51 protein-coding genes, 2 tRNA genes and 1 riboswitch (2 of these 54 running past the window's edge) are annotated in these 57,671 nt (G+C 61.0%); of the genes, 40 read left to right on the top strand and 13 right to left on the bottom strand.

The window, feature by feature from the left end; translation table 11 throughout:
* From L7A15_RS05320 to L7A15_RS05305, 4 genes are all read right to left on the bottom strand, one after another.
* A protein-coding gene (locus L7A15_RS05320; protein ID WP_237212343.1) for a DUF885 domain-containing protein crosses the window boundary here: on the bottom strand, window positions 1–1,172 show its 5' portion. Its footprint begins 532 nt before the window's first position; only the first 1,172 of its 1,704 coding nucleotides appear in the window; its start codon is at window positions 1,170–1,172; its stop codon lies beyond the left edge, outside the window.
* 53 nt (window positions 1,173–1,225) lie between these two features.
* Complete coding sequence (locus L7A15_RS05315) at window positions 1,226–1,570, bottom strand: acyl-CoA carboxylase subunit epsilon (RefSeq protein WP_237212342.1); 345 nt, start codon at window positions 1,568–1,570, stop codon at window positions 1,226–1,228.
* Window positions 1,571–1,583: 13 nt separating this feature from the next.
* A complete protein-coding gene (locus L7A15_RS05310) occupies window positions 1,584–3,188 on the bottom strand; it encodes an acyl-CoA carboxylase subunit beta (protein ID WP_237200554.1) in 1,605 nt (534 codons plus the stop codon).
* Between the two features lie 239 nt (window positions 3,189–3,427).
* A complete protein-coding gene (locus L7A15_RS05305) occupies window positions 3,428–3,712 on the bottom strand; it encodes a YciI family protein (protein ID WP_237212341.1) in 285 nt (94 codons plus the stop codon).
* 118 nt (window positions 3,713–3,830) lie between these two features.
* Between L7A15_RS05305 and L7A15_RS05300 the strand changes: the two genes are divergently transcribed.
* The 9 genes from L7A15_RS05300 to gatB all read left to right on the top strand — a co-directional run bounded on the left by L7A15_RS05300 (window position 3,831) and on the right by gatB (window position 14,697).
* A complete protein-coding gene (locus L7A15_RS05300; protein WP_237212340.1) occupies window positions 3,831–4,691 on the top strand; it encodes a biotin--[acetyl-CoA-carboxylase] ligase in 861 nt (286 codons plus the stop codon).
* A 50-nt stretch (window positions 4,692–4,741) separates the two neighbouring features.
* Entirely contained in the window at window positions 4,742–5,212 is a 471-nt protein-coding gene (locus L7A15_RS05295; RefSeq protein ID WP_237189022.1) for a PH domain-containing protein, read from the top strand.
* 226 nt (window positions 5,213–5,438) lie between these two features.
* Window positions 5,439–6,569, top strand: a complete 1,131-nt coding sequence (locus tag L7A15_RS05290) for an adenylate/guanylate cyclase domain-containing protein (RefSeq protein WP_237189023.1) — start codon at window positions 5,439–5,441, stop codon at window positions 6,567–6,569.
* Window positions 6,566–7,642: a PP2C family protein-serine/threonine phosphatase gene (locus L7A15_RS05285; protein ID WP_336603508.1), complete on the top strand. Its 1,077-nt coding sequence runs from the start codon at window positions 6,566–6,568 to the stop codon at window positions 7,640–7,642. Before L7A15_RS05290 ends, L7A15_RS05285 begins: the two co-directional genes overlap by 4 nt.
* 113 nt (window positions 7,643–7,755) lie before the next feature.
* On the top strand, window positions 7,756–9,930 hold the full coding sequence (ligA, locus tag L7A15_RS05280) for an NAD-dependent DNA ligase LigA (protein WP_237208306.1): 2,175 nt from the start codon (window positions 7,756–7,758) through the stop codon (window positions 9,928–9,930).
* A gap of 546 nt (window positions 9,931–10,476) precedes the next feature.
* A complete protein-coding gene (locus L7A15_RS05275) occupies window positions 10,477–11,172 on the top strand; it encodes a transglycosylase family protein (RefSeq protein ID WP_237208215.1) in 696 nt (231 codons plus the stop codon).
* Between the two features lie 123 nt (window positions 11,173–11,295).
* A complete protein-coding gene (gatC, locus tag L7A15_RS05270) occupies window positions 11,296–11,592 on the top strand; it encodes an Asp-tRNA(Asn)/Glu-tRNA(Gln) amidotransferase subunit GatC (RefSeq protein ID WP_237208216.1) in 297 nt (98 codons plus the stop codon).
* A 9-nt stretch (window positions 11,593–11,601) separates the two neighbouring features.
* On the top strand, window positions 11,602–13,191 hold the full coding sequence (gene gatA / locus L7A15_RS05265; RefSeq protein ID WP_237208217.1) for an Asp-tRNA(Asn)/Glu-tRNA(Gln) amidotransferase subunit GatA: 1,590 nt from the start codon (window positions 11,602–11,604) through the stop codon (window positions 13,189–13,191).
* Complete coding sequence (gene gatB, locus L7A15_RS05260) at window positions 13,192–14,697, top strand: Asp-tRNA(Asn)/Glu-tRNA(Gln) amidotransferase subunit GatB (RefSeq protein WP_237187310.1); 1,506 nt, start codon at window positions 13,192–13,194, stop codon at window positions 14,695–14,697.
* A gap of 600 nt (window positions 14,698–15,297) precedes the next feature.
* Here gatB and L7A15_RS05255 read toward each other — a convergent pair.
* Both L7A15_RS05255 and L7A15_RS05250 read right to left on the bottom strand, forming a co-directional pair.
* Window positions 15,298–17,379 (bottom strand): hypothetical protein, encoded by a 2,082-nt coding sequence (locus tag L7A15_RS05255; protein WP_237208218.1) that lies wholly within the window; start codon window positions 17,377–17,379, stop codon window positions 15,298–15,300.
* Window positions 17,380–17,559: 180 nt separating this feature from the next.
* Window positions 17,560–19,734 carry a S9 family peptidase gene (locus tag L7A15_RS05250; protein WP_237212339.1) on the bottom strand — a complete coding sequence of 725 codons (2,175 nt, stop codon included), beginning with the start codon at window positions 19,732–19,734 and terminating at the stop codon, window positions 17,560–17,562.
* 140 nt (window positions 19,735–19,874) lie between these two features.
* Window positions 19,875–19,992: riboswitch (SAM riboswitch) on the top strand.
* Window positions 19,993–20,098: 106 nt separating this feature from the next.
* Between L7A15_RS05250 and L7A15_RS05245 the strand changes: the two genes are divergently transcribed.
* The 3 genes from L7A15_RS05245 (at window position 20,099) to L7A15_RS05235 (ending at window position 23,476) form a co-directional block, all read left to right on the top strand.
* Window positions 20,099–21,454: an O-acetylhomoserine aminocarboxypropyltransferase/cysteine synthase family protein gene (locus L7A15_RS05245; protein WP_237208220.1), complete on the top strand. Its 1,356-nt coding sequence runs from the start codon at window positions 20,099–20,101 to the stop codon at window positions 21,452–21,454.
* A gap of 4 nt (window positions 21,455–21,458) precedes the next feature.
* The gene (gene metX / locus L7A15_RS05240; RefSeq protein ID WP_237208221.1) at window positions 21,459–22,685 is read left to right on the top strand and encodes a homoserine O-acetyltransferase MetX; all 1,227 of its coding nucleotides are present in this window, start codon (window positions 21,459–21,461) and stop codon (window positions 22,683–22,685) included.
* 101 nt (window positions 22,686–22,786) lie between these two features.
* Entirely contained in the window at window positions 22,787–23,476 is a 690-nt protein-coding gene (locus tag L7A15_RS05235) for an alpha/beta hydrolase (RefSeq protein WP_237212338.1), read from the top strand.
* Window positions 23,477–23,551: 75 nt separating this feature from the next.
* Here L7A15_RS05235 and L7A15_RS05230 read toward each other — a convergent pair whose 3' ends face one another.
* Complete coding sequence (locus tag L7A15_RS05230) at window positions 23,552–23,770, bottom strand: RNA-binding S4 domain-containing protein (RefSeq protein WP_237208223.1); 219 nt, start codon at window positions 23,768–23,770, stop codon at window positions 23,552–23,554.
* Between the two features lie 177 nt (window positions 23,771–23,947).
* Here L7A15_RS05230 and L7A15_RS05225 point away from each other — a divergent pair, with 177 nt between their 5' ends.
* Complete coding sequence (locus tag L7A15_RS05225) at window positions 23,948–25,330, top strand: glycine--tRNA ligase (protein WP_237208224.1); 1,383 nt, start codon at window positions 23,948–23,950, stop codon at window positions 25,328–25,330.
* A 380-nt stretch (window positions 25,331–25,710) separates the two neighbouring features.
* Here the strand turns inward: L7A15_RS05225 and L7A15_RS05220 are convergent, their stop codons facing one another.
* Entirely contained in the window at window positions 25,711–26,331 is a 621-nt protein-coding gene (locus L7A15_RS05220) for a GNAT family N-acetyltransferase (protein ID WP_237208225.1), read from the bottom strand.
* 227 nt (window positions 26,332–26,558) lie between these two features.
* Between L7A15_RS05220 and L7A15_RS05215 the strand changes: the two genes are divergently transcribed.
* Window positions 26,559–27,533 carry a GNAT family N-acetyltransferase gene (locus L7A15_RS05215; protein WP_237208226.1) on the top strand — a complete coding sequence of 325 codons (975 nt, stop codon included), beginning with the start codon at window positions 26,559–26,561 and terminating at the stop codon, window positions 27,531–27,533.
* A gap of 99 nt (window positions 27,534–27,632) precedes the next feature.
* Window positions 27,633–27,974: an MGMT family protein gene (locus L7A15_RS05210; protein WP_237208227.1), complete on the top strand. Its 342-nt coding sequence runs from the start codon at window positions 27,633–27,635 to the stop codon at window positions 27,972–27,974.
* Window positions 27,975–27,979: 5 nt separating this feature from the next.
* On the opposite strand, the gene L7A15_RS05205 is transcribed toward L7A15_RS05210, so the two are convergent.
* The gene (locus L7A15_RS05205) at window positions 27,980–28,366 is read right to left on the bottom strand and encodes a hypothetical protein (protein WP_237200568.1); all 387 of its coding nucleotides are present in this window, start codon (window positions 28,364–28,366) and stop codon (window positions 27,980–27,982) included.
* The gene (locus tag L7A15_RS05200; protein WP_237208228.1) at window positions 28,338–28,877 is read right to left on the bottom strand and encodes a hypothetical protein; all 540 of its coding nucleotides are present in this window, start codon (window positions 28,875–28,877) and stop codon (window positions 28,338–28,340) included. The genes L7A15_RS05205 and L7A15_RS05200 overlap by 29 nt, the downstream gene beginning before the upstream one ends.
* Before the next feature lie 234 nt (window positions 28,878–29,111).
* On the opposite strand from L7A15_RS05200, the gene dusB reads away from it, so the two are divergent.
* The 3 genes from dusB (at window position 29,112) to solA (ending at window position 32,599) form a co-directional block, all read left to right on the top strand.
* Entirely contained in the window at window positions 29,112–30,308 is a 1,197-nt protein-coding gene (gene dusB, locus L7A15_RS05195) for a tRNA dihydrouridine synthase DusB (RefSeq protein WP_237189040.1), read from the top strand.
* Window positions 30,309–30,376: 68 nt separating this feature from the next.
* On the top strand, window positions 30,377–31,372 hold the full coding sequence (locus L7A15_RS05190) for a YeiH family protein (protein WP_237208229.1): 996 nt from the start codon (window positions 30,377–30,379) through the stop codon (window positions 31,370–31,372).
* A 96-nt stretch (window positions 31,373–31,468) separates the two neighbouring features.
* Entirely contained in the window at window positions 31,469–32,599 is a 1,131-nt protein-coding gene (solA, locus tag L7A15_RS05185; protein WP_237200571.1) for an N-methyl-L-tryptophan oxidase, read from the top strand.
* Window positions 32,600–32,895: 296 nt separating this feature from the next.
* Here solA and L7A15_RS05180 read toward each other — a convergent pair whose 3' ends face one another.
* Complete coding sequence (locus tag L7A15_RS05180; protein WP_237208230.1) at window positions 32,896–34,656, bottom strand: hypothetical protein; 1,761 nt, start codon at window positions 34,654–34,656, stop codon at window positions 32,896–32,898.
* Between the two features lie 229 nt (window positions 34,657–34,885).
* Window positions 34,886–35,326: a hypothetical protein gene (locus tag L7A15_RS05175; protein WP_237208231.1), complete on the bottom strand. Its 441-nt coding sequence runs from the start codon at window positions 35,324–35,326 to the stop codon at window positions 34,886–34,888.
* Between the two features lie 200 nt (window positions 35,327–35,526).
* Between L7A15_RS05175 and L7A15_RS05170 the strand changes: the two genes are divergently transcribed.
* The 10 genes from L7A15_RS05170 to L7A15_RS05125 all read left to right on the top strand — a co-directional run bounded on the left by L7A15_RS05170 (window position 35,527) and on the right by L7A15_RS05125 (window position 45,129).
* On the top strand, window positions 35,527–35,889 hold the full coding sequence (locus tag L7A15_RS05170) for a DUF6176 family protein (protein WP_237188616.1): 363 nt from the start codon (window positions 35,527–35,529) through the stop codon (window positions 35,887–35,889).
* A 185-nt stretch (window positions 35,890–36,074) separates the two neighbouring features.
* The gene (locus L7A15_RS05165; RefSeq protein WP_237208232.1) at window positions 36,075–36,635 is read left to right on the top strand and encodes a GNAT family N-acetyltransferase; all 561 of its coding nucleotides are present in this window, start codon (window positions 36,075–36,077) and stop codon (window positions 36,633–36,635) included.
* Between the two features lie 48 nt (window positions 36,636–36,683).
* The gene (locus L7A15_RS05160; protein WP_237208233.1) at window positions 36,684–38,012 is read left to right on the top strand and encodes a deoxyguanosinetriphosphate triphosphohydrolase; all 1,329 of its coding nucleotides are present in this window, start codon (window positions 36,684–36,686) and stop codon (window positions 38,010–38,012) included.
* Window positions 38,013–38,069: 57 nt separating this feature from the next.
* Window positions 38,070–38,276, top strand: a complete 207-nt coding sequence (locus L7A15_RS05155; RefSeq protein WP_237208234.1) for a hypothetical protein — start codon at window positions 38,070–38,072, stop codon at window positions 38,274–38,276.
* A gap of 40 nt (window positions 38,277–38,316) precedes the next feature.
* Window positions 38,317–40,212 (top strand): DNA primase, encoded by a 1,896-nt coding sequence (gene dnaG, locus L7A15_RS05150; RefSeq protein WP_237208235.1) that lies wholly within the window; start codon window positions 38,317–38,319, stop codon window positions 40,210–40,212.
* Between the two features lie 110 nt (window positions 40,213–40,322).
* Window positions 40,323–40,398: transfer RNA gene (locus L7A15_RS05145), tRNA-Asn, on the top strand.
* A 748-nt stretch (window positions 40,399–41,146) separates the two neighbouring features.
* The gene (locus tag L7A15_RS05140) at window positions 41,147–42,442 is read left to right on the top strand and encodes a M20 metallopeptidase family protein (protein WP_237212337.1); all 1,296 of its coding nucleotides are present in this window, start codon (window positions 41,147–41,149) and stop codon (window positions 42,440–42,442) included.
* A 120-nt stretch (window positions 42,443–42,562) separates the two neighbouring features.
* Window positions 42,563–43,426: a phage holin family protein gene (locus L7A15_RS05135; protein WP_237200577.1), complete on the top strand. Its 864-nt coding sequence runs from the start codon at window positions 42,563–42,565 to the stop codon at window positions 43,424–43,426.
* A 274-nt stretch (window positions 43,427–43,700) separates the two neighbouring features.
* The gene (locus tag L7A15_RS05130; RefSeq protein ID WP_237208237.1) at window positions 43,701–44,912 is read left to right on the top strand and encodes a glycosyltransferase; all 1,212 of its coding nucleotides are present in this window, start codon (window positions 43,701–43,703) and stop codon (window positions 44,910–44,912) included.
* 143 nt (window positions 44,913–45,055) lie between these two features.
* Window positions 45,056–45,129, top strand: a tRNA-Ile gene (locus L7A15_RS05125).
* Window positions 45,130–45,288: 159 nt separating this feature from the next.
* Here L7A15_RS05125 and L7A15_RS05120 read toward each other — a convergent pair.
* On the bottom strand, window positions 45,289–45,873 hold the full coding sequence (locus L7A15_RS05120) for a M23 family metallopeptidase (protein ID WP_237208238.1): 585 nt from the start codon (window positions 45,871–45,873) through the stop codon (window positions 45,289–45,291).
* 599 nt (window positions 45,874–46,472) lie between these two features.
* Here L7A15_RS05120 and rpsB point away from each other — a divergent pair.
* From rpsB to dxr, 12 genes are all read left to right on the top strand, one after another.
* Window positions 46,473–47,282, top strand: coding sequence for a 30S ribosomal protein S2 (gene rpsB / locus L7A15_RS05115; RefSeq protein WP_237188595.1), 810 nt, complete (start codon window positions 46,473–46,475; stop codon window positions 47,280–47,282).
* Window positions 47,283–47,398: 116 nt separating this feature from the next.
* Window positions 47,399–48,229 (top strand): translation elongation factor Ts, encoded by an 831-nt coding sequence (tsf, locus tag L7A15_RS05110; protein ID WP_237208239.1) that lies wholly within the window; start codon window positions 47,399–47,401, stop codon window positions 48,227–48,229.
* A gap of 183 nt (window positions 48,230–48,412) precedes the next feature.
* Window positions 48,413–49,153 (top strand): UMP kinase, encoded by a 741-nt coding sequence (pyrH, locus tag L7A15_RS05105; RefSeq protein ID WP_237188591.1) that lies wholly within the window; start codon window positions 48,413–48,415, stop codon window positions 49,151–49,153.
* A gap of 399 nt (window positions 49,154–49,552) precedes the next feature.
* Window positions 49,553–50,110, top strand: a complete 558-nt coding sequence (gene frr, locus L7A15_RS05100; protein WP_237200580.1) for a ribosome recycling factor — start codon at window positions 49,553–49,555, stop codon at window positions 50,108–50,110.
* Window positions 50,111–50,117: 7 nt separating this feature from the next.
* Complete coding sequence (locus L7A15_RS05095; RefSeq protein WP_237212336.1) at window positions 50,118–50,966, top strand: phosphatidate cytidylyltransferase; 849 nt, start codon at window positions 50,118–50,120, stop codon at window positions 50,964–50,966.
* Window positions 50,967–50,994: 28 nt separating this feature from the next.
* Window positions 50,995–51,585, top strand: a complete 591-nt coding sequence (locus tag L7A15_RS05090; protein ID WP_237208242.1) for a cell division protein DivIVA — start codon at window positions 50,995–50,997, stop codon at window positions 51,583–51,585.
* 137 nt (window positions 51,586–51,722) lie between these two features.
* Window positions 51,723–52,097 (top strand): DUF485 domain-containing protein, encoded by a 375-nt coding sequence (locus L7A15_RS05085; protein WP_237208243.1) that lies wholly within the window; start codon window positions 51,723–51,725, stop codon window positions 52,095–52,097.
* Window positions 52,098–52,120: 23 nt separating this feature from the next.
* Complete coding sequence (locus L7A15_RS05080; protein ID WP_237212335.1) at window positions 52,121–53,743, top strand: solute symporter family protein; 1,623 nt, start codon at window positions 52,121–52,123, stop codon at window positions 53,741–53,743.
* A 202-nt stretch (window positions 53,744–53,945) separates the two neighbouring features.
* Entirely contained in the window at window positions 53,946–54,206 is a 261-nt protein-coding gene (locus tag L7A15_RS05075; RefSeq protein ID WP_237188581.1) for a GlsB/YeaQ/YmgE family stress response membrane protein, read from the top strand.
* A 165-nt stretch (window positions 54,207–54,371) separates the two neighbouring features.
* Complete coding sequence (locus tag L7A15_RS05070; RefSeq protein ID WP_237208245.1) at window positions 54,372–56,210, top strand: ABC transporter ATP-binding protein; 1,839 nt, start codon at window positions 54,372–54,374, stop codon at window positions 56,208–56,210.
* Window positions 56,211–56,300: 90 nt separating this feature from the next.
* A complete protein-coding gene (locus L7A15_RS05065; protein ID WP_237212334.1) occupies window positions 56,301–57,329 on the top strand; it encodes an alpha/beta hydrolase in 1,029 nt (342 codons plus the stop codon).
* Between the two features lie 12 nt (window positions 57,330–57,341).
* On the top strand, window positions 57,342–57,671 hold the 5' portion of the coding sequence (gene dxr / locus L7A15_RS05060; RefSeq protein ID WP_237212333.1) for a 1-deoxy-D-xylulose-5-phosphate reductoisomerase. 975 nt of this gene lie beyond the right edge of the window; only the first 330 of its 1,305 coding nucleotides appear in the window; its start codon is at window positions 57,342–57,344; its stop codon lies off the right edge, out of view.

Genomic DNA, 57,671 nt, shown 5'->3' with positions numbered 1-57,671 from the left:
GGCACGCCCTCATGGTAAACAGTCGAGGTCTCCCGCCAGGTACCAAAGGTATCCTCACCCGGGGGAACAGACCACCACATGCGGCCCGCCCGCTCAAAATCACTGGACGGCCCGGTGTAGTAGATACCGCCCTCCTGGGTGGGGGCAATCATGCACTCCAGGTTCCGCAGGGGCCCCTCAATGGTGAAATGCTCCCGGGCCAGGTCAGCCACAGCAGCGTCAGATAGCTTCTGCATCCAGGCCTGTAGGGCGTCCGTACCCTTGAGGGTACGCTCCGGATCAGCGTCCAGCAGGGCCTTGGCCTCATCAATGGTAGAACCGGGCTTGATAGCCTCAGCAACTTCCTGCTGGGCGGCAATAATCCGGTCCAGCTCCTCAACACCCCAGGCGTAGGTCTCCTCCAAATCCAAGGTGGTACCCACAAACTTGCGGGAATAGAGGGAGTAGCGTTCCCGGCCCACAGCGTCAGCCTCCGGGGCATCAGGGCGCAGGGTATCTTTCAGGTAGGCCAGAAGGTCAGAGTAACCAGCCTTGGCAGAAGCGGCACCTGCCCGGGCCTGCTCAGCATGCTCCGGGGCAGCCTCAGCAACCTCCTCGGCCAGCTTGTCAAAGAACCCGCCATCGGCAACATAAGCGGTGACCTGCTCAATGACGATATCCACCTGACGGACCGCTGACACCTTACCGGCCAGACGGGCCTCTTCCAGGGTCTGACGGTAACCTGCCAGGGCCCCAGCAACCTTGTGCAGACGGCCAGCAATAAAGCCCCAGTCCTCGCTGGTCTTGCGGTTCATCAGGTCAAAAATCGCCCGAATACCCTGCACGGGGCAGGCGATATTGTTGAGCTCCCAGCCATCGAGGCCAGCCTCATGCAGTTCCAGGGTCAGGCCCAGGCGCTCGCGCATGGCGTCGATGGTGACGCGGTCGATGTCGTCAGCGGCTTCGACGGAGTCTAGGGCGGTCAGGGTGGTGCGGGCTAGTTCAATGCTGGCGGCGGTGCCGGCGGGGGAGTAGTCCGGGTATTCGGTTTCGCGGCCCTTGCGGCCCTGGATGGTTGCGGCGGCGGGGTCCAGGTCGAGGGACTTTTCGTAGAAGTCGTTTGCGATGGCGTCGACGGCGGTCTGGGCGCGGTCGGTGCGGAAGATATCGGGGAGGTCAGGATGTAGTGTCATAGTTTCCATTCTAAACAGTGTGACCGCCCATACAGGTGGCGGTCACAGGTGTGTTACTGGGGGCGGGCCCTCTTCCAGGAGCCGTGGCCGGGGCGGAGTTTCATGCCCAGGCGTTGGGTGCGGTTGAGGCGGCGCTGCCACATCTCAAGGGTGGTTTCCTGCTGGGAGTCAGCCTGGGCCTGCAGGGCCAGAACGAGGCTGGTGAGGGCGGCCAGTTCCTCATCGGTGGGGTTGCCCTTGACCACCGAGAGAAGCGGGGGACTTGCCTCGGGAGCCGGGGCAGGGGCGTCCGCCCAGGGGGCTACCGGCTGCCCGGCTTCGGGCTGGGCGGGGGCGGACGGGGTGGCTGCGGGTTTCTTGCCGAACCCCAGCAGGGACAGGGGATTTGGGGTTGCCATAGGTGCTTAGCCTTTACAGGGGGATGTTGCCGTGCTTCTTGGCGGGGTGGGCTGCCCGCTTATCGTGCAGGGCCCGCAGGGAGGAGATGATCCGGACGCGGGTTTCTGAGGGGGCAATGACCTCGTCGATGTAGCCCAGTTCTGCTGCCTGGTAGGGGTTGAGTAGTTCCTCTTCGTACTTGGCAATGAGCTCGGCCCGCTTGGCCTCGACGTCGCCGCCCTCTTCTGCAACGGCGGCGAGTTCGCGGCGGTAGAGGATGTTGACGGCCCCCTGGGCGCCCATGACGCCGATCTGGGCGGTGGGCCAGGCCAGGTTGATGTCAGCGCCTAGCTTCTTGGATCCCATCACAATGTAGGCCCCGCCGTAGGCCTTGCGGGTAATGACGGTGACCAGGGGGACGGTGGCCTCAGCGTAGGCGTAGAGGAGCTTGGCGCCGCGGCGGATAATTCCGTTGAATTCTTGGTCGGTGCCGGGCAGGAAGCCGGGAACATCCACAAAGGTCAGGATCGGGATGTTGAAGGCGTCGCAGTTTCGCACGAAGCGGGCGGCCTTTTCGGAGGCGTTGATGTCGAGGGTGCCTGCAAATTGCATGGGCTGGTTGGCCACAATACCGACGGTGCGCCCCTCAACCCGGGCGTAGCCGATCATGACGTTGGGGGCGTAGAGGGCCTGCATTTCAAAGAAGTGCCCGTCGTCGACGACAGCTTCAATGACGGCCCGCATATCGTAGGGCTGGTTGGCTGAATCGGGAATCAGCAGGTCAAGATCGAGGTCGTCGACGGAGACAACCGGCTCCTGGTCGTGGTCTAGGGGCAGGCCCTCGGTGAGGTTGTTGGAGGGCAGGAACTCAATGAGCTCGCGGACGAAATCGAAGGCGTCCTCTTCGTCCTCAGCCAGGTAGGTGGAGGTGCCGGTGACAGCATTGTGCTGGCGGGCCCCGCCCAGGGTTTCCATATCAACTTCTTCGCCGGTGACGGTTTTGATGACGTCGGGGCCGGTGATGAACATGTGGCTGGTCTTATCGACCATCACAATGTAGTCGGTGAGAGCGGGGGAGTAGGCCGCGCCGCCGGCGCAGGGGCCCATGATGACGGAAATCTGGGGGATGACGCCGGAGGCCCGCACGTTCATGCGGAAGATGTCGGCGAACATGGCCAGGGAGGCTACGCCCTCCTGGATACGGGCGCCGCCGCCGTCGTTAATACCGATAATGGGGCAGCCGTTCTTGAGCGCGAACTTCTGCACCTTGACGATTTTTTCGCCGTTGACCTGGGAGAGGGAGCCGCCGTAGACGGTGAAGTCCTGGGAGTAGACGGCAACCAGGCGGCCGTCGATGGTGCCGTAGCCTGAAACGAGGCCGTCGCCCAGGGGCTTTTTCTTGTCCATACCAAAAGCCGTAGTGCGGTGCTTGGCCAGGGCGTCAAACTCGACGAAGGAGCCCTCGTCTAGGAGCATGTCGATGCGTTCGCGGGCGGTCTGCTTGCCGCGTTCGTGTTGGCGGTCGATGGGGCCCTGCCCGGTGGGGGCCAGGGTCTGTTCCCGGCGGGCGTAGAAGTCAGCGATTTTTCCGGCGGTGGTGGTCAAATCGGGGGCGTCGGTGGTGGGGTTCTCGCTCATGCTGGGCCTCGATTCGCGCAAAGAAAAGGACGGTCAGGTGGGGTAGGTGACCTGGGGTAACGATTATTCTTCTCAACTATAGACCCGCCCCAGCCCCGACCCCGGGATATTTTTGGGAAATAGGGGCATTTTTTCTAAATAAGGCTCCAGGGCTAGGTGGCTTATCGCCACACGCCGGGGCCAAAACCAGGGCGGGGTGGGGCATACGCCTCACCCCGCTCGTCCTTGGCTCTCAAGGCCTACTTGCCGACCTTGCCAATCACAGCGTTCCACTCACGGACGGTGTACCCCACCAGGGCCCCGCCGGTGCTCATGGGATCTGCTGCAATGAGCTGGTCGAGGTGGGCGCGGTCGTCCGCTACGAAAATCAGCAGGGCGCCGGAGGGTTCGCCGTCCAGGAAGGCACCGGCTGCGTGCAGGTTGCCTGACTCGTGAAGCTGGGCCAGGTATTCGCGGTGGGCAGGACGGTGGGTGGTGGTCAGTTCGGGGTCCCCGTAGGAGTAGGTGACGGCGTAGACGGTCATGATGGGCCTTTCGGTTGGGTTGTCTTACCCTCCAGTATCTCACCTTTAATCCCTAGAGCTGGGTTGGGGCCGTACAATGGCGAGCAGAAGATGTGCAACACCTAGAGCGAGGATCCCCATGACCCACCACACCGGTATGACCCTGCAGGAAGAGGCGGTAGAGGCTCCCGGCTATGACCGGGTTGTGATCCTACCCCAGGTGGGCTCCACCAACGACTACGGGCGGGCGATTCTGGTGGGGGACCCGACCGTCCGCCGCAGTTTCGGGGAGCTATCCCTGGTCTCAACAGACCACCAAAGCGCAGGACGCGGCCGCCTCGACCGGGTCTGGGAGGCCCCTGCCGGTTGCTCCCTGGCAACCAGCTTTCTGGTGCGTCCCCATGTCAACCCCCACAACCACCCGGCCCCAGACCAGTACCACTGGCTGACCTCCCTGGCCGCCCTGGCTGCCTGTGACGTCTTTGAACAGTTAGCTGGTGTGAGCCCCAGTATTAAATGGCCTAACGATGTCTTGATCGGCAACCGAAAAGCCTGCGGGATCCTTGCCCAGCTGGTTATTGAACCCGAGGGCAATATCTCGGTTGTCGTGGGTGTGGGTCTCAACCTGAACCTGGCTGCCGACCAGCTGCCCGTCCCCACTGCGACCAGCACCCTGGTAGAAACCGGCCGGCCGGTAGACCTGAGTCGGGCCCTGACGGTATGTGCAGCTAGCTTTGAACGCTACTACCGTGACTTCGCAGCTTCCGGTTTTGACGCCTCAGTCGGGGGGCAGGATTCTCTGTTATATCGTCTCAGAAGCCGCATGAGCACCCTGGGCTCCTACCTGACCATCCACCTGCCGGGGGACGAAACCTACCGGGGAACCGGGGTGGACCTGACAGCAGAGGGGGAGCTGGTCGTCCGCTCAGATACCGGCGAAGAACGCAGCTTCACCGTGGGGGATGTCGTCCACGTCCGCCCCGACGGCTACGGCCACTAGGCACCAAGGCTTTCGGCGAACCCCCAGTTTCTTCCACTACCTTTAACAGCATGAAACTGCGAGGCCCCCTCAACCCGAACGAACGCGTCCTACACAGCACCCGGGCGCATGGCATTCTGGCCTTACGCTCAGTGGCGATCCTGCTCCTTGCCGTGGTCTTGTGGAGTTTTTCATCGACCCTGGCAGGTGGAGGGCACTGGCTGCAATGGCCAGCCCTGGCCCTTGCCCTCTGGCTGGCTTTTGTCGCCCTCAGGGGCCTGGTGCGCTGGTCGCTCACCGGTTACCAAATAACCGGGGACCGGCTGGTGGTGCGCCGGGGCCCGTCCACCTCCCGGGACGTGAGCATCCCTCTGACGGATATCGAGGGCGTGAGTGTCGGGCGGAAGTATATGGTGGGGGTTGCCGACGCCGCTGATTTAGTGGTCTACCTACCCGGGCAGCAGTTACGGCTACAGGCCGTACCGCTTCCTGAACGATTCAGTTTCGAAATACGGACGGCCCAGGCTGCCAAGTTTGCCTAGCCTACATACCTATAGAGGGTCAGGGAAGATTAATAAACCCAATCTGATGTGGGAAGATAGCCTAGATTAAATTCCAATGTGTTGCCTTTGTGCATAAAATATCCAAGGCAATACGAGGTAATGCATCAATTTGTGTAGCTCAACTCACATTCACTGGGTATCCTGGAGGGTAGCAGCGCCTTGCGTTGCCAGAGCCACAAGCATCGCACATAGAAAGAAGAGATCAGTGGAGAAGTCAGCACCCGGTCGCGTCCCCGCCGAAACGGCAGACGTCGCACACCAGCGGAGCGACAAGAAATCCCACACCCCTGTGCAGGGGCAGCTATACCGCAGTGAAGAAGCCCGCCGCGGCGTCCAGGAACTCGAGCGTGCCCTCCTCGGCGCCAACCAAACCCTCAAGCGCCGTGAAGTAGCAGAAGAAGCAGAAGTATCTCTACTCTCTGCCCGCAAGGTCTGGCGGGCCCTGGGCCTACCCAACCTCACTGACGACGACGCCTACTTCACCCCCACCGACGCCGTAGCCCTCAAAACCATCACCTCCCTGGTCAAACACGGCAAACTCTCCGAAGACGCCACCCTCTCCATCACCCGATCAATCGGGCAGATGATGGACCGCATGGTGGTGTGGCAAATCGAGACCCTCGTTGAAGACATGGTCATCAACGGGGGACTGACCGACGTAGAGGCCCGGAGCAAGCTACTTGAGCTCATGCCCAAACTGATCGAAGACCTAGAAAACATCACCGTCTACGGTTACCGTCGCATGCTCAACTCAGCAATCTTGCGACTCGCCTTGCGCGATGAAGAAGAAGGCACCACCCTGGACGACACCGACCTGCCCCTAGCCCGAGGTGTCGGCTTCGTCGACTTGGTCTCCTACACCTCCCTCTCCCGCGAGATGAACGAACGCAACCTCGCAAAACTGGTCAAACATTTCGAGCAGCGGTGCGCTGAGGTTATCGCCGTAGGCGGCGGCCGTATTATCAAAACCGTGGGCGATGAAGTAATGTATCTGGTTGAGTCACCTCAAGACGGTGCCCGCATCGCCCTGACTCTTTCAAAACTTATCAGTGAGGATCCGCTGCTTCCTGAAGCAAGGGTGTCCTTCGTATGGGGTCGTGTCCTCCCGCGACTAGGAGATATCTACGGCCCCACCGTTAACCTGGCCTCCCGCCTGGTCGCCCTCACCGAACCCGGTGTCGTCCTTACTGACATGTCGACTGCCGAAGCCCTCGATGGTGACAGCAAGTTCGTCCTGATCCCCCAGGGCGTGCGGAATGTTAGAGGCTTCGGGAATGTCATGCCCGTGGCAATCACCCCGGGCATTGGTAACGAACTGGAGATCGATTTCGAATGACCACCGCCCCCCAGCTTGCAGTCTACGCAGGCAAATCTACCGATGTTGGGCAGTTTAGAGACAACAACGAAGACTCCATGGTCGTTGCCGGAAACCTCTGCGTTGTTGCGGACGGCATGGGCGGCCACGAAAAAGGTGAGGTCGCCTCTCGGCTCTGTACCCGAACCCTGGCCTACGCCCAGGTCTTTAGCCGCCCTGGCGGTATGACTGACGAGGAAGAAGCCGCCTACCTTGCCGAGGTCGAGACCGAGAAGCTGGGGGAGGGCCCTGGAGGCCGTCGGGGCCTGAAAGCCCGCAAGAAGACCTCAGCTTTGAATCGTCAGATCCTCAAGACCCTGGACAAAATCAAGGAAGTCATTGGTGAAGCTGACGAGGCGATCAAGGGAGCCCTGGGACTCCGCGCTGGTACTACCGTCACCGGCGCCTGGCTCACCCACATTGGCAACCAGCAGATGTGGTTCATTTTCAACGTAGGTGACTCCCGCACCTACCGCCTGGTACGGGCTGACGACGCCGAAACCGAAGACGCCCTCTCCATCTCCAACGGCCCCGTCGAAGGGCTGAGCCTGGAGCAGATTACTGTTGACCACTCCGAGGTCCAATACCTGGTTGATACCGGCCAGATTACGGCCCTGGAAGCACTCACCCACCCGCGTCGCAACGTCATTACCCGGGCCCTGGGCACCGGCAACTACTGGGAACCAGACTTCTGGGTCATCCCCGCCCGGGAGGGCGACCGCCTCATGATGTGCTCCGACGGCCTCTCCGGCGAACTGTCCCATAACTATATGGCCCGGGTACTCGCCACCGTTGAACACCCCCAGGACGCCGCCGACGTCCTGCAAATGGCTGCCCTGCGGGCAGGGGGCCGCGACAACATCACCGTCATCGTTGCCGACGCCATCACCGTCGAAGACTACGAGGCCCGCCTGGCCGAACTCAAGGCCCTCACCGCAACCGACGCCCACCAAATCGTTGAGCACATCGACGGCTACGACTACCACCACACGGCCACGAGCGAAGAAGAACAGTTCCACTCAGAACGTGAATTACACCGGGGAATCAACGGCTAGACCCTGCCCCCAGACCCACCGCCCCACCCGACGATACCGGGTGGGGCGGTGGCCCCTTTGTAGGGCAGAATAGAGGGGTGAGCGAAAACAAGACAAACCCTGCAGCAGAAACCATCCACGGGGTAGACCGCGACCTTGTAGAAGGCGAAAGCGTTCCGGCTGACCTCAAAGCCCAGTACGACGACCTCGTCGACCGGGTGCGGGCCGCCCGCCAGGCCTATTACATGGACGATGCCCCCGTCCTGTCGGATGCCGACTATGACGCCCTCTACCGGCAGCTGGAAGTATTTGAAGCCCAGCACCCTGAGCTAACCTCAAACGACTCTCCCACCCAGGAGGTCGGCGGCGAAGCCTCTGCAGCTTTCGCCCCGGTGAAGCACCTGGCCCGCATGTATTCCCTGGAGGATGTATTCTCCCTCGATGAGCTCGATACCTGGCTTGACCGGGCAGAAACCAATGCCCGGACCATGACCGGCTCGGTCCCCCAGTGGCTGGCTGAGCTGAAGATCGACGGCCTGGCCGTTAACCTGCTGTATCGGGACGGCAAGCTGGTGCGGGCCGCCACCCGCGGGGATGGAACCACCGGCGAGGACGTCACCCACAACGTCCTGACCATTGCCTCGATCCCCACCCAGCTGGCTGGGTCTAACCACCCCGAGGAAATTGAGATTCGCGGGGAAGTATTTATTTCGTCAGCTGATTTCAAGGCCCTGAACGAGCAGATGGTAGCTGCCGGTAAGGCCCCCTTCGCTAATCCCCGCAATGCGGCTGCCGGGTCCCTGCGTCAGAAGGACGCGGCGCTGACGGCGGAGCGCCCCTTGAGTATGTTTGTTCACGGGATTGGCTCCCGCACTGGCCTGGCGATTGCCAACCAGTTTGAAACCTACGCCCAGCTTGAGGCCTGGGGTTTGCCAGTGAGCCCCTACTCCCAGCTGGTGGCAGGACGGGAGGACCTGCTGGACTTTATTGCTACCTATGGTGAGAAGCGGCACTCCCTGGTACATGAAATTGATGGCATTGTCATCAAGGTTAATGACTTTGAGACCCAGGAGCGCCTGGGCTACACCTCCCGCGTACCGCGCTGGGCGGTGGCCTACAAGTACCCACCCGAAGAGGTCAACACCAGGCTGCTTGATATTCAGGTGGGGGTCGGGCGAACCGGCCGGGTAACCCCCTACGGGGTCATGGAACCGGTCAAGGTCGCCGGGTCTACTGTCGAAATGGCCACCCTGCACAACCAGGATGTCGTCAAGGCCAAGGGCATCTTGATCGGGGATACCGTGGTGCTGCGGAAGGCAGGCGATGTCATCCCTGAAATCGTTGGCCCCGTGGTGGCCCTGCGCGACGGAAGCGAACGGGAGTTCGTCATGCCCACCGAGTGCCCGTCCTGTGGCCAGCCCCTGGCCCCGGCTAAGGACGGCGACGTCGATATTCGTTGCCTTAACGCCCGCTCCTGCCCGGCCCAGCTGACCGAGCGCGTCAACTATCTTGCAGGACGGGGGGCCTTTGATATTGAGGCCCTGGGCTATGAGGCCGCAAAAGCCCTCACTAACCCTGCTGCCCCCGACACCCCGCCCCTGGTGTCTGAGGCCTTCCTCTTTGACCTGACGGCTGAAGACCTGGCCGAGGTCAAGATTGAGCGGGAGAAAAAGGTGAAGGGGGAACCCACCGGAAAGACCGAGCTGGTTCCCTACTTCTACACCCGGGGCACTAAGACCAAGCCCAGTGCCCCCACCCGGAATACCGAGAAGCTCTTTGAACAGCTGGATAAGGCCAAGTCCCAGCCCCTGTGGAGGGTACTCGTGGCCCTCTCCATTCGGCATGTGGGGCCCACAGCAGCTAGGGCCCTGGCCACCGAGTTTGGTTCTATGGACGCAATCCGGGCAGCTAGCGAGGAACGCCTGGCCGGGGTGGACGGGGTAGGCTCCACCATTGCTAAGTCCCTGACCGAATGGTTTGAGGAAGACTGGCATCGCGAAATCATTGACCGCTGGGCGGCGGCCGGGGTCACTATGGAGGACGAACGCGATACCTCCATTGAGCGGAACCTAGAGGGGCTGACCATTGTGGTGACAGGAACCCTGGAAAACTACACCCGAGATTCTGCCAAGGAGGCGATTATTGTGCGGGGCGGTAAGGCGTCCGGCTCGGTGTCTAAGAAAACCTCCTACCTGGTAGCCGGTGCTGCAGCCGGATCCAAACTGGATAAGGCCGAGCAGCTGGGGGTTCCCGTCCTGGACGAAGCAGGCTTCACGGCCCTGTTGGCAGGGACCCTGACGACCGACTAAACCCCGGGTTTCTGTTGAGCTGGGTCTCAGGAAGGTCACAGGCGTCACCCCGTCCCTGTGACCTTCCTGTGACCTTTAGGGAGCGTCGTCGGAAAAAATTTAAAAAAAATTTATGGGCCTTCTCTTCCCAGGCTTAGCCCTGTGTGGGGGAGGGGGCTGACGATGACTAGACCGAAAAAATCCTTGAAATAACGGGGTTTTCTTAGGTGGTAAGGTTGCTTTCCGCAGGGGGGAGGGGAGCGGACGGGGTGCTGGTGGGGCCGGTCACTTAAAGCGAGGTGCGCTGTGGTTTGTCTCAAAAATGGGTTGGCAAAGCAGAAATCGTTACAGTATCGTTATCAACGAATCAAAAACGACCACCACACCAAAGATTCCGGTGGTCCATAGTTCGCAGTGGAAGCTGCGAGCGCATGCTGGGTTCTACCGCACACCTGATGCCGTCTACAGGGTAGAACCTCAAAAAGATCCCACAATGATTACGGGTAGACGGCAACGCGAAGACGCCCAGGGATGGGAAGAGCGTCAGGTGGCCTGATGGAGCATTCAATGACTTCCAACATTCGTCGTTCAGCAGCAGCAATCGCCCTCGGTGGCGCAGCAGTAGCAGGCTCACTCGTTGTAGCCCCCTCCGCAGCAAACGCTGCTCCCCTCGAAGCATGGGAAGCCCTGGCACAGTGCGAGTCCGGTGGTAACTGGGCCATCAACACTGGCAACGGTTACTACGGTGGCCTGCAGTTCTCCCCCTCCTCTTGGGTTGCAGCTGGCGGCTCCGGCAGCCCCGCGGCTGCTTCTAAGGCAGAACAGATCCGCGTTGCTGAAAACCTTCTCCAGATGCAGGGCTGGGGCGCTTGGCCTTCATGCTCCGCTCGTCTGAACCTCTACGCTTACGGCACCGGTAGCGCACCCGCAGCTGTAGCTGAGACCCCCGCAACCCAGCAGACCTACGTTGCCCCCCAGGCAACCGAGGTTGCTCCTGTTGAGGCAGCTCCCGCTCCCGCTCCCGTTGTTGAAGCAGCTCCTGCTCCTGTAGCTGAAGCAGCTCCCGCTCCCGCCGCTGAAGCAACCGCAGAAGCAGCTCCTGCCGCTAACACCTACACCGTCAAGGCTGGCGACACCCTGTCAGAAATTGCTTACGCTCACGGCTTCAACGGCTGGAACGAAGTACTGGCTGCTAACGCCGACCTGATTCAGAATGAAGACCTGATTGAAATTGGTTGGGTTCTGACCATCCCCGCTAAGTAAGGTTTACCCTCTCTAGCGAGTAAAACTTCTGTGAAAGCCCGCTCACCGGATTCGGTGGGCGGGTTTTCTGCATTGCCGGTAGTATAGAGACTGAACATCTATGTCTACCTCGTGGAAGTGATTATGTCTGCTATTACGAGTGAGCAGGTGGCGCACCTCGCCATGCTGGCTCATATCGAGATGACCGAAGAGGAGCTGGCAGCTATGGCCGCTGAGCTCGATGTCATCGTTGATTCCGTCAAGTCAGTCTCAGACGCCGTCTCAGACGATATCCCGGCAACCAGCCACCCCATCCCGCTCAAGAATGTCTTCCGTGAGGACGTCGTGGGTGAGACTTTGACGGCTGAAGAAGCCCTGTCGGGTGCTCCGGATGCCGAAGATGGCAAGTTCAAGGTTCCGGCAATTCTGGACGAAGACTAAGGAGCGGGCATGAACGACATCATCAAACTTTCTGCAGCGGAACTTGCTGAGAAACTGGCCGCCGGTGAAGTGACCTCTGTTGAGGCAACCCAGGCCTACATTGATCACATTATCGCCACTGACGGCCAGCCCCTGGACCCTGAGAACCGGGCTGCCGGTAAGAGCGGCCTGAACGCCTTCCTGCACCTGAATGCTGAGGAGGCCCTGGAGGTTGCTGCCGCCGTGGACGCCGACCGCGCCGCCGGAAAGGAGCTGCCCGCCCTGGCTGGCGTCCCCATCGCCGTCAAGGACCTCATTGTCACTAAGGGCCAGCCCACCACCGCAGCTTCCCGTATGCTCGAGGGCTGGATGAGCCCCTACGACGGCACCGTCACCCAGAAGATCCGCGAGGCTCGTATGCCCATCCTGGGTAAGACTAACCTCGACGAGTTCGCTATGGGCTCCACTACCGAGCACTCAGCCTTCGGCGTCACCCGCAACCCCTGGGCCCTGGACCGTATTCCCGGTGGCTCCGGCGGTGGTTCCGCTGTAGCAGTAGCTGCCTTCCAGGCCCCCCTGGCCCTGGGCACCGACACCGGCGGCTCAATCCGCCAGCCCGCAGCCGTCACCGGCTCCGTCGGCGTCAAGCCCACCTACGGCTCGGTCTCCCGCTACGGCGTCATTGCCATGGCCTCCTCCCTGGACCAGGTTGGCCCCTGTGCCCGCACCGTCCTCGACACCGCCCTGCTGCACGAGGTTATCGGTGGCCACGACCCCAAGGACTCCACCTCCCTGAACGAGCCCGTCCCCGCCTACGCGGACGCCGCCCGCGCCGGTGCTGCTGAAGGTGGCCTCAAGGGCCTGCGCGTTGGCGTCATCAAGGAACTGACCGGCGAGGGCTTCCAGCCCGGCGTCATGGCCCGCTTCAACGAGTCCCTGGAGCTGCTCAAAGAAGCCGGCGCAGAGATTGTTGAGGTCTCCCTGCCCTCCGTCAAGGAAGCAATTGGGGCCTACTACCTGATCATGTCCTCCGAGGTCTCCTCTAACCTGGCCAAGTACGACGGCGTCCGTTTCGGCCTGCGTAAGCTGCCCGAAGAAGGTAACGTCACCATCGAGCGCGTCATGTCGGCCTCCCGTGCCGCCGGCTTCGGCTCAGAAGCCAAGCGCCGCATCATCCTGGGCACCTACGCCCTGTCCGCTGGCTACTACGACGCCTACTACGGCTCAGCCCAGAAGGTACGCACCCTGATCCAGCGTGACTACGCCAAGGCTTTCGAGGTTGCTGACGTACTGATCAGCCCCACCGCCCCCACCACCGCCTACAAGCTGGGCGAGAAAACCAAGGGCGACCCCATGGCCATGTACAAGGGCGATATCGCCACCGTACCCACCAACCTGGCCGGTGTGCCCTCACTGTCCCTGCCCGGTGGCCTGGCAGATGAGGACGGCCTGCCCGTTGGCATCCAGTTCACCGCCCCCGCCCACGAGGACGCCCGCCTCTACCGCGCCGGTGCCGGCCTGGAAGCCCTGCTGACCGCCAAGTGGGGCGGCTACCTGCACGAGCAGTTGCCCGACACCGCCGCCCTAATCCGTGACTTCGACTTCGAGGGAGCTAAGTAAATGTCTGACGAAATCCTGTCCTTTGAAGAAGCCATGGAGAAGTACGACCCCGTACTCGGCTTCGAAGTTCACGTCGAACTCAACACCAAGACCAAGATGTTCGACGCCGCCCCCAACGAGTTCGGTGACACCCCCAACACCAACGTCACCCCCGTCTCCCTGGGCCTGCCCGGCGTCCTGCCCGTCGTCAACGGCAAGGCGGTAGAGTCTGCCATCAAGCTGGGCCTGGCTCTAGGCTGCGAGATTGCGCCCGTTAGCCACTTTGCCCGCAAGAACTACTTCTACCCCGATACCCCCAAGAACTTCCAGACCTCCCAGTACGACGAGCCCATCGCCGCCAACGGGTCCCTGGATGTTGAACTGGAGGACGGCACCGTCTTCACCATCGACATCGAGCGTGCCCACATGGAAGAAGACGCTGGCAAGCTGACCCACAAGGGCGGCACCGCTGGCCGTATCCAGGGTGCAGATTTCTCCCTGGTTGACTACAACCGTGCCGGTGTTCCCCTGATTGAAATCGTCACCCGCCCCATCGTGGGTGCGGGCGACAAGGCTCCTGAGCTGGCCCGCGCCTACGTGGCTGCTATCCGCGAAATCGTTAAGAACCTGGGTATCTCTGATGCCCGCATGGAACGCGGTAACGTGCGCTGCGACGCCAACGTCTCGCTCATGCCCAAGGGCTCCACCGAGTTCGGTACCCGCTCAGAAACCAAGAACGTCAACTCCCTGCGTTCGGTTGAGCGGGCAGTGCGCTACGAGATCCAGCGCCACGCCGCCGTCCTGGAAGCTGGCGAAAAGGTTGTTCAGGAAACCCGCCACTGGCACGAGGACACCCGCGAGACCACCAGCGGCCGCCCCAAGTCTGACGCTGATGACTACCGCTACTTCCCCGAGCCCGACCTGGTTCCCGTTGTCACCGATGAAGAGTGGATTGAGCGCCTACGGGCCGAGCTGCCCGAGCCTCCCGCCGAGCGCCGCCGCCGTCTGAAGGCCGACTGGGGCTTCTCAGACGAAGAGTTCCGCGACGTAGTCAACGCCGGTGCGATGGACGCCATCGAAGAGACTGTTGCCGCCGGTGCTCCCGCCTCCGTTGCCCGTAAGTGGTGGATGGGCGAGATCGCCCGTATCGCCAAGGAGCGCGAGGTTGAGCTGACCGAAACCGGGGCAACCGCCGCTACCATCGTTGAGCTTAACCAGCTGATTGAGGGTAAGAAGATCAACGATAAGATTGCCCGCCAGGTACTCGGCTTCGTCATTGAGGGTGAGGGCACCCCAGCTGAGATCGTTGAGAAGCGCGGCCTGGCCGTGGTCTCTGACGATTCGGCCCTGACCGCCGCTATCGACGAGGCCCTGGCTGCTATGCCCGATGTCGCCGATAAGATCCGTGCTGGTAAGGTCCAGGCTGCTGGCGCCGTCGTCGGCCAGGTCATGAAGGCTACCCGAGGCCAGGCAGACGCCGGACGTGTGCGCGAGCTGATCCTCGAAAAGCTGGGCGTCGAGGGCTAAACCCCTACCCCGCTAGGCTGAATCCAGCCCCAGCTGATACAAGGTCCAAGGCCCGCCCTAGAAACCAGGGCGGGCCTTGGGCCTTGATACTACTGTCTACCTGCCAGATTCCCGGTCTTGGTCTGCCCTTAAACACAAAGCCCCCCACCGCCTCAGAAAATAGCGGGGGGGGGGTATTCTTTGCAACAGTTGCATCTTCTTGATGAGGGGGGACTCATGCAACTGGGATAACCACTTCTAGGGATAAGCGGTATTATTTTTTTATTTTATTATGGGGGCTAGTGGTGGCACACAACCACTAGCTGAATGAGGTAACCAGTTTCAATTTCGCACTATTAAATTCTGGCTGTACTGCCTGCCTTCAACCGGGGGACTGGTGGAGCCTAGAGGTGATTCAGGCTCGTACAGCACCATAGCGTTGTCTAGCTGTTGGGTGGCAGCCCGCTATGAGGGGGTGTTTTCCCGTGAATGCAGTTGTCGCAGGTGCTCACTCAGAGGTTCAGAGGCACTAATTCTGTTCTTCTGAGGAACACTATTTATCTTAGGAAACCCGGTGTCGCGCTTATATCGCAGTGGCCAACAAGCGGCCTGTGACCTCAGTTATGCTTTGCTTTCTTCTGGCTTCCAACGGATGTGTAGGGTGGTGCCCCCCAGCATGGGGGCTAGATGGCTGTAGGAGTCGGTGACGGTTGCCTGGGCTGAGACGGTGGGCTTGACGCTGGGGCTGTAGGGCACATCTGAGTAGGCGATGGTCATGGTTTCACCGCCGGTGGTGCATCGGACGCCCAGGGAGAAGCTGCGCGGGGGGAGGGGGAAGATGATGGAGTAGAAGCCGTCGTCATCGAGCTGGGGGACGGTGTGGGCCACCATTTCCAGGGCAAAGTTTTGCATGGGGTTGTAGAAGGAATCCGGGATAAATACCCAGCTCTCCTCAGCAGGGACGTGGGAGACGGTGAAGTTCCCTTCGGGGACGGTGACCTCCTGGGCTCCGGGCAGGATCAGGTGGAGGATCGAGCAGCCTGCCTCGAGGGCCAGGAGGATGATGCCGAGCTTGAGGGTGATCGGGGACCCGTCAGCGGTGAGCTGGATGTCTGCAAAGGCTGACATAGCCATGGCCTGGGGCTGGTTGGCCAGGTAGGTGAGGGACATACCGTCGTCAGTGTTGCCACTGAGGGCCCGGTAGAGGCTGATGGTGGTTTCTGGGGAAAACTCAAAGGTCTTGCAGAAGAGCTCAAGGGTGTCCTGGCTCATGCCCTGGCCGGTGATGGCCCGCCAGACCCGGTCCTTGTAGACGCTGGGGGAGATGTGCAGGCCGTAGGTGTCTTCCTGGTAGGCGCTCATGGCCCGTGCGATCGCTCGGATGGAGAAAGGGTTGCTTTCCTTGAGGCGTTCCTGGTGGAGGTAGGGTTCCCAGATGGCGCGGGGGCCCGGTTCGAGGAGCTCGGCACGCAGGTAGGTGCTGGTGAACTGGTTGGCCTGGTCTTCTGGGCTGTGGTTCTTGCGGGACGGAGGCAGGGACGGGGGAGCCGAATCCGAGGGGTCGGGGGAGGTCTGGGAGAAGAAGAGGTCCCCCTTGGTTTCTACGGGGCCGGGGGTATCGATTGGTCGGGGCTCTGTGGCCCCGGTAACGAGATCTAGATGGAGGGGGACGCCCGGGGTGGCCTGGGCGATGAGGTCCCGGTAGTGCTCCAGGGCTTCCTGCTTCCGGACGCTCCAGGCGAAGGAGAAGGCTGCATCGTGCAGGTAGGGGAAGGACATGGAAACGTAGGTCTGGGGTTGCAGGACAATGTCCTCAATCAGGGTTTCGGGGCTTTTTGCCCCGGCCCAGAACTTTTGGCGGATTTCGTGGGGGGCCTCATCGAAGTGGATCATGAGGCAGAGATTGAACTTGCCGATGTTGTAGGGGCCCATGAGGGCGTTGTTGAAGGCCGAGTCAGTGGTCTCAATTTCCGAGACTAGATCGAGGTCGATCCGGTATTTGAGCCGGTGAATCTGCCCGCGTCGGATGGGGTAGGGGGTGCGGACGACCGTCTGCCACACGTCGTTGGCCGGGTCGTTGAGGGGGATCCGGTCATAGGGGCTGATTTTGTGGACGGTTCCGCCCTCCAGCAGGGTCACCGTAGACGTCGGGGACTCAAACCGGGAGGCTATCTCAGTGAGTTCGTCGCTCTCAGAGATAATGACCTCGGTGTAATGGAAATATTTGATGTAGCCGAAGGCATCAACAAAGGCCTCCATTGAGGTTGAAATAGCGGTGTAGGGCGATTCGGAGGCCTCCAGGACCTTACCGCTGTTGGCTGTGAGCTTCTTATGCAGGTTTGCGAGGGCAATGGTGCGGGAGAGTTCCCGCTCCTCTTCTGCGGTAAAGCCGAAGGCGGTAGCGAACATGTGGGCGGTTGAACCTGAGAGGGTATCCCCGTTGAGGGCGCGGGAGACCCGGTCCTTGATGGTGGCCGGGTCGATGTCCTGGCCGGAGTAGTCGGAGAGTTCGTAGGCGATGAAGGTTGCAACAGCCCGCTGGTTGATGGAATCGCCCCGGCGCCGTTGGACGTACCGGCTCCACTTATCCCGGTACACCGGCTTGAGCAGGAGTGACCGCAGGAATTCCTGCGGCATGTTGGCGGTAGCCTCAGCCGTCATCAAACTTGAGCTGACGGAGTGCAAGGACTCGTTGGGGTTCATGGTGCCTCTAAGTGGTGGTGATTCAAGAAAGAGGGCCTTGCTGCCGGTGCGAAGGGGTGGCAAAGTGCCCTGTAGGGTACTACCTGCGCGATAGGTAGCGGTGGGGACGGGCCCCAGGAGGGGAGCCGGGGACGCGAGGGCCCCGGCTCACCCGTCCTTATAGCATTAAGGCTACAGGCCCTAGCCCTGAATACCTAAGTGGTGGAGCAGGAAAGAATAATCCCAGGCAACTTCCTTCCAGGCGGTGTACCGGCCAGATCCGCCGCCGTGGCCGCCGTCCATCTCGATCTTCAGCAGGGGAGTGGGGGATGCCGGGTCGATGGTGTCGCGCAAGGCAGCTACCCACTTGGCCGGCTCAACGTAGAAGACGCGGGTATCATTCAGTGACGTCACTGCCGCAATCGCCGGGTAGCGGACGGGGCGGATGTTCTCGTAAGGGGTGTAGGACTTCATATAGTCGTACACCTCCTTGCTGGTGATGGGGTTACCCCATTCCTCCCATTCCAGGGCCGACAGCGGCAGGTTGGGGTCCAAAATGGTGGTGAGGGCGTCCACGAAGGGAACCTGGGCGACGCAGGCGACATACTTCTCCGGGGCCATATTGACCACGGCGCCCATGAGCAGGCCACCCGCTGAACCGCCCATGATGCCGATGCGCTCGCCGTCCACCCAGGGCTGGGAGGTGAGGAAGTCTGTGGCATCAATGAAGTCGGTGAAGGTGTTCTTTTTCTTGAGCTTTTTGCCTTCGGTGTACCAGGCCCGGCCCATTTCGCCGCCGCCGCGAATATGGGCAACAACCCAGATGACGCCACGGTCTAGCACACTCAGACGGGGAATGGAGAAGTAGGGGTCCATGGAGGCTTCATAGGAGCCGTACCCGTACTGGATAACAGGGTTCTGGGTGGTTTTGTCGAGGTCAGCCCGGTGGATGACGGACAGGGGGATCATGGCGCCGTCACGGGCCGGGGCCCACATGCGGTAGGCGGTGTAGTGGGACGGCTCAAAGTCCTTGACCGGGGTGCGTCGGCGCAGGATCAGGTCGTCGGTGTCGGGGAAGTAGTCGTAGATACTGTTGGGGGTGAGGAAGGAGGTGTAGTTCAGGCGGATCACCGGGGACATGATGTTCACCCCGGAGAAGGCTGAGGTGTAGAGCTCCTCGGTAAACCCACCGGGCTCATGCAGGCTCAGGCCCTGGGGGTGGGCCTGGGCCACCTGGGCCGCTACCTCTGCGCGGGAGGTGACAAAAACCTTGACGGTGGTGTTTTCGCGGGCCATCAGCACCAGGTGGTTGCGGGAGAACTTAAAGTTTTCCAGGCGGACGTCCGCGCGGTGGGGCACCAGGGGAATCCAGGAGGCCTTGAACTCTGCGTAGGGGACGTAGTCGTCGGTCAGGGGGGCTAGAACAAGCTCACCGTTGGGGGCCTCGTCATTGTGCCCCAGCACCAGGTACCCGGTGCCCTCAACGTCGATCACATCAGCTGAGTATTCAATCCCTTCTTCCCTCCGCATGATCAGGGTGGGTTCAAGCTGGCCCAGCTCGTGGATATTGATAATACGGTTCTCGGAGAACTCAGAGTTGGAGGAGGTGATCACCACGTGGGTGCGGGAGGACGACATGGACGCCCCCAGCCACATGCCCTGGTCTGCCTCGTGGAAGAGGACAATATCGTCTGCGGGGTCGCTGCCGATAGCGTGGGCCCGCACCTCATAGGGGCGCCAGGACTCGTCGGCCACCGTATAAATCAGGTGCTTAGCGCCGGAGGCGAAGAAGGCGCCAGCGAAGACGTCCTCAATTTTTTCGTCCAGGATCTCGCCGGTGTTGAGGTTCTTGAAGTACTGGGTGTAGCGCTCATCCCCAGAATCGTCCACACCGAAGGTCAGCAGGGAGCCGTCGCGGGTGACCTGGAAGGACCCCAGGGAGAAAAAGGCCATGTCGCGGGCAAACTCGTTGCAGTCCAGGACGACCTGCTCCCCGTCCAGGGGCTGGCCGGGCTGCACCAGCGGGGGCTGGTAGCGTTCCTCCACAGAACCTTCAGTCAGGGCAGGGACCCGGCACATCACCGGGTACTGTTCACCAGCAACCGTCCGATTGAAATACCACCAGGCCCCCCGGCGGGAGGGAACTGACATGTCGGTCAGCTGGGTGCGGTTCTTAATCTCTTCAAAGATCGCATCACGCATCGGCTGCTGGTGGGCAGTGACCTGTTCAGTAAACGTGTTTTCGGCCGTCAGATACTCAATGACCTCAGGGTTCTCTTTGTCCCGCAACCACTCATACGGGTCAACAAAAGTATGACCGTGGTGGACTCGTTCAGTGGGAACCCGCTTAGCAGCAGGAGGATTCAGAGACATCATCAGCCCTTTCCATAGAAGCTCAGTTCCCACCATTCTAAAGGACACCAGCAGGAGCGTAACCTACGCAATACAACGACACATGCTGAAACTTTAAGACAGAGCCTTGACGCCCCCGCCCCCCACCAGCCACACTAGAGGCAGGTCAAGAGAGCCAGCGCCAAGCCCCAGCTTGCTGGCCGGCAACCCTCCAACCGCGGTGGGGTGCCCTGGGTGAAGACCCGGCATACCCACCGAGAACCAGGTATGCAAGCGCGGGACCGATGTGCCTCTATTCTTTCCCCGAGGACATCACCGACTTCCCCAGAGGAAGAACAGGCATGCGGCCCGTTTCAATGAAAACACTGAAACATCATGGAGTAACCGCATGACCACCGAGAACATCGTTCCCACCCCATCCAACCCCACTGGCTGGAAGTTCGAAACCCAGCAGATTCACGCAGGCCAAGAACCCGACCCTGCTACCGGCGCCCGCGCCCTGCCCATCTACCAGACCACGTCCTTCGTCTTCAAGGACTCCGCCCAGGCAGCTGGCCGCTTCGCCCTCTCAGAACTAGGCCCCATCTACTCCCGCATTAACAACCCCACTCAGGAAGCAGTGGAAAACCGTATTGCCGCTCTTGAAGGCGGCGTCGGAGCCCTACTACTTGCCAGCGGTCAGGCAGCCTCAACTTTCGCAATCCTCAACATCGCCGGGGCCGGGGACCACATTGTTGCCTCCCCCTCCCTCTACGGGGGCAGCTTCAACCTGCTCAAGTACACCCTCAAGAACCTGGGTATTGAAACCACTTTCGTTGACGACCCTGCCGACCCCGAATCCTGGCGGGCAGCAGCCCGCGAGAACACCAAGGCCTTCTTCGCAGAAACCCTGCCCAACCCCCGCGGTGACGTCCTTGATATCGAAGCCGTCTCAGGCATAGCCCACGAGGTGGGTGTGCCCCTCATCGTCGATAACACCATTGCCACCCCCTACCTGCTCAACCCCATCAAGCACGGTGCTGACGTGGTCATCCACTCAGCCACCAAATACCTGGGTGGCCACGGCACCTCTGTCGGCGGCGTCATCGTAGACTCCGGTAACTTCGACTACGGCGCCTACCCCGACAAGTACCCCCTCTTCAACCAGCCCGACGAAAGCTACCACGGCCTGGTCTACGCCCGCGACCTCGGCGCGGACGGCGTCTTCGGAGTCAACCTCTCCTACATCCTCAAAGCCCGCGTCTCCCTCCTGCGCGACCTGGGCTCCTCCATCTCACCAACCAACGCCTTCAACATCGCCATCGGTCTTGAAACCCTCTCCCTGCGCGTAGAACGCCATGTCGAGAACGCCCTCAAGGTCGCCCAGTTCCTCAAAGACCACCCCCAGGTTGAATCGGTCACCTACTCCGGCCTGCCCGATTCCCCCTACTACGAGCTGGCCCAAAAGTACCTGCCCAAGGGGGCCGGCGCCGTCCTCGGTTTCACCCTCAAGGACGCCGACGCCGAAACCGCCCAGAAATTCGTGGACTCCCTCTCCCTCCACTCCCTGCTGGTCAACATCGGTGACGTGCGATCCCTGGCCGTACACCCGGCGTCCACCACCCACAGCCAGTCCACCACCGAAGAGCTTGAAGCCATCGGTATCAACCCCGCCTTCATCCGCCTCTCGGTAGGTATCGAACACATCGACGATATCCTCGCCGACCTCGAACTCGGCTTCACCGCCATCGCTCAGGAAAGGTAGCCCAATGACGACCGCCCGCCCCGCTGACACCACCCCCACCCGAAACGACGGCGTCCTCACCTACGCCCCAATCGGCGACCTCACCCTCGAATCTGGCGTTACCCTGCCAGATGTTACGCTCGGTTACGAAACCTGGGGAACCCTCAACGAGGCGGGCGACAACGCCGTCCTGATCCTGCACGCCCTCACCGGAGACACCCACGTCTCAGCAGGGCGCGTCGGGGCGGACGCCAGCGAGCAAGACCGCGAGGCCGCCGAGGCAGCAGGCTGGTGGCCCACCGCCGTCGGCCCCGGCCGCGTCATTGACACCGACAAATACTTCGTCATTTCCCCCAACATCCTCGGGGGCTGCTACGGCTCCACCGGCCCCGCCTCACCCGCCCCGGCCAGCGTCGACCCAGAACAGAAGCCCTGGGGATCCCGCTTCCCCCTAGTTACCATCCGCGACTCCGTCCACGCCGAAAAACGCCTACTTGACCAGCTCGGCGTCACCTCCCTCCACCACGTCATCGGCGGCTCCCTCGGCGGGGCCCGCGCCGCCGAATGGGCCGTCACCTACCCCAACCTCGTCCGCTCCGTAGCCGTCATTGCCTCCGGCCCAGCCGCCACCGCCGAACAAATAGCCTGGGGCCACATGCAAAACCTGGCCATCCGCCAAGACCCCTCCTTCGCCGGCGGCGACTACTACCCCGGCCCCGGCCCCGAAAACGGCCTAGCCCTGGCCCGACGCATCGCCCACACCACCTACCGCTCCGCCGCCGAACTCCACTTCCGCTTCGGCCGCGACGCCCAAGACGGCCACGACGTCCTGCACCCAGTCCCCGCAGACCGAGGCCGCTACCAGGTCGAAAACTACCTGGACCACCACGGCTCCAAACTCACCGCCCGCTTCGACGCCAACTCCTACCTGGCCATCAACGAAGCCCTCCTCTCCCACGACCTCGGCCGCGACCGCGGCGGCCTGGACAAGGCCCTAGCCCGCACCAGCTGCAACTGGACTATCGCCTACGTCGACTCCGACCGGCTCTTCTTCCCCTCCGACTCCCACATTCTGGCAGCAGCCCTACCCACCCCGGTAGAACCTGCCGTGATTCATTCACCCTGCGGCCACGACGGCTTCCTCATTGAGCACGAACAGCTTGAGCGGATCCTTGCCACCAGCATTGAAACCCAGGACGCCGCCGACGAAACAACCGCCACCCCAACCCGCCACCTCAAGATCGTGGCGTAAACAACCTCCTACCCCCTGCGCGAACTCCCTACCCCCAACCAGCAAGATTAGGTAACGTGAAAGATACCTAAGCCCCACTCAAGCGCACCAAGGAGCTTTACATGGCTGACTACACCGTAGACTTCTCCCGCACCAAGGACGGCTGGGCCGGAACCCACCTCGTCCTCTTCCTCCACGGCTACGGCTCCAACGAAAAAGACCTCATGGGCCTCCGCGGACACATCAACCTACCCGAAGACAAAATCACCTACGCAGCCATGCGAGCCCCCCAGCCGGTCGGCTACGTCCTCCCCGCCGACGCCGACACCGCCGAAGTCAAACAAACCGCCCAAGGCTACCAGTGGTGGCCCCTCAACCAGCAGCTACACACCGTCAGCTTCAAAGCCATCGAACTAGCCACCGACTACCTCCTCATGTGGGTCTCAGCCATCGCTGACGAATTCGAATCCATCACCCTCGTCGGCTTCTCCCAAGGCATGGCCGTCGCCACCAGCGCCGCCCGCCGCAAACCCAAACTCTTCAAGGCCGTCGTCGGCCTCTCCGGCTACGTCGTCGACGGCGGCGACAACTACTTTATGGACGCAGAATTCGTCCTCACCCCCCTGCCCCTCTTCTGGGGCCGAGGCGACGCCGACACCGTTATCCCCGCCGACAAAATCGCCTACACCGCCGACTGGGCCCACAAATTCGCCCAAGCCACCATCCACACCTACCCGGGCCTGGCCCACTCCGTCTCAGCCGAAGAACTAGACCACTTCGCAGACTTCATCAAACAGCAGGTCCTCAGCTAACCAACAACCAGCCCACAAGTAGCACAAAGCCCGGAGGGAAACCCTCCGGGCTTTGATATAGCTGGCAGGAAAAACCTACTCAGAATCAACCTTTACCGTCACACCGTTTAACTCCACGGTATCGCCAGCATGCAACTGCCGGCCCCGCTGCTCACAAATCTCCCCGTTCACCTTCACCAGGCCGTCCTGGATCACCTCGCGGGCATGGACCCCGTTCTCCACCAGGTTAGCCAGCTTCAAAAACTGGCCCAGGCGAATCATCTCATCACGAATAAACACAGACTCAATACTCATACCCACCACTCTACCGCCCCAACCCCACCGCACCGCGTGTAACCAACCACAAGCGTCCGCCCCCACCCCGCCACCTACGGTAGGCTTAAAGGCGTGTGCGCCAACACCGGCGCCCGCTGACTAACCCCAAGCACGCCACAGCCGGTGGCGCAGGCTCATAGGAGAACAACACAGACCATGGCACCGAAGTCCAAACTCGATAACGTCATTTCACTGGCCAAGCGCCGCGGATTCGTCTTCCAAGCAGGCGAAATCTACGGCGGATCCCGCTCCGCCTGGGACTACGGCCCGCTCGGTGCCGAACTCAAAGAAAACATCCGCCAGCAGTGGTGGCAGACCTTCGTACGCGGACGCGAAGACATGGTCGGCCTCGACTCCTCCATCATCCTGCCCAAGGCAGTCTGGGAAGCATCAGGCCACGTCGCAACCTTCACCGACCCCCTCGTCGAATGCCTCTCCTGCCACTCCCGCCACCGCCAGGACCACCTCATCGAAGCCTTCGAAGCCAAGAAGGGCCGCGCCCCCGAAAACGGCATGGACGACATCGTCTGCCCCAAGTGCGGCACCAAGGGCCAGTGGACCGAACCCCAAAACTTCTCCGGCCTCATGAAAACCTACCTCGGCCCCGTCGACAACGAAGAAGGCCTGCACTACATGCGCCCCGAAACCGCCCAGGGCATCTTCGTCAACTTCAACAACGTCGTCACCGCCGCCCGCAAGCGTCCCCCCTTCGGCATCGGCCAGATCGGCAAGGCCTTCCGCAACGAAATCACCCCCGGCAACTTCATCTTCCGAACCCGCGAGTTCGAACAGATGGAAATCGAATACTTCGTGCACCCCGACGACGCCCCCAAGTACTATGACCAGTGGATTGAAGACTGCTGGAACTGGTTCGTAGACCTCGGCATCAACCCCGACAACATGCGCAAGTTCGACGTGCCCGAAGACGACCGCGCCCACTACTCAGCCGGCACCATGGACCTCGAATACCGCTTCGGTTTCCAGGGCTCTGAATGGGGCGAACTCATGGGCGTTGCCAACCGCACCAACTACGACCTCGGTGTGCACAACGAACACTCCAACGCCAAGCTCGAATACTTCGACCAGGGCACCGGCGAACGCTACGTGCCCTACGTCATTGAGCCCTCCTTCGGCCTGACCCGCTCCATGATGGCCTTCCTGGTTGACTCCTACGTCGAAGATGAAGCCCCCAACACCAAGGGCGGCGTTGACAAGCGCACCGTGCTCAAGCTCGACCCGCGCCTGGCCCCCGTCAAGGCAGCCGTCCTGCCCCTGTCCAAGAAGGAAGAGCTCGTCCCCACCGCCAAGAACCTGGCCGACGAACTCCGCCGCAACTGGAACATCGACTACGACGACGCCGGCGCCATCGGCCGCCGCTACCGCCGCCAGGACGAAATCGGCACCCCCTTCTGCATCACCGTCGACTTCGACACCCTCGACGACCAGGCCGTCACCATCCGCGAACGCGACACCATGACCCAAGAACGCGTCTCCCTCGACCAGGTCACCGCCTACCTGGCAGCCAAGCTGACCAAGTAGATAACTATAGGTACATAAAAGGACGGACGTGCGTTCGCCTGCTGACCCTCTTGGGGCTCGCGCTGGGGGCTCGTGCAGCCTCGTAAACTCGGCTGATTCCGTGCTCTCTTGTGTGCTCGCTAGCTCGCACCCGAGCACTTCATCACGCCAGCCCCGAGCCAGCTGGCTTAAGACGCGTCTGTAACGCCTAGAGAAGGTGTACAAAAGCCGCCCCTCCCAACTAACGGGAGGGGCGGCTACATCTTTAAAGAGGTGGGGGTGGGAGACGCACCACGCCGGCAACCATTCTCGCCGGCTCGCAAGCTCGCAGGCGATTCATCGCCAGCCCCGATCCACGTCGGCTCCCTGGCGCGTCTACCCCTGCGAAAAATAGGTACAGACTAAATCTCGACGCGCTTCAAATCCAGCGTCAGGTGGCCCGATGCCGATCGGGCAGCCTCCCAGTCACTGCGCAACACCGACTTGATCACCGCATCGTGGTACTCGCCGTCAATCAGGAAAGCCTCGCGGCGGCGTCCTTCGGGCACAAACCCGCAGGAAGTGTAGACGTGCTTGGCCCGTTCGTTGAAGTCCAGCACCTCAAGCTCAATCCGGTGCAGATCCAGCTTCTCAAAAGCGTAATCGACCATGAGCTTCGTCGCCTCAGTGCCGTAGCCCTTATTCTGGCCAGCCCGACCAATTGCAATACGGTAGTTCACCGAACCGTTATCAGGGTCGTACTCATTGAAAACAACCTCACCGACATACTTCTGCTGGTCCAGGGCAAAAACGGCCAGGTCCAGACGGTTCTTCTTCTCATTGCGACGGGAATACCACTCGCGGGTCATCGCCTCATCAAAAGGGTGAGACTCGGTTGAACGAGAATGAACAGTGCCGGTCTTAATCAGAACCTCCGGCTCCTGCAGAATACCAATCATGGCATCAATGGCCTCGGCGTCGAAGGGACGCAGCTCAACACGGGAACCGGTCACGGTGGGCTTATAAGCCAGGGGAGAAGTCATAACACCACACTAAAAGAACACAGAAGACTGAAAACAAACCCTTATAGTCTAGCCGGTAAAACCTCCATGAACCGTAGACACCAATCCGGCATATACAGAACATGTTCCGCAAACCTTCATATGTGCCGGTAAAGCTCACACATATGATGTTCACCGGCACATGTTCCGCATATGCCAGGGGCGCTACAGTAGAGGGGTACACCCTTTACCCATGAAAGAGAAGACGCGTGAGCACCGCCGAGAACACCTACACCCTACGCCCCTGGCGCGAGGGCGATCGTCTAGCCCTCCTCGAATACTGGAACGATCCCGAAAACCGGCAGGTAGCCGCCTTCCGCTCCGCATTCACCCCCGACTCGTCCGCCCCCTTCAGCCGCACCATCGTCGCCGAACACCAGGGCGTGCCCGTCGCTGCAGGCGTCGTCTACGAAACCGACCTGCACCCCAACCGCCTCTGGGCCTACCTAGAAGTAGCCCCCGAACACCGCCGCTCAGGCCTCGGCACCCAGCTCCTGCAGGCCCTCAAGGACGCCGCCACAGCAGCCCCCAGCGGCACCACCGCTTTCCGTACCAAGGTGGAACCCGACTCCACCGGCCTCGCCTTTGCCCAGGCCAGGGGCTTTAAGGTAGCCCAGCGTTCGCGTATGGTGCGGTTTGAAGCTGGCTCCGTCCCGGCTATGCCCCTGCGCCAGGACGCCTCAGAACGAATCACCCAGGCCATTGAAGATTTGGCCACCGGCTCTGTGGAGCTTACCCAGAAGTTCTGGGACTTCTACCGGGCCGTCCATACCTGGGATACACCTGCCGACCTTGCCATTGGCCGCGTCAACCGCCTCTTCCTTTCTGATGAAGCCGAAGCCCTGGGGGCTGTGGTGCTGCGCGACGACATCCTCCGCGCCCAGGCTGCGGGGAAGAAGGGCGATATGCTGGCCTTTGCGGTGAGCTACCGCCCCCTGGACGTCGATGCGGGCACCATGCCTGTCTCTGAAGACGACGCCACCGAAGTCACCATCGGCTACCAGGTGGGCAACCCCGGGGCGCGGGAAGCCGTCCTGCAGCTGCTGTCTGTGCTGACCGCCTCCTACCCTGTGCAGGTGGAGGTTGACGATTCGATGGAGGATTTGGCCGTCATTGTCGATCAGCTCATCAAGATGGGGGCCGGGCAGGTTACCAGTGAAACCCTGACTGTGGTGGACGGCTAGGCCACAGCTTCAAAAGACCCCCTTGGTTCTCTCATCACCCCCTTGATTTGTGAGGGGGTGAAGGGAGAATCGAGGGGGTCTTCGCGGTATGGAGGACGTATGGATGAACTGCGCTGTGAACGGATCTTGCGGGTGGTGGAGTGTGTGCCTGCCGGGCAGGTGGCGACCTATGGGGACGTAGGGGTGATCGTTGGCGAATCGCCCCGGTTGGTGGGGCGAGTGTTGGCGACCTGGGGATCGAATGTTCCCTGGTGGCGGATCTGTAATGCCCGCGGGGAAATCCCGGGGCACCTAGAGCAGGCGTACTCCCACTGGCAGGACGAGGGCACCCCGCTGCGGGCGGACGGGCGGGTCGCTCTGAATGCCGCCCGTATAGGCGCGGACGCCCTCGCCCACCTCGCCGCCCCGCGCCTGGCTGAGCTGGGGGAGGGGCAGGCCTAGAGGGGCTAGACGCCGATATCGCGGGCTTTGCGCGACTTACGGGAGTCTTTGGGGAAGAAATATGCGCGGGATAATAAAAGACTCGATAGCGCAAAGACTGAGGCTGATGTTGGATTTTCATCAAAAATCAGGAACGCAATGAGCAGCCCGGCGCAGGCAGCCCACAGAGTAAGTAGAGGGTGCCAACGGATGAGAGTACTTCCCTGATTGGGGTCAAGGAATATCAGCATGTTTCCAACCGCAAATACAAGGGCTGATAGCAAAGCGGTGACGAAGCTGCTGGCGGTGAAGCCTAGAACTATTCCGAAAGCACACCAAATCAGAGCAGTGAAGAGAATTGATACACCCTTATTGGAGCTGCGGCTACCAGGGGAGTTCTGCTGAATCGTCATTGAAGATCACCAATCCTGTGACTTTGCGGGCTGAGTTGAAAGAGAGCTGGCCGACCGGCTCTCCGTGTTCGTGGCGCAGCCGGTAGGTGAGGGTAAAGCCGGAGCCTGCCTGTTCCACCACCGTTTTCTTGACCTCAATAAAGGGGCCTGCGGCCTCAAGCACCTGCTGCCAGGTTTTCAGAATCTTGCGTTTAGACAGTAACCGGGCGGTCGTGTAGGTCATGTGGCTGTGGACATGCTCGATGTCACTGTGAGCCAGGGCGGCAAAGAGGGCTTCGGTGATCTGCTCAAGTTCTACCTGGATCTGGGAGAGCGACCTGGCGTTATAGACGCTGTCAGAAAAACGCTGGGCGGCTGCCTGCTTGGTCACTCCCATCGCAGCCCCAATCACCTGCCAGGTTGCCCCGCCTGCGCGGGCTGCCTGCACGGCGTCCTCAAGGGCCTGGTTTGCCAGGGCCACCTGCTCGTTGGCGGTGCGGACGGCCCCGATTCGGGGATCACTGGAATCCATAGTCCCTCCTAGGTTTAGCTTATCGTCAAGAGTTACTTGACTTATCACAAGTGTTTCACATCTCATGTGCGCCTGTCAATGCTTTTTGACTTCTCGAATGTGCCACTTATTCCCGAATGGGGCAGCAAGAGTGGCACATTCGGGAATAAGTGGCACATTCGGCGCAGGGTAGCCCAGCTGGCCGTGGCAGTGCTTACTGCACCCGTCGCGTCCTTGTGACAAAATTGGAACGTTATGACAGAAGAGAACCCAGGAACCGGCCAGACCCCGGCCCGCGCCAAGCAACTGAAGCTCCCGCCCCTGCAACTAGGCAAGCACACCATTGACACCCCCGTCGTCCTGGCCCCCATGGCGGGCGTCACCAACAAGGCCTTCCGCCGCCTTTGCCGCGAATACGGCGGCGGCCTCTACGTCACTGAAATGGTGACGGCCCGGTCCCTGGTGGAACGCAACCCCGAATCCCTCCGCATTATCGACCATGACGGCGACGAAAAGATCCGCTCCATTCAGATTTACGGGGTGGACGCCGTCAATGTGGGTAAGGCGATTCGTATGGTCGTTGAAGAAGACCGCGCCGACCACATCGACCTGAACTTTGGCTGCCCCGTCCCCAAGGTCACTAAGCTGGGCGGCGGCTCCGCCCTGCCCTGGAAGACCGACCTTTTTACCGCTATCGTCCAGACCGCTGTGCGCGAGGCCTCCCGCGGGGACGTGCCCTTGACCATTAAAATGCGCAAGGGTATTGACGAGGACCACCTGACCTACCTGGAATCAGCCAAGATTGCGCGTGACGCGGGCGTCGCCGGTATTGCCCTGCACGGCCGCACCGCCGCCCAGCACTACTCGGGCAAGGCTGACTGGGATTCCATTGCCCGCCTGCGCGAGGCCATCCCTGATGTGCCGATCCTGGGTAACGGTGACATTTTCTCCGCCGAGGACGCCATCGCCATGGTTGAGCAGACCGGCGTGGACGGCATTGTGGTCGGCCGCGGCTGCCAGGGCCGCCCCTGGCTCTTTGGCGACCTACAGAACGCCTTTGAGGGCTCTGAAGACCGCCACCGCCCCAGCGTGTCTGAGGTAGCCGATATGATCTACCGCCACGCTGAGCTTTTGGTTGAAACCTTTGGCGACGAAACCCGGGGCCTGCGCGAGATCCGTAAGCATGTGGCCTGGTACTTCCACGGCTACCCAGTGGGCGGCAAGCTACGCGCCAAGATGTCTACCGTGCCCACCCTCGAAGCCTTCCGCGAGTACCTGGCCGAGCTGGACCACTCCATCGGCTACCCCGGTGCCGCTGTTGAGGGCCCTCGCGGACGTGCTGGCAACCCCAAGAAGCCCCACCTGCCCGACGGCTGGCTGAACTCCCGCGTCCTGGGCGACGCCGAACGCCTAGGCCTGGTGGACGCCGAACTCGATATCTCAGGCGGCTAACACCCGGCCTACCCACCCCTGACCCCTGCCCCCGCCCAGGGGGCAGGCCCAGCCCTGATGGAGCCTCAATGAAGAGACTAGGACCCCTCCTGCCCGGCCTGGCGCTCAGCGCCGGGGCGGCCGCCGTCGCCTACCTGCTCAGCACCCTACTGCCGGGGCTCAGTGCCATGCTCGTGGCTATCCTGCTCGGCGTGACGCTGGCGAACACGGTCACCCTGCCGGCCCGATTCAGCCCCGGGGTGACCTTCACAGCCAAGAAGCTGCTGCGGGTGGGCATCGTCCTGCTCGGTTTGCAGGTTGCCCTGGGGGACATCGCGGCGCTAGGGGCTCCCCTGATCCTGGTGGTAGTTATCACCGTGATCACGGGCCTGCTGGGCACAATCGCCCTCGGCCGCCTGCTTGGCGTCTCTAGCTACCTCACCTATCTTGTGGCCTGCGGCTTCTCCATCTGCGGGGCGGCAGCGGTTGCCGGGGCTTCCGGCGCCCTTGACCCCACCGGGGAGAAGGAAGAAGAAACCGTCACCGCCGTAGCCCTCGTCGTGCTCTGCGGAACCAGCATGATTGGCCTGGTGCCCCTGGCCGCCTACCTGCTGAACCTTGATCCTGCCACCGCCGGAACCTGGGCCGGGGCCTCCATCCACGAAGTCGCCCAGGTCGTAGCCGTCGGCGGCATGATCGGCGGCGGGGCCCTGACAGCTGCCGTGCTGGTGAAGCTGGCCAGGGTGCTCATGCTGGCACCGGTCATTGCCGTTTTAGGGTGGGTGCGCCGTCGGGAACTTCAGGACGGCGGCGGGGCAAGCTCCCTGCCCCCACTTGTGCCCCTGTTCGTGGCGGGTTTTATAGCCATGGTGCTGGTGCGCTCCTTCGTGCCCTTGCCCGACGCTGTGCTCACGGCAGGTAGCACCGCCCAGACTGCCCTCCTGGCTGCAGCCATGTTTGCCCTGGGGTGCGCTGTTGACGTGCGGAAACTCCTGCGCGTAGGGTCCCGCCCCTTGATACTTGCCGCCCTCTCTACCGCTCTTGTGGCGGGAGTTAGCCTGGCGGGAATCACCTTCATCGCCTAGAACTACCTGCCCCGGGCACGTCCGCAGTGTGAAAACTATCAGGTAACAGTCAGAAAAACAGCCCACGCCCCCACAAAAAGGGGTACCTTAAAGCACATGCGCTACTCGGTCATCATCGTAGGACTCGGAGCCATCGGCTCCTACCTTGCCGGCGAACTCACCGCCCGGGGCCACTCCGTCCTTGGCCTAGAACAATATGCCCCCGTCCACGACCGTGGCGGCTACTCCGGCGAATCCCGCCTCTTCCGCATGGCCTACCACGAAGGCGCCGAATACGTGCCCCTGCTCAAGTTCTCCCGCAACTACTTCCTCGACCTCGACTCCAGGCACAACGAAACCCTCTTCCACCAAACCGGGGCGCTGTCTATCGGCCACCCCGGCGCACACGGCCTTGAAGGCGTCCACGACTCCATCCACCGCTTCGGCCTTGACCACGAAGAATACGACACCGCCGACCTCAAACGAATCTACCCCCAGCACGCCGATGTCACTGATGAAGTAGCCATCCTCGACAAGAACGGCGGAGTGCTCTACTCCGACGCCATTGTCTACCAGATGCAGAAAGAAGCCCGCGCCGCCGGAGCCACCTTGCTCACCCACGAAGAAGTCGTCGGTATCGAAGAAACCAGCCGGGGCGTCAAAATCCGCACCACCCAGGGCACCTACAAGGCCGACCAGGCTATTATCAGCACCGGCGTCTGGTCAAAAACCCTGCTACCCCAGATCGAGCCGCACGTGTCCATCACCCCCATCAGCCTCGGCTGGTACCTCGTTGATAAGCCCAGACACTACGCCCCGGCGCATTTCCCCGGCTTCATCCGCGAATCTAACGGCTCCCACCTCTACGGCTTCCCCTGCCTGGACGGCCTCACCGTCAAGGTCGGCAACGTGGGCCAACGCTCAGAGGTACCCACCCCGCGCGAACTGCCCCCGAGGGCGTCCGGCAACGCCCTGCGCGTCCCCGCCGGGCTTGTCACTCGCTACCTCACCGAGGTCAGCGACGGCCCCGCCCGACACTCCATGCACATGGACCTCTTCAGCCGCGACCACCGGCCCATCATCGACCGGCTCTCCTCCCGGATCACCGTCGCAACCGCCTTCTCAGGCCACGGCTTCAAACTCACCCCCGCCCTGGGGCGGGCCGTCGCCGACCTCATCGACGACCAAGAGCCCTGGTTCTCTCTGGAAGGCTTCAGGCTAGACCGCTTCACCCCGGCTGCAGGATAGGGCCGGGCCCGGCCAGCCCAACGAAGTCAAGCCCAGCCCAGTCTGGCGGTTCAGCGATACGTCTCACCCCTGCAGCCCGTCCCGGCCCAGCCCAATCCAGCCCAGCCTGGCGGTTCTGGGATAAACCGGCGGTTAGGGTATAAGTCCTAGCCTGGCGGCCCAGTCCGGGCACCTGGTTCTAAGGCCCCGCGAGGGAAACAAAAGCAGAAAGGTCCTTACCTGTAGACCAGGTAGGGACCTTTCTGATGTGGGGGCGTCTGGTACGGGGTGTTACCCGAGGACGCCGGGGCTGGGCTCTAGTACTTCTTGCCCTCAACGCGTTGGGCGGCGTACATCATGCCCATACCGATGATGAGCATGATAGCGCCACCGGCCAGGGCGAACTTAATGGTGGTACCGGTAATGGCCAGGGCCTTGGGCTCCTTGGTGACGACCAGGCCCTGCTGGGTGGGGCTAGCCGAGGCAGTGGCTACCGGCAGGGGAGCCTGGGCCGCCTGCTGGAGGGCCGGGGTGGGCGGGCTCGGCTGGGCGCTGGGGGCCGGGGTAGCTGACGCAGAAGCTGAGGGGCTGGCCGAGGGCGAGGCCGACGGTGAAGGGGAAGGGCTGGCTGACGGGCTGGGCTGGGCCTGCTCACTGGTAGCTTCGGGCTCAGGGCTAGCTTCCGGTTCAGCGATTGCTTCCGGCGCAGGGCTTGTTTCAGGTTCAGTGGGTTCGGCGAGCACGGGTTCAGTCTGCTCAGGTTCAACCTGTTCAGGCGTGGGGCTGGTTTCCGGGGCCGGAGTGGCATCTTCAGCGACGGGGGGCTCTTCGGGCAGGGGCTCAACCGTCACCGGGGGAGCGGGGTCAACCACCACAATCGGCTGGGTCGGCTCAGGGGCAGGAATCAGCAGAAGCGGGGGCAGGACGGGGGCAGGCTCCTCAACCGGGGCCGGGACGGGCTCAGCCGGGGCCGGAGCGGTTTCGATCGGGTCCGGGTCAGCAGACAGGACGGGAGCGACTTCCTCAATGGGGGCCGGGGTCGGCAGGACGGGTGCGGGCTCCTCAACCGGGGCCGGAGCGGGTGCTACCGGGGTTGCCTCCTCAACAGGGGCAGGAGTGGTTTCGATCGGGGCCGGTTCTGCGGGCAGGACGGGTGCGGTTGCCTCAACCGGGGCCGGAGCGGGTTCTGCCGGGGCGGGTGCTATCGGGGTTGCCTCCTTAACGGGGGCAGGGGAGGTTTCAACCGGGGCCGGGTCTACAGCAACAGGGTCAACCGGGTCCACAGCAACAGGGACCTCTACCAGGACCGGCTCGGTTTCAGCCGGGGCCGATGCTACAGGAGCGGCCTCCTCAACGGGGACAGGGTTAGCGGTGCCTACAGCCTGAGCCTCAGCGGAAGTAACCGGGGCAGGTGAGGCTGTAGCGACCCCGATAGGAGCCGGGGCGGCAGAAACAGTAGGCTCCGCAGTTGCAGTTGCAGTTGCAGTTGCAGTTGCAGTTGCAGTTGCAGTTGCAGTTGCAGTTGCAGTTGCAGTTGCAGGCTCTGCGCCACCAGCAGGCGCTGGGCTGGCTGTGAGCTCGGCGTTCTGGGCCGGTTCAGTGCTTGCTGCCGGGGTAGAGGCTGCAACGGAGCTGGGCTGGGCCACCGGGGTGGCGTCGGCCTGGGCGGTGGGCGCGGGGGCCGGGCTGGTAGCTGCTATCGCTACCGGGGCGGGCTCAAGCGTCGGGGCCGGGGAAACGACCGGGGCCGCCGGGCTAGGAAGAGGGGAAACGACCGGCGCAGATGTAGCTACCGGGGTAGCCTCAGCCTGGGCGGTGGGGGCAGGAGCCGGGCTAGGGGCAACCTGCCCTGCCGGTGCTATTGCTGAACTGGCTGCCGTCGCCTGGGCTACTGCCGTCGCCAGGGGAGCTGGAGTAGCGCTCTGCCCTGCCTGGGCGCTCTGGGCCGGGGCTGCCGGGCTGGGGTTGGCGGCCGGGGTTGTGAGAGGAACCTCGGGCGCCTGGGCCATAGCGGGGGACATGAGGGCAAAGCCTAGCATGGCTGTCGACAGGGGTACAAGACCTACCTTTTTATTCATGGGGCGCCTTCCTATGCCTTGGCTGTATGCCCAGGTTTTGAGCTTTTTAACACAAATCATTCAGAAGTCTACCTGTCTGTACCCATCTTCAACAGATTAAGGTCAAGAAAACTTTATGTCTTGTGTCTATAAGGGGAGGGAGCTTGTTGTCTATGGCGGGGTGTCCTGTCTAGAGACGGTTCTCAGGTGCCCTGTTGAGGGTGCGCCGTCGCCTGGTGAGCCTGGCCCGTCAAGTGGCGGGGCCTGGGGGTTCGGGCATGTCAGGTGGGGGTGGGTCTGTGGGGGTCTTGCCTTTCCAGAGGTTGGTGTCCCACATGATAGAGAGGGAGCTCACCATATGGAGGCCGTGAAAGACAGCCCCGCACTCTTCACCGTAGGCCTCGCTGGCTGGGTCTGAGGCGGCAAGGGCGCGGACGGCTGCCACGTTGAGGCCGATGACGCAGGCGAGGAGTAGGAGCCCGAGTAACCATTCGATGATCAGCAGGCTAGCAGCTGCCATGGTGAGAAGGAGTGTCGCCCACCCCTTGAGGGTGTTACCCAGAAAGAAGTTGTGGGTGCCCAGGTAGCCCTGCCAGCAGGCTATCTGGTAGGCCCTGGACTTGGTACGAATCAGCCTCTCGTAGCGAAAGCGATCCAGGTCGCCGTAGGTGGGTACGTACTTCTCACTCATAGAACACGACTGTACCGCCCGGTAGGTTCTAACACCACAGGTTACGTGAGTGCTTATCAGAATCGCGCGGGGTCCACGAGCGGCGTGGGCCCTGCACGATTCTTGTGGACGCTAAGTGCCTGCCGAGAGGCGGGTATAACGCACATTCACGGATGAAGAGGTGACTCTGGAACTAAGAACACCCTGGATAGAATCATGGTATGCAGATTGAACTGACCCGATTTCGGGTAAAACCGGGCAAGCAACACAAGGTCGATGAATGGATGCATTTCCTCAATCAGAACATGGAGGCTGTCAAAGAAACACTAGAGCCTGAGCACATGTATGTTGAGACAATCTTTGCTGAAACAATTGACGGCGTCGATTACCTGTACTGGTATTCGGTGCGTGGGGAGGCCGGCTTAGAACAGAAGGTTACTGAGTCAGAGCACTGGTTGGACGAAAAACACGTCGAGTACTGGCGTGAATGCATTGACCCTACGTACCCGCCCCAAGACTTATCGCCGCGTGTGCACATGCTGCCTGACCGCGTCCTGGCATCCATGAAGCCACTGTCCCAGTAAACAGTGCTTATCAGAATCGCGCGGGGTCCACGAGCGGCGTGGGCCCTGCGCGATTCTTGTGGACACTGAGTTCGTGAAGGGTAAGGGTGGGCGGACGCTGCACCCCGCTTCCCTGCCTCTGGGCAGGAAGAGAGGGGACGGCGTCCGTCCTTTCCCGTTTCAAGGCACCTACTAGACTTAAAGACATGACCACCCCCACCATCAGCCCCGAAACCCCGGCTGACCGGGCAGACATACAGAACCTGCTCCTGGCCGCCTTTGAGACCAGCTACGAGGCCGACCTCATCGAGGCCCTCCGCGCCAACCCCAACGCCTGGGAACCGGGAATCTCCCTCACCGCCCGCGACAGCGACACCGGGGCCCTCACCGGCTACATCCTCATCAGCCGCTGCTGGGTAGGCTCCTGGCCCGCCTACGCGCTCGCGCCCCTGGCCGTCCACCCGGATTACCAGGGCAGGGGAGTGGGCACCGTCCTGGCCCGTGAAGCCCTCACCCGCGCCCGGGCGTCCGCGCAGGAAAGCAATGCACCCACCAGCCTGCTGGTGCTCGGCGAACCCGCCTACTACAGCCGCTTCGGCTTCGAACCGGCCGCCCGCCACGGGGTCCGTGCCATCATCGACGGAATCGAACCCACCGCCCTGGCAGAAGCCCTGCAACTGATCAACCTCACCCCCGACTACCCGCCCATCACCGGCGAAGTCACCTGGCCCGCCGAATACGGCCTTGACCAAGGCGACGACCTCTAAACTAGAAACCCAGGCGCACCACCCACCGGCAGAGAAAAGAAACAGCAGATGAACACCACCTTCACCCCCGAACAGGCCCCCACCCCCGGCTATAGCGCCGCGGACGCCGAACGCTGGGTACCCGAACACCACAGGTTTGTCTACCGTTCCCCCTTTGAACGCGACCGTGCCCGCGTCCTCCACTCAGCCGCCCTCCGCCGTCTCGGTGCCAAAACCCAGGTGGTTGACCCCGACACCGACGACTTCGTGCGTACCCGCCTCACCCACTCCCTGGAAGTTGCCCAAATCGGCCGCGAACTCGGGCGCATGCTAGGCTGCGACCCCGACGTCGTCGATACCGCCTGCCTCTCCCACGACCTCGGCCACCCACCTTTCGGCCACAACGGCGAAACCGCCCTCGACCGGCTAGCGGCAGACGCCGGTGGTTTTGAAGGCAACGCCCAGACCCTGCGCCTGCTCACCCGCCTCGAACCCAAGGTGATTAGGCACGACGGAGGATCTGCCGGGCTCAACCTCACCCGGGCCGCCCTGGACGCGAGCTGCAAGTACCCCTGGACCCGCGACAACGCCCCCGCCCGCACCGATGGCAAGCCCAACCGCAAATTTGGCGTCTACACTGACGACCTGCCCGTCTTTGAATGGCTCCGCGCCGGGGCTACTGAGGCCGGGGCAGCCCCCATCCAAAAATGCCTCGAAGCCCAGGTCATGGACCTCGCCGACGATATCTCCTACTCCGTGCACGACGTCGAGGACGCCGTCTTCGGCGGGCATGTGCAACTCGACGACCTCAAAAAGCCGGACGCCCGCCAGCAGGTCTTCGACAAAACCCGCCTCTGGTACCTGCCCGGGGTCGACGACACCACCCTCGACAAGGCCCTCAGCCGCCTCGAAACCCTCAACCGCTGGGTGCCCTACATGACAGGCACCCGCTCATCCATGGCGGCGTTCAAGGCCCTTACCTCCAAACTCATCGGGCGTTTTGCCGCTAGCGCCATGCTGGCAACCCGCGACGTCTACGGGGACGAACCCCTCACCCGCTACCAGGCCCAGCTGGTGGTGCCCGAAGAAACCGAGCACGAAATCGCCGTACTCAAGGGCATAGCCACCGCCTTCGTCATGGAACCCCGCGATGCCGGACACAAAAACGAAAACCAGCAAGAAATCCTAGAGTTCCTCGTCCACGCCCTCATGGACAACCCCGACTACCTCGACCCCGTCTTCGCCGCCGACCTACGCGAACTCGGCCGCAACGACGACGCCGCCCGCCTCCGCCTCGTCATCGACCAGGTCGCCTGCCTCACCGACCGCTCCGCCCTCGCCCTCTTCAAACGAATCACCGGCACCAACTGGGCAGTCGGCGACAAACCCCTCTGGTAAACCCACCGCTCACCAGCCCCAGCCCCCCCCCGCCCGTCCGCCAGCTAAGGAACCGTCATGCGCTACAAAAAATCCTTCAAAGAACTCTTCATGGCCGCCCTCGCCAGCCTCCTCATCGGCCTACTCACCGGCAGCCTCACCGGCTACTGGATCGCCGGCGTCGGAGCCTTCATCGTGACCCTGTTAATTGCGCTTTCACCGGAATCCTTCGGGCTAGGGCGCACCCGCCCCAAACCCCTCGACGACTACGAAAACGAACAATAACCCCCCAACTGACAAACCCCCAACCAGTAGAATTGAACCCGTGGCAGGCTTAATCAAACGAGAAGACATTGACGAGGTGCGCTCCCGCACCGACATCCGCGAAATCATCGAAGGGTACGTCACCCTCAAATCCGCCGGTATCGGATCCTTCAAGGGCCTATGCCCCTTTCACGACGAACGCACCCCCTCCTTCCACGTGCGCCCCGCCATGGGCACCTACCACTGCTTCGGCTGCGGCGAATCCGGTGACGTCATCAGCTTCCTCATGGAAATGGACCACACCCCCTTCACCGAAACCGTCGAAAAACTCGCCGCCCGCATCGGCTACGAACTCCACTACGAACAAGGCAGCGGCATGAGCCGCGAAGAAGTCGGCCGCCGCCAACGCCTGCTCGATGCCCACAAAATCGCTGCAGAGTTCTTCCAGAAAAACCTCTACACCCCCGCAGCCATTGACGCTCAAAAGTTCCTTGGCGCTCGGGGCTTTGACCCTGTCTCAACCCAAAAATTTGGGGTTGGCTTTGCCCCGCGCGGCTGGGACAACCTGCTCAAATACCTGATGAACAAGGGCTTCACCACCGAGGAGCTCCGCGAGACCGGCATGTTCTCCGAAGGCCAGCGCGGCCTCTACGACCGCTTCCGCGGCCGCATCATCTGGCCTATCCGCAACATCACCGGCGAAACCATCGGCTTCGGCGCCCGCCGCCTCTTTGAGGACGACCAGGGCCCCAAATACCTCAACACCCCCGAAACGCCCCTCTACAAAAAATCACAGGTCCTTTACGGGCTTGACCTGGCTAAACGACCCATCTCCAAGAAAAAGCAGATTGTGGTCGTCGAGGGCTACACCGACGTCATGGCCGCCCACCTCGCCGGAATCGACACCGCCGTCGCCACCTGCGGCACCGCCTTCGGCACCGACCACATCAAAATCGTGCGCCGCCTCATCTCCGACGACGGCAGCGGCGGGGAAGTCATCTTCACCTTCGACGGCGACGCCGCCGGCCAAAAAGCAGCCCTCTCAGCCTTCGCCGAAGACCAGCGCTTCGTCGCCCAAACCTTCGTCGCCGTCGCCAAAGACGGCATGGATCCCTGCGACCTGCGCCTAGCCTGCGGGGACGCCGCCGTCCGATCCCTCATCGCCTCCCGCCGTCCCCTCTTTGAATTCGCAATCGACGCAACCCTCTCCAACTACGACCTCACCACCCTCGAAGGGCGGGTGCGCGGCATGAGGGCTATCGCCCCCATCATCGCAGGCATTAAGGACGCCGCCCTCCGCCCCGCCTACGTCCGGCAAGTCTCAGGGCAGTTAGGGCTTGACGTTGCCGAAGTGCAGCGGGCAGTGAGCGCCGCGGCAGCTAATCCGCAGGCTTCCGCCAGCCAAAGAGCAGAAGCTGCAGAAGCAGAACGAGCCGCCCGCACCACACCCAACCCCACCACCCCACCAGAAAACCCCTACGAACTACCCGACCTGCGCGACCCCGCAGCCCGCACCGAACGCGAAGCGCTCGAAGTCGTCCTGCAATACCCCCAATATCTTTCCGTTGACCAGTGGCAAAGCTTTGCAACCGTGCACTACCGCTACGGTGCCCACACCGGCATCGCCCAAGGCATCATCGGCGCAGCTTCCACCATCGCCCCTACCGCAGGGGCCACCTGGATCAACACGGTCCGAACCTATGCTCCTGAGCCGGTCCACCACCTCATCGCTGAGCTATCTGTCACCCCCATTCCTGCCCGTACTGAAGAGCAACTGGGCCGCTACTCCCGCGATATTCTGAACCGGCTCTTCGAACAAGAAATCACCCGCCAAAAATCAGACCTCCTGATTCAACTACAAAACACCGACCCCCAGAGCACCGATTACCGCACTATCCAGCAGCAGCTTCTTACCCTCGAAACCCAACGCCGCCAACTCATGCAAGGCCAAGACTAACCACAACCCCACAAGGTGTGATGTAGATAACCGGGCATGGATTTGCGCTCGCAATAAACCCCGTGTAAAGTTATTACTCGTTGCAGCGATGAAAACATTGCAAACAACATTCCCCCGTAGCTCAATTGGCAGAGCATTCGACTGTTAATCGAAGGGTTACTGGTTCGAGTCCAGTCGGGGGAGCCAATCAAAGACCCAGCTTCGGCTGGGTCTTTTTCATTACCAGCAACCCCTCGCTCCGCTCGGGGTTCGGCGAACTTTTTACTTCCTCGCTCGCTCGGAAAAGTTCGCCTCATCTGGCTAGCACTCCCATCAAACTTTGGACCAGTTCAAGCCCATCTGCATTAGTTTTGGACCACCCTGGGCTCAAAATGGGCCTCAAAATCAGGCTTTTTTGAGCTGTATGTGGTCCAAAGTGGCTCGGGGTGGGCTGGGGACGGTCCAAAGTAGCTCGGGGCCGGCTTGCAATGGTCAAAGTGGTAGCAAGACGGCCCGGACTTGGTCCAAAGTGGTGGCAGGACGGCCCGGGTTTGGTCCAAAGTGCAGGGGCGGGGGGTGTAACACGCCCAACCCCAATGTTGAGTATCACCTGTGTCATATCGCCTTAAGGCCGAAAAAATTGCAAGCTGATCCGAGCATTATAAAAGCACGCTTACTAACCATCAGATTAGAGGTCCACCATGACTACCCACGCTGACCCCGCTGGCTCATCGGGGGAGCAAATAAAAAGCCCGGTCTTATGGCCGGGCTTTTTTGTATGCTTACGCTCTCCATATGTGGAACTGGCTGCCATACATGGCGGCGCCACTGTCACATCTGGGAATCAGTGCCACACTTGTTGAGGTCTTGACCTCTATTCACTAAGGGTGGTGGCTTTGTCTGAAGGGGCGTAGCATGTGAACTGTTCCATAGTTCATAGATGAAGGAATAGAAAATGTCTGACCAGCAACTTCTAAACGACCTCTACGCCACCGCCGCTCGAAACGAAAAAGACGTCATCACCTGGCGTCACCACCTTCACCAGCACCCAGAACTTTCAAACCGCGAGACCAAAACAGCGGCTTACATTGTTGAACGCCTCAAGGATATGGGCTTCGCAGATACTGACATACAGCAGAACATCGGCGGAACCGGAATCATCGCCACCCTGCGAGGGGGCACCCCCTCAGAAAAGGCCGTTCTATTACGGGCGGACATGGACGGCCTGCCCGTCAAAGAAGAAACCGATCTGCCCTATGCCTCTGAAGCAGTAGATGAAAAATACCCCGGTGGTCCCTTCCCCGTTGCCCACGCCTGTGGCCACGACTGCCACGTCGCCATGCTATTGGGCGCAGCGCGTGCCTTCATAGAGCATCGGGAGGAACTTGCCGGAACCATCTTCTTCGTCTTCCAGCCAGCTGAAGAGGGCGCCCCGGTGGAAGAAGAGGGCGGCGCAGCCTATATGCTAACTGATGCGGCCTTTGACTCACTTGATCCCCAGCCAACTCTGGCCTTTGGTATGCATGTGATTCCTGCACCAAGTGGCTATGTGGGATGGTCCTCGGGTGTGCAGCACGCTTCATCTGAAATGGTCAAGATAACTGTGTGTGGTGAGCAGGTGCACGGTTCATCGCCGTGGGCGGGACGAGACCCGATGCCAGCGGCTGCGGACATCATCAGCGCCATGGGGCAAATCTACCGCCAGATAGATGCTAAAGACGCGTTTACTATTTCCATTGGACATGTTGAAGATCAGGGGCGTTTCAACATCATCGGCGAAAAGGTAACCCTCTGGGGCACCGTGCGCTGTCTCAAAGACGGACTAATGGACGCCGTCAACACTAAGATTTCCCGTACAGCTACCCACATCGCAGAAGCCTATGACTGTACAGCTACCGTTGAGTTCTTGCAGCAAATTCCGGCTGTGGTTAACGCGCCTGAAACGGTCGAATTCTTGCGCCCTGCTTTGGAAAGCGCAGCGGCAGACCCGGATCAGGTCTTTGCAGCGCCAGCGTCGCTGGGGTACGACGACGTCTCTGAGTTCATTAACCGATACACCGGTATGTATGCCCTGCTCGGTGTGCAGGACGTAAAGTTCGGCTCGGGTGCAATGCCAGAACCTGTTGACGGCGGACGCGGTTTTGCTCCCAATCACTCACCGCGTTTCTACGCTAATGATGAAGCCCTCATCACCGGCGTCCGAATGCATCTTGCGGTTGCGCTGGCCCATCTCGAAACAGCGCAAGACTAAGAACCAATAATCGCATCACAAATCGGGGCGCAGTCGCCACAAGCCCTTAAAAGCCGGTAAACTTACTATTTGGTACATGTAATACGCAAGCACGCTTATCGACACATAGAGAGGTGGCACATGACCACTCCCAACGACCTGAACGGCTCACACCGAGCACAGGGTCTGCGCTCTGGCATTAACAGTGTCAAGAGCAATATCACCAACATCGTTGACGCTGGCAAAGTCGTCAAAAGCCTTGCCCCCAAGCAGCTTAAAGATGAAATCTCCATTGCCAAGATTGAGGTCAAAGAAAAAGGCATCGACCTGGGCAAGGGCGCAGCTGTTGCCGCAGTAGCCCTTGTCTTCGCCCTCTTTATGGCCATTGCCATTGTTATCCTCGCTTACGTTGGCCTATCAGCCCTTGTTCCCGACTGGGCTGCAGCGCTCATCCTGATTGCCCTCTTCCTGATCCTTGCAGCCATCTGCGCCCTGGTAGGCGTCAAGATGATCAAGGCCCAGCTGCCCTTCGCTCCCGAATCTGCAGTCTTCGGCCTCCTCTACGACCTGGGCGTCCTCAAGGAAGGCTCAGCCATGACCTCCAAGCGTCTCAAGCGTGAGCAGGCAGAAAAGGCAGAAGCGAAGGCCGCCGCTAAGAAGGCTGAAAAGGAAGCCGAGAAGGACGAGCAGAAGCCGGCTACCCCCGCCCCCAATAAGGCCCAGCTCATCCAGCGCACTAAGCAGCGTCGCGAACACCTCAAGACCCTGCGTGATGATATCGACACTTACGCCAAGGACGTCCAGGCAGGTGCCAAGGGTCTTGTCCAGAACGCCAAGAACTCCGTCAAGAACGCACCCGTAACCGCAGTTGACGGTGGTAAGCAGCTTGCTGCCAACATCACCAACCCTGAAACCCTACAGGCCCGTTGGAAGTCCGTCGCAACCCTGGCTGCGGCCCTCACCGCAGCAATCGTCTTCCTCGGCAAGCTCATCACCCGCAAATAATACAGCGCAGTAGCTCACTCGCACGAGCAACTTAAGCTTTGGGCACATAGCCCACCATAAGCGTGCCGCAACAGCCCGCTCCCAGCCCCACCAGGCAGGAAGCGGGCTGTTGTGTTTCTCCTGGCCGTAAAACGTCCTACCCAAAACGGCCAATAAACCACAAGAAGTGCCTAGACCCACGAGCAAATCAGCCTCCCGGCTGATGCGAAAGCCCTCCGAACCCGGTAAGGTCGTGAGGGCAGAACCCCTTTAACATCTTGGAGTGAAACCGCGCATGGCGAGTAAGCCCCTGACCGTCCTCATCGGTGCCGACACCTACCCGCCCGATATCAACGGAGCCGCCCAGTTCGCCTCCCGACTGGCCCACGCCCTCAAAGACCGAGGACATACCGTTCATGTGATGGCCCCTAAACAGGAGCAAGGTAAGACCTCCCAGCACAGCATCGACGGTATTGTTGAGCACCGCATGCGCTCCCACAGGGTTGTGACCCACCCTTATATGCGTCTGAACCTCCCCTGGGAAATTTACGCTGAGGCTGATCGGATCGTGCAGGAGATTCAGCCCGATGTGATTCATATTCAGTGCCACTGGTTGATTGGCCGGGTTTTGGCCCGGATCGGTGCCAAACGGGGCATTCGGGTTGTTGCAACCAACCATGTGATGCCTGAGAACATTACCCCCTTCCTGCCTTTTGGAAAGGTGGGCAATGAGCTGCTGGTCAAGGCCTCATGGGGTGATATGCGCCGGGTGCTGAAGAAGGCTGCGGTGGTGACTAACCCGACCCCGATTGGGGCGAAGGCTATGGAAGAGGCAGGCCGGTTCAGTAACCCGGTCTTGCCGGTATCTAACGGTATTCAGAGTTCTGATTATGAGTTAGCGCCGGGTGAGGTGATTGATAAGCCTGCCGGTCAGCTCAATATTTTCTTTGCGGGCCGGTTGGCGGTTGAGAAGAACATTGATGTTCTGATTGAGGCTTATTCGAAGCTCCCTGCTGAGTTGCGCGGACGGACGGTGCTGGAGATCGCGGGGACCGGCGAGATTCTGGGTGAGCTGCAGGCTAAGGCTGAGGATTGCGGTGTAGCTGATCGGGTTAGCTTCCTGGGGTATGTATCTGATGAGGAGCTACGCGCCGGCTACCTGCGCTCGGACGTGTTCTGCCAGCCGGGTACCGCCGAGCTGCAGTCGCTGGTAACCCTGGAGGCTATGAGCGCTTCAAAGCCGGTGGTGTTAGCTAATGCCTTGGCCCTGCCCCACCTGGTTGATCCGGGGAAGAACGGGTACCTCTTTGAGCCTGGCAATTCTGATGAGCTGGCTGCCCGCCTTGCTGACGTCTTGGGGGCAGATGAGGGCCGTCGTCAGGCTATGGGGGCCCACTCGTATGAGATGGTGTCTAAGCATGCAGCTGAGAAGACCTGGCAGACCTTTGAGTCTCTTTACGTTTCTGATGACCTTTACCAGCAGTATGTGGCTGGCTACCGGGGTTAGTGAGTAACAGCTCTGGGATTTCTCACTGGTTGGCTGGTTTGTTGCCCCGATAGCTTCAGTGCGGGACGGGTGGAGTTTGGCTAACCTGCCTGCTGTTGGGTATTCTTAGAGGCAGTGCCCAGTCTTTGTGGCTGGTGTGCAGTGGGGCCTTAGCTCAGCTGGTCAGAGCAGGGGACTCATAATCCCTTGGTCGCGGGTTCAAGCCCCGCAGGCCCTACAAAATAAGCCCCTCACTTGGTGAAACAGGTGAGGGGCTTTGTCGTGCCCGCCCTGCATTGCCCTTCAGTGAACTTGGGGTAGATATCTTTGATGGACTAGTTTACTCCTTGTCATCGGTGGAAAGCCCCGGTGTGTCCGGAGTAAAAGGGCAGGGGAGTTAAGCTGAGAAGTCATCGCCGATAGGGAGCAGGACGCTGGGTCCCACCTGGCCCAGCAAAAGGAGGGGGTTGACGTAGTCGAGTCCGTTGCTGGCGTCTCCGCCCGATGGTACCGGCTGACGCACGCCCCAGTGCAGGCAGAAGCGCGGGGCGCAATGCTGAATATCAGGATCCAAGTGGGCAATCACGTCCCCAGCCTGCACCAGGCTACCCACTGGCAAGGGGCTGGTCACCGGCTCAAAGGACGACCGCCGCCCGTCCGGGTGCTCTAGGGTGAGCACCTGCCGGTCCACGACGGTGCCCGCAAAAATAACCTCCCCTTCATGAGGGGCCAGGATTTCCCCACCTGCTTCTAAAGCCAAATCAACACCCCGGTGGCCAGCTGACCACCGGGCGTCCGGCTTTTCAAAACCCCGAACAATCTCAAGACCCTGGGCAACCGGGGGTACCCAGGAGGAAGTAGAGAAGGGGAAGGACGACGTCGCCCCGCTCGGTGCGGGTGGAAGAAGCAGGAGCCCTATGGCAACAAGAAAAACCGTCAAACGCAAGGCGCTGGCGGATAGGCGAAAGATGAGTGTCGTCATCGACATGAAAACCTCCGTGTACCCCCCGGCCCTTACCCCGGCGAAATCACGGTATGCCTCTAGGGTAACCAGATGAAGGTCGCTAACACAAGAGGTATATGTGGCTGCAGTTACATTAAATGAGAAGGGTTGCATTAGGCCTCATCACGGGCGGAATAACCGGCAAAAAGTCGACTAAATCCCCTGTGCTTAAACCGCCTGTGTGCGGTATAGTTGTTGATTGCAGTTTGCCGCCTGCCACCTCCTTCTGGAAGCAACAGGAAGGCAAGGGGGATCCCTTTACATAGAGACCCCTCCTAGATTTAGTCCACCAAAGCCCTCTGAAAAGGGCGGGGTGTGCCACCACTAGGATCTGACGTCGCGTAAGACAAAGCAGGGGAAAGCTGTAAGGGCTGAACCTGATAAGGAACTTTCGGTCCGGTAAAGCTACCGGTGAAGGTCTGAGGCCACCCGCCACTCCAGCGGCCAACCTGAGTCTTACCAGGGGAGCGAGGCGCCAGCCTCAGACGCTCCACATGTAAACCGATAACTACTATGCGCGGAGCGCGGTTAGCCTGGAATCAGGGACCCGCCCGGCACCCACATTCAAAGGAGACGACATGCCCGTCGTAACTATGCGCCAGCTTCTCGATTCAGGTGTCCACTTCGGCCACCAGACCCGCCGCTGGAACCCCAAGATGAAGCGCTTCATTTTCACCGAGCGCAACGGCATCTACATCATCGACCTGCAGCAGTCCCTGGCCTTCATCGACCAGGCCTACGAAGCTGTTAAGGCAACCGTCGCCCACGGCGGCACCGTCCTGTTCGTTGGTACCAAGAAGCAGGCCCAGGAAGCCATCGCTGAGCAGGCTACCCGCGTCAACATGCCTTACGTTAACCACCGCTGGCTCGGTGGTATGCTGACCAACTTCGCCACCGTTTCAAAGCGTATCGAGCGCATGAAGGAACTTGAGCAGATCGACTTCGACGACGTCGCAGGCTCACAGTTCACCAAGAAGGAACTGCTGCTGCTCCGTCGCGAGCACGAAAAGCTCGAAAAGACCCTCGGCGGTATCCGCAACCTGACCAAGGCTCCCTCCCTGATCTGGGTTGTTGACACCAAGAAGGAACACCTGGCTGTTGACGAAGCTCAGAAGCTCGGCATCCCCGTAGTTGCTATCCTCGACACCAACTGCGATCCTGACGAAGTTGCCTTCCCCATCCCCGGCAACGACGACGCAATCCGCTCCGTCAACCTGCTCACCCGCGTCATCGCGGACGCAGTTGCTGAAGGTCTGCTGGAACGCGAAAACAAGAAGGCCGGCAAGTCCGCAACCGCTTCCGAAGAGCCCATGGCTGAATGGGAACGCGAACTGCTCGAACAGCACGAAGCTGCCAAGGCAGAAGCACCCGCTGAAGAAGCTAAGTAAAACTTCATAAGATAAGGCACCCGCCCACCTCGGTGGGTGCCTCATCTTTTCTAGCCCCGCCCGCGACGCGGGGCGCAAGATTCACCCCATCTGAAAACCGCGAAAAGGAGTTCACCATGGCGAACTACACCGCAGCTGACATCAAGGCCCTGCGCGAAAAGACCGGCGCAGGCATGCTCGACGTCAAGAAGGCCCTCGACGAGGCCAACGGCGACCAGCAGAAGGCAATGGAAATCATCCGCGTCAAGGGCCTCAAGGGCGTCACCAAGCGCGAAGGCCGCGCCACCGCAGAAGGCCTCGTTGCTGCCCGCGTTGAAAACGGCGTTGGCTTCATGATCGAAGTTAACTCAGAAACCGACTTCGTTGCTAAGTCCGAGCCCTTCATCAAGTTCGGTAACGACGTTCTGGAAGCAGCTGTTGCTGCTAACGCTTCCACCCTGGAAGAGCTCAAGGCTGCCTCCTACGAGGGCAAGACCGTTGAGGAACTCACCACCGACGCAGGCGCCCTGCTCGGCGAGAAGATCGTTGTTCGTCGTGTAGCCCGCGTCGAAGGCGAAAACGTTGCTGTTTACCTGCACAAGACCTCCAAGGACCTGCCCGCTCAGGTTGGCGTCCTGCTCGCCGTCACCGGCGACAACACCGAGGAAGTTGCTCACGACGTAGCCGTTCACATCGCAGCTATGAGCCCCAAGTACCTCAACTCAGACTCCATCTCCGCTGAGGACATCGAGGCTGAGAAGCGCGTTGCTGAAGAAACCGCCCGCGGTGAAGGCAAGCCCGAGCAGATCATCCCCAAGATCGTTGAAGGCAAGCTCAAGGCTTTCTACAAGGAAAACACCCTGCTCGACCAGGACTTCGCTAAGGACTCCTCCAAGTCCGTAGCTGCTGTTCTGGAAGAGAACGGTGCAACCGCAACCGCTTTCGAGCGCTTCCGCGTCGGCGCCTAAGACCCACCCGTCTTACCCCGCGTCTACCGCCCAAGCACCTGCGTCCGCGCACTGTGATTGAGCACTAAAAACGCAAAAACAAAGGGGAGCCCCTGCCCGGGTGCTCCCCTTTGTCGTATGCTAGAAACAAAGCGTCTACCGGTCGGTAGCGCAAAAAATTTTGACCTTTTTCAGGAGGGCCACATGGCAGAGGAAACCCGCAACATCCACCGTGACGACACCGGACGACGCCGCGTCCTACTCAAGCTCTCCGGCGAGGTCTTCGGCGGTGGTGAAGTCGGTATCTCCACCGAGGTCGTCCGCGGCATCGCAGAGCAGATCGCCTCAACCATCGGTAAGGTGGAAGTAGCAGTCGTAGTGGGAGGCGGTAACTTCTTCCGCGGCGCTGAACTCTCAGAGGCTGGCATGGACCGCTCCCGCGCCGACAACATCGGTATGCTGGGCACCGTCATGAACTCCCTGGCCCTGCAGGACTTCCTGGAGCAGGCCGGTATCGACACCCGCGTCCAGTCAGCCATTTCCATGCAGCAGGTTGCTGAAAACTACATCCCCCGCCGCGCCATCCGGCACATGCAAAAGGACCGCGTCGTCATCTTCGGTGCAGGTGCAGGTCTGCCCTACTTCTCCACCGACACCGTCTCCGCCCAGCGAGCCCTCGAAATCCACGCCGACGAGGTCCTCGTCGCCAAGAACGGCGTCGACGGCATCTACACCGCAGACCCCAACAAGGACCCCAACGCCGAACGCCTCTACCAGCTCACCTACGACGAAGCCCTGAAGCGCAACATCCGCGTCATGGACCAAACCGCCTTCTCCCTCTGCAAGGACAACAACGTCACCATGCGCGTCTTCGGCATGCAAGGCGAAGGAAACGTAGCCCGCGCCATCCTCGGCGAAGAAATCGGCACCTTGGTTACCGCCTAGGCGCCTCGGATGATTCCGTGCCCTCTTGCAGTCTCGCAAGCTCGACTGATTCCGCGCATTTTTTATTTCCTCGCTTGCTCGGAAAAATGCGCTTCATCTCGCTTGCTCGCACCCGGGCACTCCATTCGGCGAAGAAATCGGTACCTTGGTTACTGCCTAGGCGCCTCGGATGATTCCGTGCCCTCTTGCAGTCTCGCAAGCTCGACTGATTCCGCGCATTTTTTATTTCCTCGCTTGCTCGGAAAAATGCGCTTCATCTCGCTCGCTCGCACCCGGGCACTCCATTCGGCGAGGAGATTGGCACCTTGGTTACCGCCTAAAGGCCCCAAGACCACTAGACTAGATAAAGATTACCTACCGCGCCCACTGACGGGCACAAACACTAAGGACGAACAACAGATGGTTGAAGAAACCCTGCTCGAAGCCGGCGAAAAGATGGACAAGTCCGTCGAGGCTCTCAAAAACGAATTTGCCTCAATCCGCACCGGCCGCGCCAACCCCGCGCTCTTTGCCAACCTCACCGCAGACTACTACGGTGCCCCCACCCCCCTGCAGCAGCTGGCGTCCTTCCAGACCCCCGAAGCTCGCACCATCCTGATCACCCCCTACGACAAGAGCGCCCTCGGTGCCATCGAAAAGGCAATCCGCGACTCCGACCTCGGTGCTAACCCCGCCAACGACGGCAACGTCGTGCGCGTCGTCATGCCCGAAATGACCGAAGAACGCCGCAAGGAATACATCAAGATGGCCGGCCACAAGGCTGAAGAAGGCCGCGTTGCTGTACGCAACACCCGCCGTCACGCCAAGACCGCCCTCGACAAGCTCGTCAAGGACGGCGAAATCGGTGAGGACGACGGCGCACGCGGTGAAAAGGAACTCGACGCCATCACCAAGAAGCACATCGACACCATCGACGCCCTGCTGAAGTCCAAGGAAGCTGAACTGCTCGAGGTCTAGTACCGCTATGACTGTTCAATCACAAGAACAGCCCCCGCAGGCCTCAAAAGCAGGCAGGAACCTACCCGCCGCCATCACCGTCGGCCTCGTGCTGGGCGTTCTGCTGGCGGTGGGTTTGTTTTTCCTACCTATCGTCCTCGTCTTGCTGGCAGCTGCCGCTGTGTCCGTCGGCACCTGGGAGGTCTGCCATGGCCTCAACCAGAAACGGGGCATGGGGATACCCACCATCCCTGCCGTGGGCACAGCCCTGCTCATGCCCTTCACCGCCTACTATGGGGGCGGAAGCTGGCTGATAACCACTGTGGTGGCCTCCATCCTGCTGACCATAGCCTGGCGGGCCGTGGGATCAAAGGACGGCATGATCATGAGCATCATGGGATCCATCTTCGTGATGTCCTGGGTGCCTTTCATGATTTCCCTGGCCTTGCTGCTCTACCGGGAGGACGCCGGGCCCGGCAAGGTGCTGATGATCCTGCTCATGGCTATTGGCAATGACACCTGGGGCTACATTGCAGGGGTCAAGTGGGGCAAAACCCCTATGGCCCCGAAAATCAGCCCGAAGAAGACCTGGGAAGGCTTTGCCGGGTCCATGGTTGGCTCCCTGATTGTGGGTACCATCTGCGCGGTTGCTATCGGGGCCCCCTGGTGGCACGGTCTCGTCGTTGCTGTCGTCCTCGTCGTTGCCTCCACCGCAGGTGATCTGGGCGAATCCATGGTCAAACGAGAAATTGGTATCAAGGACATGTCCCATATTTTGCCCGGCCACGGCGGGGTCATGGACCGGCTCGACTCCATTGTTTTTGCTATCGCGAGCGGCTACGCCGTCTTTGCACTTCTAGAAGCCCTACCCGCCTAACCGGCAACACGGCAGGAGGAACCCCCCTTTGCTTAAAGAAATCCCTCAAGACATCAAAGACCTAGCCCGCGCGGACGCCCGCGAGGTCGGCTACTCTGTTGAGGAAGTTGACGCCTACACCACCAGCCTTATCGAGGACTACCAGGTGCTGATCTCTGGCGGTGATACCTCCCAGATCTCAACCTCCCGGTCAATCCGCGCCAAGATGTTCAATTCTGAGCCGGGTGGCTACGTCCTTGCTGACGTTGATGCCATGATGGAACGGGTTGAAGATATCTACGCTGAAACAGAACGGGACCTCTACATCGATACCTACGGTGAAGAGACCTGGCTGAAGGCAGTCGCTGAGCTGCGGGACCTGCTGCTGGGCCGTATCTCCCGTCCCCCGGGGGAGCGTTTCCGCCGTCCTTCCCGCCGCCTGACTAAGGGCTATTACGTGAAGGACGTCGATGCCTTCTGCCGCCGCATGATGCTGCATATGCAGGGTAAGGAAAAGCTGACGGTGGATGAGATCCGGAGGACTGTTTTCACCAGTGCCACGGGTGCTATGTCCTACGAGGAGAGTCAGATTGACGCCTTTATGGACAGGTGCATTGAGTACCTCCAAGACACAGCATAATCATTACAGGGATATTTCACCTTGTCATCGGCAGGCTATCTGGTTTTTTACCGGATAGCCTGTTTTTTATATACATATACTTGTCTATGACGCAGGTAACGGTATAGTGTGTGTCTTATTACACAAAGGAGGTAGTGATGGCACACACATCATCAGATAATCAGCCGCTACCAGTTGACGCGGACCACGTAGATTTCCGCGCCGCCCAGGTCAGCGACGACTTCAAAGAACTTCGCACAACCCACCGATCCTTCGTCTTCCCCATGACGGTAGCCTTCCTCGTCTGGTACCTGCTGTACGTCATTCTGGCCGTCTACGCGCCAGGCTTCATGGCCACCAAGGTGATGGGCAACGTCAACGTCGGTATTATTTTCGGCCTACTTCAGTTCGTGACAACTTTTACCATCACCGGCTGGTACGTGGCCTTCGCTAACCGCAAGCTGGACCCCCGGGCTGCTGGCTTGCGCGAGGCAATTGAATCCGGTTCCTACGCCCATACCCAGGGCCGTTAGAGAGGGGCAAGATTGTGAATACTATGTCAACCTCATACCTTGTGGCTGCTGAAACTGCCCCTGAAACCGTAGGTACCCCCTGGGTTAACATGGCTGTTTTTGGGGCCTTCGTCCTGGCCACCATGGTGGTAGTTCTCAGGGCGTCAAAGAACAACAAGACCGCAGCAGACTACTACGCAGGTGGCCGCTCCTTCAGCGGCACCCAAAATGGCCTGGCCATTGCGGGTGACTACCTCTCGGCGGCCTCCTTCTTGGGTATCGTCGGCGCTATTGCCCTGCAGGGTTATGACGGCTTCCTCTACTCCATCGGCTTCCTGGTGGCCTGGCTGGTAGCCCTGCTCCTGGTGGCAGAACCCCTGCGGAACACCGGTAAATTCACCATGGCGGACGTCCTCTCCTTCCGCCTGCGCCAGCGGCCCGTCCGTATCGCCGCCTGTATCTCAACCCTGGCCGTCACCCTCTTCTACCTGCTGGCCCAGATGGCTGGCGCCGGTGCGCTGGTCTCCCTGCTCATGGGTATTAGCTCTAAGGCTGGCCAGTCCCTGGTCATTATCATCGTGGGCGTACTCATGATCGTCTACGTTTTGATCGGTGGCATGAAGGGGACGACCTGGGTGCAGATCATCAAGGCAGTTCTGCTGGTTTCCGGCGTAGCAATTATGACCGTATGGATCCTTGCCCTCTACGGCTTCAACTTCTCCGCCGTGCTCGGAGCGGCTGTTGAAACCTCCGGTGGGAACGAGAAGATCCTGGAGCCCGGCCTCAAGTACGGCCTGAATGACCTCACCAAACTGGACTTTATCTCCCTGTCCCTGGCCCTGGTTTTCGGCGCTGCTGGCCTGCCCCACGTCCTCATGCGCTTCTACACCGTTCCCACCGCCAAGGAAGCCCGCAAGTCAGTGGTGTGGGCAATCGTCCTCATCGGCCTTTTCTACCTCTTCACCCTGGTGCTCGGCTTCGGTGCAGCAGCCCTGGTTGGCCCCGAGGTTATCAAGTCGGCACCCGGTGGAGTGAACTCAGCGGCGCCCCTGCTGGCTTTCGAGCTTGGCGGCTCCCTGCTCATGGGCATTATTGCGGCGGTTGCTTTTGCCACGATTCTGGCAGTTGTGGCAGGCCTGGCGATTACGGCCTCAGCCTCCTTTGCCCACGATATTTACACCAACGTCATCTGCAAGGGTAACGCTGACCCGGCCAAGGAAATCCGCGTAGCCAAGACCACTGTGGTTGTTATTGGCCTGCTGTCTATTGCCGGTGGTATTGGCGCCCAGGGGCAGAACGTTGCCTTCCTGGTGGCCCTGGCCTTCGCGGTTGCCGCCTCGGCTAACCTGCCGACCATCGTCTACTCCCTCTTCTGGAAGGGCTTCAAGACCCGCGGTGCCCTGTGGTCCATGTACGGGGGCCTTGGCCTCTCCGTCCTGCTGATCATCTTCTCACCGGTCATGTCTGGTTCCGAAACCTCCATGATTCCCGGCATGGACTTTGCCTGGTTCCCCCTTGCCAACCCTGGCATTGTGACTATCCCGGCTGCCTTCCTGCTCGGTTTCCTGGGCTCCCTTGGTGGAGATAAGGAAGACGAAATCAAGCAGGCTGAGATGGAGGTTCGATCCCTGACTGGCGTAGGTGCTGAAGGGGCGATTGACCACTAGGCCGAGGTTCTTGATAGGACTCGATAGGAGTAGGGGCGGCTTCTTCCGGCGTGGAGGGGCCGCCCTTCTCTGTGCCCAGTAAAAAGTAAGTAGGAGCACTAAAAGATTGCTTACTATTATCTCAATATTTAGCTATACTGGAAGTCCGCTGATTAAATCGGGTCTGCTAGGGACGGCCCGCCTCACCACACAAAGGAAAAACATGTCAATTATTGGTTGGATCGTCCTCGGTATCATCGCAGGTGCCCTCGCCAAGCTCATCATGCCCGGCAAGCAGGGCGGCGGCATCCTCGTCACCATGGTGCTCGGCATCGTCGGCGCCATGCTCGGTGGCTGGCTTGGATCCTTCATCCCCGGCCTCTCAGACGGTATCCAGTCCTTCAGCCTCGGCACCCTCTTCACCGCAATCGTCGGCTCCCTGATCATCCTCTTCATCTACGGCAAGGTCACCGCTAACAAGTAAGACCTACCGCACCTAAGCCCCGGCCCCCTTTCCTCTAAGAAAGGGGGCCGGGGTTTTTCGTCCTCGCCCTCCGTGGGCAAAAGAACACCACCCCCTCAAGCAGGCAGGCGGACGCCGGCGGTAGGGTAGTGGGGCACCACAAGAACACCCAGGGGGGCTACCACCATGAAAAGCATCGGCAAAATACTGGCTGCGTCGCGAGAACTGACGCCCTACTTCATCGGGATTATGGTCTGCGCAGTGCTGACCAGCGCAACCTCCCTGCTGGCCCCCTTCATCATTTCGGGGGCTACCGATGCCGTCGTCGGCCACCTCAACGGTACTGCCCCCACCACGGGAGCCGCCATCGCCTGGTTCGCGGCCGCCTACCTGGTAGCCCAGCTGGTGAGCGTCCTGACCACCAACATCGGCGGCTACATCGGGGACGTGATGAGCCAGCGCATGCGCACCATCCTGTCGGTACGCTACTACGAGAAACTGCTCTCCCTGCCCCTGTCCTACTTCGACACCGAGCTGACCGGCACCATCATCGCCCGGCTCAACCGCTCCATCACCGAAGTCACCAACTTCGTCAAAACCATGAGCAACACCTTCATCTCCCTGGTGCTCACTACTGTCTCGGTAATCGTAATTAGCTCCATCTACTACTGGCCCCTGGGGCTGCTGCTCATTATCATCTTCCCGGTCTACTTCTGGCTCACCAGCAAAACCAGCGAAAAATGGCAGGTCTGGGAAGGTGCGAAGAACGAGAACATCGACATCGCATCGGGCCGCTTTGCTGAGGTGATCGGGCAGATTCGTGTGGTCAAGTCCTTCGGCCGCGAGCGCCGAGAACTCACTGAGTTCGGCGGTCGTTTCGAAAAGACCATCGGGCTCACCCGCGCCCAGTCAAAGTTCTGGCACTCCATGGACGTCGCCCGCCTCTCCTTCCTCAACCTCATCTTCTTCGCCCTCTACCTGCTGATTTTCCTGCGTACCCTGGCCGGGGATTTCACCATTGGCGACATGGTGCTGCTCATTCAGCTGCTGGCTATGGCGGTTGCCCCAATCAACTCGCTCTCCTGGATTGTGGATACCGCCCAGCGGGCTATTGCCGGTTCTAAGGACTACTTTGAGGTTATGGAACGGGAGTCGGACGCCCGTGCCCTGGCCATTACCGCCGGGGCTGCCGGGGAGCGTCCGGATTCCGCTACAAAAACCGCTACCCCCAGTCTCACCGCTGAACCCGGGGCCGAACTCGTCCGCTTTGAGGGCGTCACCTTCGGCTACGAGGGGGAGGCAGATGTGCTGCACGGGATTGATCTGGCGGTGAAGCGCGGTGAGCGTATTGCCTTTGTGGGGGAGTCCGGCGGGGGTAAGTCGACCCTTATGGCCCTGCTTGAGGGCCTCTATGACCCGCGTGAGGGCCGGGTGCTGGTAGACGGCATGGATATTGCAGGTAGTGACCTGGCGCAGGTGCGCTCGCTCATTGGTATGGTCTTCCAGGACGCCTCGCTCTTCTCGGGTACTATCGCCGAGAATATTGCCTACGGCCGCCCGGACGCTAGCCGGGAGCAGATTATCGAGGCTGCCACTAAGGCCAATGCCCACGATTTTATTTCGAAGTTTGCGGACGGCTATGAGTCGCTGATTGGTGAGCGCGGCCTGAAGCTGTCGGGTGGCCAGAAGCAGCGTATCGCTATTGCCCGGGCCATGCTCAAGGACGCCCCGATTCTGATTCTTGACGAGGCTACCAGTGCCCTGGACACCAAGGCCGAGCGGGCTGTGCAGAAGGGCCTGGAAGAGCTGATGGAGGGCCGAACCTCCCTGATTATTGCCCACCGCCTGTCCACTATTGCCACTGTTGACCGCATTGTTACCCTCAAGGAGGGACGCATCGACGAGGTGGGCAGCCCGGCCGAGCTGGCGGCGTCCGGCGGTATTTATGCTGAGCTGCTGGGCCTGCAGAATAGCGGTGGTAAGGCGAGTAAGAAGAAGCTGCAGAGTTTCGACATCGTCGGCTAGCAGGGTAGGTACCATCAAAAACGGAAAAGACCACCAGTCAGGTGGGTTTTTCCGACGTAGATGGTACCTACCGGGGGTAAAACTTAAGGTATGAAAAAAAGCACCCTCACCACCCTAGCTGGTGGGCTGGCCCTCGCTACCGCCGGGCACTTCGCCTTCTGGGGCTACCAGCAGTACAAGTACGTCCACCCGGAGCTCCGCCACTGGAAGCTCTTTCTTGCCCCCCGCCCCGGCTACGTCGCCCTCAAAGGACGCCTGAAACGCGAGCCCCAGCGTACCTTCGCCGTCGTTGCGCCCCCGGCCCCCGGCGTCCGCGTCGAAATGGTCGATGTTGCCCAGCCCGACCTACCCGGTGGCCTGCCCTGCTACCTCAACCTGCCCGAGCACCGCCAGTACGACGGGGCTGTGCTCTGGATCCACGGGGGCGGGCATGTGCTCGGCTCCGCCGGACCTGACCAAACCAAAGTCTCCCAGCTAGCTGCCGACCTGGGCGTCCCCGTCCTCTCCGTTGAATACCGCAACGCCGGTGAGGCCCCCTTCCCCGCCGACCTCGACGACTGCTACGCCGCCCTGCGCTGGCTGCAGACCCAGGCAGAAAAGTACGGAATCAACCCCGCCAAAATCGCCCTGGCAGGTTCCAGCGCCGGTGGGGGCCTATCCGCCTCCCTGGCCCAAAAAGCCCTGGACACCGGCCACCCGGTCGGCTTCCAGCTGCTGGCCTACCCCATGCTTGACGACCGCACCGATCGGCCCGCCCAGCCCGGCCAGGGCCGCTGGCTCTGGACGGCCCTCGACAACAAGCTGGCCTGGAACACCTACCTGGGCGGACGTGCGGGCGCAGCGTCCCTGCCCGACTACGCCGTCCCTGCCCGCCGCCAGAACCTGGAGGGCCTACCTGCCACCTGGATCGGCGTGGGCGATATCGACCTCTTCTACGCCGAGAACTCCTCCTACCACCAGCGCCTGCTGGCCGCCGGGGTCGAGAGCACCCTGTATGAGGTACCCGGCATGTACCACGACGCCCCCGGCCTGAAACCCACAGCCCCGGTCGTCCGCGAACTTGAAGCCGCCCAGCGGGCCGCCCTGCGGGCCTTCTTCGAGGGCAACGAGGGCCTGTGAGAACATAGAACCATGCGATTTGGCTCAACTCAGCGCTTCGGCGCCTCCCGCGATCAACTGACCGACCAGCTAGCAGACTTCCTGCACGGTGGGCGGACGGTCACTCTGCTCGGCTCTACCGGGTCCATCGGCACCCAGGGCGTGCAGGTCATTGACCACCTCAACTCCCTGGCCAGAACCTCCACCGGTAGCGAGGACGCTCCTGTGCGTGTCACGGCCCTTTCCGCTGGCTCACGCTCCCTGCCTCTTCTGGCAGAGCAGGCCGCCCGCCTGCGTCCGCACCTGGTCGCCACTAGCGGCACCGAGGCCGACGCCGCCACCCTGCGCTCCCTGCTAGCTGAG

Origin of the sequence: Rothia nasimurium, from assembly GCF_928391935.1 — a bacterium.
GTDB classification, from domain to species: Bacteria; Actinomycetota; Actinomycetes; order Actinomycetales; family Micrococcaceae; genus Rothia; species Rothia nasimurium_D.
Note: the sequence above shows the minus strand (reverse complement) of the source record. Positions and strands in the feature narration are given on the sequence as shown.

Bases quoted from the DNA above. Each gene is read 5' to 3' on its own strand.
- L7A15_RS05160 (WP_237208233.1), top strand. From the start codon at position 36,684: ATGAACACCACCTTCACCCCCGAACAGGCCCCCACCCCCGGCTATAGC.
- L7A15_RS05165 (WP_237208232.1), top strand. From the start codon at position 36,075: ATGACCACCCCCACCATCAGCCCCGAAACCCCGGCTGACCGGGCAGAC.
- L7A15_RS05315 (WP_237212342.1), bottom strand. From the start codon at position 1,570: ATGGCAACCCCAAATCCCCTGTCCCTGCTGGGGTTCGGCAAGAAACCC.
- L7A15_RS05300 (WP_237212340.1), top strand. From the start codon at position 3,831: ATGACCCACCACACCGGTATGACCCTGCAGGAAGAGGCGGTAGAGGCT.
- dusB (WP_237189040.1), top strand. From the start codon at position 29,112: ATGACAGAAGAGAACCCAGGAACCGGCCAGACCCCGGCCCGCGCCAAG.
- metX (WP_237208221.1), top strand. From the start codon at position 21,459: ATGACGACCGCCCGCCCCGCTGACACCACCCCCACCCGAAACGACGGC.
- L7A15_RS05095 (WP_237212336.1), top strand. From the start codon at position 50,118: ATGACTGTTCAATCACAAGAACAGCCCCCGCAGGCCTCAAAAGCAGGC.
- L7A15_RS05310 (WP_237200554.1), bottom strand. From the start codon at position 3,188: ATGAGCGAGAACCCCACCACCGACGCCCCCGATTTGACCACCACCGCC.
- rpsB (WP_237188595.1), top strand. From the start codon at position 46,473: ATGCCCGTCGTAACTATGCGCCAGCTTCTCGATTCAGGTGTCCACTTC.
- L7A15_RS05275 (WP_237208215.1), top strand. From the start codon at position 10,477: ATGACTTCCAACATTCGTCGTTCAGCAGCAGCAATCGCCCTCGGTGGC.
- gatA (WP_237208217.1), top strand. From the start codon at position 11,602: ATGAACGACATCATCAAACTTTCTGCAGCGGAACTTGCTGAGAAACTG.
- tsf (WP_237208239.1), top strand. From the start codon at position 47,399: ATGGCGAACTACACCGCAGCTGACATCAAGGCCCTGCGCGAAAAGACC.
- L7A15_RS05080 (WP_237212335.1), top strand. From the start codon at position 52,121: ATGTCAACCTCATACCTTGTGGCTGCTGAAACTGCCCCTGAAACCGTA.
- L7A15_RS05170 (WP_237188616.1), top strand. From the start codon at position 35,527: ATGCAGATTGAACTGACCCGATTTCGGGTAAAACCGGGCAAGCAACAC.
- L7A15_RS05180 (WP_237208230.1), bottom strand. From the start codon at position 34,656: ATGAATAAAAAGGTAGGTCTTGTACCCCTGTCGACAGCCATGCTAGGC.
- L7A15_RS05285 (WP_336603508.1), top strand. From the start codon at position 6,566: ATGACCACCGCCCCCCAGCTTGCAGTCTACGCAGGCAAATCTACCGAT.
- L7A15_RS05135 (WP_237200577.1), top strand. From the start codon at position 42,563: ATGACCACTCCCAACGACCTGAACGGCTCACACCGAGCACAGGGTCTG.
- L7A15_RS05295 (WP_237189022.1), top strand. From the start codon at position 4,742: ATGAAACTGCGAGGCCCCCTCAACCCGAACGAACGCGTCCTACACAGC.
- L7A15_RS05190 (WP_237208229.1), top strand. From the start codon at position 30,377: ATGAAGAGACTAGGACCCCTCCTGCCCGGCCTGGCGCTCAGCGCCGGG.
- L7A15_RS05255 (WP_237208218.1), bottom strand. From the start codon at position 17,379: ATGAACCCCAACGAGTCCTTGCACTCCGTCAGCTCAAGTTTGATGACG.
- L7A15_RS05245 (WP_237208220.1), top strand. From the start codon at position 20,099: ATGACCACCGAGAACATCGTTCCCACCCCATCCAACCCCACTGGCTGG.
- L7A15_RS05065 (WP_237212334.1), top strand. From the start codon at position 56,301: ATGAAAAAAAGCACCCTCACCACCCTAGCTGGTGGGCTGGCCCTCGCT.
- L7A15_RS05070 (WP_237208245.1), top strand. From the start codon at position 54,372: ATGAAAAGCATCGGCAAAATACTGGCTGCGTCGCGAGAACTGACGCCC.
- L7A15_RS05205 (WP_237200568.1), bottom strand. From the start codon at position 28,366: ATGACGATTCAGCAGAACTCCCCTGGTAGCCGCAGCTCCAATAAGGGT.
- gatB (WP_237187310.1), top strand. From the start codon at position 13,192: ATGTCTGACGAAATCCTGTCCTTTGAAGAAGCCATGGAGAAGTACGAC.
- L7A15_RS05200 (WP_237208228.1), bottom strand. From the start codon at position 28,877: ATGGATTCCAGTGATCCCCGAATCGGGGCCGTCCGCACCGCCAACGAG.
- L7A15_RS05075 (WP_237188581.1), top strand. From the start codon at position 53,946: ATGTCAATTATTGGTTGGATCGTCCTCGGTATCATCGCAGGTGCCCTC.
- L7A15_RS05250 (WP_237212339.1), bottom strand. From the start codon at position 19,734: ATGATGTCTCTGAATCCTCCTGCTGCTAAGCGGGTTCCCACTGAACGA.
- L7A15_RS05230 (WP_237208223.1), bottom strand. From the start codon at position 23,770: ATGAGTATTGAGTCTGTGTTTATTCGTGATGAGATGATTCGCCTGGGC.
- L7A15_RS05140 (WP_237212337.1), top strand. From the start codon at position 41,147: ATGTCTGACCAGCAACTTCTAAACGACCTCTACGCCACCGCCGCTCGA.
- pyrH (WP_237188591.1), top strand. From the start codon at position 48,413: ATGGCAGAGGAAACCCGCAACATCCACCGTGACGACACCGGACGACGC.
- L7A15_RS05220 (WP_237208225.1), bottom strand. From the start codon at position 26,331: ATGACTTCTCCCCTGGCTTATAAGCCCACCGTGACCGGTTCCCGTGTT.
- L7A15_RS05225 (WP_237208224.1), top strand. From the start codon at position 23,948: ATGGCACCGAAGTCCAAACTCGATAACGTCATTTCACTGGCCAAGCGC.
- L7A15_RS05130 (WP_237208237.1), top strand. From the start codon at position 43,701: ATGGCGAGTAAGCCCCTGACCGTCCTCATCGGTGCCGACACCTACCCG.
- L7A15_RS05210 (WP_237208227.1), top strand. From the start codon at position 27,633: ATGGATGAACTGCGCTGTGAACGGATCTTGCGGGTGGTGGAGTGTGTG.
- L7A15_RS05305 (WP_237212341.1), bottom strand. From the start codon at position 3,712: ATGACCGTCTACGCCGTCACCTACTCCTACGGGGACCCCGAACTGACC.
- solA (WP_237200571.1), top strand. From the start codon at position 31,469: ATGCGCTACTCGGTCATCATCGTAGGACTCGGAGCCATCGGCTCCTAC.
- gatC (WP_237208216.1), top strand. From the start codon at position 11,296: ATGTCTGCTATTACGAGTGAGCAGGTGGCGCACCTCGCCATGCTGGCT.
- L7A15_RS05155 (WP_237208234.1), top strand. From the start codon at position 38,070: ATGCGCTACAAAAAATCCTTCAAAGAACTCTTCATGGCCGCCCTCGCC.
- L7A15_RS05175 (WP_237208231.1), bottom strand. From the start codon at position 35,326: ATGAGTGAGAAGTACGTACCCACCTACGGCGACCTGGATCGCTTTCGC.
- L7A15_RS05235 (WP_237212338.1), top strand. From the start codon at position 22,787: ATGGCTGACTACACCGTAGACTTCTCCCGCACCAAGGACGGCTGGGCC.
- L7A15_RS05120 (WP_237208238.1), bottom strand. From the start codon at position 45,873: ATGACGACACTCATCTTTCGCCTATCCGCCAGCGCCTTGCGTTTGACG.
- frr (WP_237200580.1), top strand. From the start codon at position 49,553: ATGGTTGAAGAAACCCTGCTCGAAGCCGGCGAAAAGATGGACAAGTCC.
- L7A15_RS05085 (WP_237208243.1), top strand. From the start codon at position 51,723: ATGGCACACACATCATCAGATAATCAGCCGCTACCAGTTGACGCGGAC.